The following is a 57,671-nucleotide window of genomic DNA, read 5'->3' as shown; positions in this document are numbered from 1 at the left end:
ACTTGGTTGCCATTTTTATCCAGCACAGCATCAATGGTCATCAAGTGACCCACATTACGCACAAATAGCAAACTTCTGCCGGGTAACGTAACTGTTTCTAAATCTGCATTCTGGTTGGCTCTCTGGTTGGCAATAGCAGCGGTATAGACGCGATCATCATTGAGTTCTCTAACGATCTCTTTACCATTTTTAGTCAGCGAAGCAGATAAGTTACCTTGCATCAAACCTAACCAATTGCGATAAATTTCAACCTTGTCTTCAGCATCCACTGCGGCGACAGAGTCCTCACAGTCCATAATGGTGGTAACAGCGGCTTCAACCAGTAAGTCTTTAACGCCAGCGCGATCGCTGCCACCAATTACACTGCTTGGGTCTATTTGAATTTCGATATGCAGACCATTATTCACTAACAAAATAGCACTGGGTGCATCGGCACTACCCTGGTAACCCACACACTTGTCGGTTTGGGCTAAAGTGGTAATCGAGCCGTCTGTTAATTGCATCCGTAACACACCTGCGTCGATGTAATAACGGGTCACATCGGCATGGCTGCCTTGTGCTAAAGGCGAAGCGGTATCTAAGTGCTGTTTGGCAAAAGCGATAACTTTGCTGCCGCGTAGCGGGTTGTACTGTTTCGTTAGCTCCGCGCCACCTTCTTCAGATATCGCGTCAGTACCATATAGTGCATCATACAGGCTGCCCCAACGAGCATTGGCAGCGTTAAGCGCAAAGCGCGCATTTTTAACCGGCACTACAAGCTGTGGTCCCGCTTGCGCGGCAATTTCATGGTCAACGTTTTCAGTGCGAATTTGAAAAGCCTCACCCTCAGGCACCAGGTAACCTATTTCAGACAGAAAAGCTTTATATGTTGCAGGGTCAAAATCTTTGGTGGGATGCTCAATATGCCATTGATCAATTTGCTGTTGTAGTTGTTGTCTTTTTTCTAATAGCTTCACATTAACCGGAGAAAATTCGCTAATAATGTCCTCAAATTTTGCCCAAAAGGTTGCAGAGTCAATGCCAGTACCTGGGCAAATATCACTGTCGACCAGCTGCCACAATGCTTGCGCTATTTGTAATCCACCTACTTGAATACGTGCTGTCATTTTATATCCCTACCTTAATTTCTGTGCGTTGACCGTAAACTCAGCCCTAAAACATTAGCCTTAAATCATTGGCCATAAATCATTAGCCCCAAATCCTTAGCAATAAATCATTAGCCATAAATCATTAACCCAAACTGATGCCACTGTTAACAGCTTACTGTTCATACGCGGTAATACTTTACTCTATATCAAAGTTATCTTATTTATCCAATTTATACTTGTTATCACCGCTATTCACCAAAGATATGGCAAAATGGCGTTTTTTGGTTACTTTACAACATATGCGTAACTAAAGATCATAATGCCAATAACATTAAACATCGCCTCTATTTATCTCTTCTGCGGTTTGAGTGATAAGTTGACGCATCCACTGATGCGCTGGATTATTCTGAAGCAAAGGGCTCCAAGCCATAGTCAATGCTATGGGTTGGATAATAAAAGGCGGCGGAACAATGCTCACCCGATCATTATTATTGTGATGACGAGCCATCTTACTTGGTATGGTTGCGATCAAATCTTGTTGCTCAGCCAACAAACAAGCGGTTTGATAATGGCGAGTAAAAACGGTGATCTGGCGTTTTACACCTATTCGCGTTAACGCTTCATCTACCCAACCCAAACGCTGAACATCATCTGGGTTCATCCCTACCCCAACGCCCATTCCTGTTTTACTCACCCACACATGCTTAGCTTTTAAATAACTGTCTAAAGAAAATTTCTTTAAAACAGGATTACCCTTACTAATCAGGCAGCTAAAATCATCGCTCCACAATACTTTTTGATGAAATGATTGCGGAATACTGTCGAAACGATTGATCACCATATCGACTCTTCCTTGTTCTACATCAGGGAAACTGACATCACTTGGGGTCATGATATCTAAAATAATGTTGGGCGCTTGAGTACGAAGCTTGGCAATAAGTGGCGGAATTAACGTCGCTTCAGCATAATCACTTGCCATAACACGGAAGACTTTATCACTGTCGAGTGGATCAAAATTGGCGCGCGGTTGTACGGCTTTTTCCAGCCCAATAATCAACTCACTGATGATGGGTTGCAACTCATTTGCACGTTCGGTCGGCGTCATGCCCTGACTCGTGCGAATAAGTAACGGATCATCAAACAAGTTTCGTAAGCGTTTTAGGCCGTTACTCATTGCAGGCTGGGTGATCCCAAGCTGGTCTGCCGCTTTAGTAACATTTCTTTCACGTAGTAAAACATCTAAATAAACAAGGAGGTTCAAGTCGATACGAGATACATTCATATGGTGAATACCGGAAATAGTAAGTATAAATTAGGCTTATTTAACCAAATCTAGCTATTATTTTCAACGTAATCAATTGCCGCTAATCTATTTGTTAAGGAATAAACACATGACTCACTACAAAAATAATATCGATGAAGCTGCCACCTTGATTAACTCAGAAGGTAGTGCATGGAATGCCATCAACCCAGAGTCAGTCGCTCGTATGCGTCTACAAAATCGTTTTAAAACTGGGTTAGACATCGCAAAGTACACTGCCAAGATCATGCGTGAAGACATGGACAACTACGACAAGGACTCATCGCAGTACACTCAGTCTTTAGGTTGCTGGCATGGTTTTATCGCCCAACAGAAAATGATTTCGATTAAAAAACATCTATTAACCACTAAGCGTCGTTACTTATATCTTTCTGGTTGGATGGTAGCGGCACTGCGCAGTGAGTTTGGTCCATTACCTGACCAATCTATGCATGAAAAAACCTCTGTTGCTGCGTTGATTAAAGAGCTATACACCTTCCTACGTCAAGCTGATGCCCGTGAACTGGGTAGCCTGTTCCGCGAATTAGATAGTGCTAAAGAGTCAGATAAAGCCGCGATTCAACACAAAATTGAAAACTTCGAAACCCACGTTGTACCGATTATTGCCGACATTGATGCCGGTTTTGGTAACGAAGAAGCCACTTACTTAATGGCAAAACAGATGATTGAAGCCGGTGCTTGTTGTATTCAATTAGAAAACCAAGTGTCAGACGTAAAACAATGTGGCCACCAGGACGGTAAAGTCACCGTGCCACACGTTGAGTTTTTAGCAAAAATTAACGCGGTTCGTTATGCATTTTTAGAGCTCGGTATCGATGACGGCGTGATTGTTGCGCGTACCGATTCATTAGGTGCTGGTTTAACGCAAAAAATTGCTGTCACTAAAGAAGCTGGCGATCTAGGCGATTTATACAATAGCTTCCTTGAAGTTGAAGCCATTGATGCAGCAAAACTTGAAAATGGTGATGTGGTATTCAAGCAAGGTGGCAAACTGGTCAAACCGGCTCGTCTACCAAATGGCTTATTTAAGTTCCGTGCTGGTACGGGTGAAGAGCGTTGTGTACTTGACTGTATTACTTCATTGCAAAATGGCGCTGATTTATTGTGGATTGAAACTGAAAAGCCGCATGTATCTCAAATCGGTGCCATGGTTAACGAAATCCGTAAAGTTGTTCCTAATGCCAAGCTTGTGTATAACAACTCGCCATCGTTTAACTGGACGCTTAACTTCCGTCAGCAAGTATTTGATGCGATGCAAAAAGCAGGACAAGACGTATCAGCTTACGACCGCCCTCAATTAATGAGTGTTGATTATGATGGCACTGAGCTTGCTATCCAAGCTGATGAAAAAATTCGTACTTTCCAATCTGACTCGGCACGTGAAGCAGGTATTTTCCATCACCTTATTACACTACCGACTTATCATACAGCTGCACTGTCTACCGACAACTTGGCTAAAGAATACTTCGGTGACCAAGGTATGTTGGGTTATGTTGCCAATGTTCAACGTAAGGAAATCCGTCAAGGTATCGCCTGTGTTAAACATCAAAACATGGCAGGTTCAGACATGGGTGATGCACACAAAGAGTACTTCTCTGGTGACCAAGCGCTTAAAGCGTCTGGTAAAGACAACACAATGAACCAGTTCTAAGACAGCTTTTATAAACTGCTTGTGTAGAGAGTAGAAACTAGAAACTAGAAAGTAACTTACCCAAATAGTGACTAGCTTAAGCGATGTTTTTGAAGTGAACATGACTAACAGCGAAAACTAAACCCAAAAGGCCTGCTTAAAATAAGCAGGCCTTTTTATGTGTCACTTACAGGTAAAATAGTAGCAGTGTCACTACAGCTGATTCCGCGCCTTCTTTACAGCTACCCATTAAGAAACACACTGATACAAGTCATTCTTATGCTATGACATTTTTGACATACATAATAGCAACAAGATAATTAGAAATAGATTGAATAAAAGCGTAAAAATCGGTTATTGTCTGAACACACAAGGAATGCTGTCTCTAATGCAGTTAAAGCAACAAGTGATCAAATCGAAATCAGGGATGAAACCATAGCCACCACGCTATCGTTTATACAAAGCCACAGCACACAGCTTAACGCCCTTCCCTCTTTGATCTTTTTGATGCATTTCTAATAATAAAATGGGAAATAGAGTCAATTTATAAAGTGACTCAGTCCACTTATTTGCAAGCACAAAGTGAAAAATTTAGCCCGGCCCAAATTATTGAGTATTAATCACTATGCCTGAAAGAACTGATGCCACAAAAAATATACTTGGGATAGAGTATCAAAAACTTATCTCACTTGAATACTGCCTGGATTCACCTCCCAACAAAACAGTATACATAGAGTACTACGGAGATGTAGCTACAGATAACGAGTCTGTTGAGGTCAAGCATCATTTTGGAAAAGGCAACTTATCAAGCAAACATATAGATTTTTGGAAGACTCTGTATAACTTGGTTGATGATAGACTTGCGTACGACGCTTTCGATTCGCTAAAATTACACACGACTCAGTCGATCAAACCTGATTCAATTTTTTATGGTTGGAATACACTTGAGGCATCAGAGAAATTAAGCAGAATTAAAGGGATCGAGTCAAATGAGACCATAAGCACTCAACATTCAAGAATTATGTCGGAAAGTGATGAGATCCTTAAGGAAATATTAGGCAAGCTCACTATAGACTCATCACAGCCTAAAGTAGAAGAAAAGCTAGATAGCCTATTATCTCACTCAGGAATTCAATTTATAACTTCAGCATATGATAAAGCCGACTTTATAGAAAAGATGATCGGTTATATCACAACTAAAGCAATTAGAAACCCAAACTGTTGGGAAGTTAACATAAATGATTTTAGAGATAACAATGCTCGTTTTTTACGCAAATACACACAAGGTGTAACTGCATTTCCAGTTACAAAAATAGAAGAAGTCAATCGAGGAATCGACCAGAAATTTCTATTCGAAAAACAAATGCATAGCGTAGGGTTCACTGTGCGAAAAATTGACAGAGCAGTAAATAACTATTTGAGAGCAGATAATAGTAAATTGAAAATGTTATCTACTTCAGTCCCCCCTGAAACTATAGATAACTTCACAAGCGAGTTACTTGATCTTCTACTCGAAACAAAGGAAAGCTATGAAGATTACTTTGAAAGTGGCGAGTTCGCTTGTGTAAAAAAAGCATCAAGAGATATGTATGATAAATGCCTAGATATTAAAGACTTAACAATGGATGGTGTAAGTGGCATACATGGGTATTACTTCCAAGGAAGTGTACATGGGATTGTTCAAGCAGAATATTTCTGCATCCCTATAGTTGAGAGTTAATATGAAGGCTAAACAATTAAGTGAACTAATGTATTCGCCATGCTGGGTTGGCTCCCTATTGTCTTACTTCATTAGTGGTGCACAAAAGAACAATAAACAAGGCATAAAACTTGAGCTAATTTACTTAGTTATCCCACTACTGAACATACCAGAATTAAAAAGTAAGTTATCCAAAGCAAATGTGAAAACTACCATCGAGACCTTGTTGTCTGAAAACAGAATCAAAACATCCATTATTGGTATTAACGCAACAATACCTAATTTCAAAGTCTATTCAAACAACGGGTTAATAGCACTATCTAACTCAAACTCGATATATGTCTCTGACATGGCGTGTATGAAGAAAGCTGTTCACTATAAGGATGAAAGTAATGCAGGGTTAAAAAGTTTCTATAAAGCTGCATACAACTTAGGTGTGGTTCTTTCAAAGGAAGAGCCAAGCGATGTGTTTATTCAGATAGGATTTAAGTAATGAAAGCTGTAATTAAGAAAGTTATAATATTTAACTCCTCTGGTGACATGAGATTTGTTGATTTTAAGCGTGGAGTAAATGTAATAACTGGAGATTCGAAAACAGGTAAGAGTGCAATCTTAGAAATTGTAGACTACTGTTTATTCTCTGGTGTATCAAGCATTCCAGCGGGGGTGATCACTGAATTTGCAGAATTGTTTTGTGTAATCTACGAAGTCGATGGAAACTATATTGTAGTTGGTCGTCATGCTAGAAAAACTGGAAAAGGAAAGGCTGCATACGTCAAAATAGAAACTAATGACTTATTTCTAGATGAGTTTTCTTGTGATTACTTCTCTTCTATACAACCTGTACTACTTAAAGTTGCTCAGTCAAGATTTGAAAAGTTCATTGGCTTAGCTGTTAGCGACATATCGTACAGTGTAAACAATAGAAAAGAAGGCAAAGCATCAATCCGAAGTGCTAGTTCCATTTTATTTCAGCATCAAAACTTAATAGCTAATAAGCATGCTTTGTTCCATCGATTTGAGAGCTATGACAAGCGTGATAGAACTATCAAAGAGTTCCCTATATTTATGGGTTGGGTCGATGGCGAATACTACAGTAGCCTCAGAGAGCTAGAAGAACTTGAAAAGAAAATAAAAGTGGAGCAGAAGCTGAGAGAGAAATCTACGAAGTCAGAATCTGAAAAAAAAGAAACAGTGAAAAACTTAGTTGAGTCTTACTTCAGCTATATCAACTATCAATATGACTGTGATCTACCTTTGAGGAAATTAAAAGCTTTAGCTCAAGAACTACCCATGTTGCAGGAGGTATCATATAGTTCTAACGGAGTCTGGAGAAAATATGAAGAGCTGAATGATTCTATTACCAACGATAGGGCAATACTTTCTGATGTAGAAAAAAGGCTGGTATTATTAGAAAGTAATGGTGATCAAGCATATAGTTACATGAACAGTTTAAACAATATTCAATCAACTTTAGCTGTTAATAACATTTCTGATACCAAAGATATTACTTGCCCAGTTTGTGAGTCTCAATTACCTCATATGAATGAACAACTCTATAGTATCAATGAAGCTAGAGCAGGTTTATTCAACAAAATTCAACAAATTGGTCACTATACCGAAGACCGTTCAGAACAGGTAACTGCTTTAGAGTCCCAAAAGAGTAAAGTGCAACGTCAAATTAGAATTAATAGAGCGAAATTGAAAGAACTAGAAATATCCCAAAAAGAGGTTGCTCAGAAAATTAGGTTTCGCGACTCTGCAATGACAATGCGCGGGAAGACAATGTCTCAAGTTGCTGAGTTTTTTAATAGAGATAATTTGATTAGTTCTGACACTAACCTTTCAGAGTCTAGACAAAGAGCTATAAAGTTAAGAGAGAAGATCAATTTATATGGTTTGCAAGAAAAGTATAATGCAGCAAATCGATTCCTATCTAAAAGTATGACAGATATTTGTGATGAATTAGATTTTGAAGATGAGTTAAGACCTGTGACACTCCATTTTGACTTAGAAAGCTTCAGTTTCCATGTTGAGAGTAGAAAGCAAAAAATAAGACTCTATGAGATGGGCAGTGGTGCTAATTGGCTTGCATGTCATCTTTCTCTATTTCTATCATTACTGCACCTGACAGCTAAAGAGGAAAATTCCTGTATCCCATCAATTCTATTTATAGACCAGCCTAGCCAAGTTTATTTTCCTTCAGGGAGAATTCAAAAGGATGATAAAGACTTAATGGAGGTAGCAAATATCTTTGATGTCATAAATAAGAAACTGGAAGATATCAAGCTTAGCACTGATGAGCAACCCCAAGTGATAATAATGGAACATGCTGATAATTTGTCACTCGAAAATGGCATCATCTTTGAAGATTTAGTTGTAGAAAGATGGACTGAATCTACAGGGGATAAACTTATATAAATTCAGAGAAATACAGAGGAAACGTACTAAATAAGTGGGGTAAGAGTCTGACGAATCCCCACAAAAAATCAATAAAAATAATGAGATAGGTTAAAAACTTAGGAACATTCATGGCATTGGGTGATAAAATTTATCGCCAAACAAAAATTACCACGCGTAAATGCCATGAATGCAAAACAAGTTTTATCAAAATGCCTCTCACTTGTCACCCTCCCCCGTTAACGCAAAAAGCGCACAAAACACTCCGCTTGAATTTGTTTGCTGCCATTGAAAGCTCAATGAAAGGTGACGTGGTCATAGTTATAACAATTATATGACGCCAGCCGCTGCCGAAATGGCAGCATAAAACGCCCCTGTTTGTGTACAGTTTTACTTGACCACATCAGACATGCTTCGACCAGAAACTTTCGGGCGCTTCCACTAATGGAAAGAGTTATAAAACTTTACACTCAATTTTGTTTAGCTTTTATTTTGCACAAGTGATGCTCGATGAAGTATTTGGTGAGTGCATCGGCAACATCATCCAGACAGCGTTGCACGCATTCTTGGTTTTGATTCATTTGTTTCTTTTTAGCGTCTTCTGAATTCTCCCCAAACGGTATTTCTTCACCTGATGCCAGGATGAAATCACAATCTAACTTATCTTCTCTAATGTTCTCGTGAATGATCTCCTCTTCGAACGTGAGATCAAATAGCGTATTACCCACCTCCTCTTGAGCTATTGATATAAGGTCTCCCTCATGGTTTTCGGTTTCCTCAAGAAATTGGCAGTTGGCTAAAACATCAGGCCAAAAGAGGTCTGTGTCGCCCACAAGGAGGTCGTAGATCATCATGTAGTCGTCATAATCAAGTGATTCAAAGCCGTTAAACATCGATATTGTAAGCATGTCATCCAATGTATGATAGATAGCTTTAGCCGTTGCTTCTTTGATCAGAAGCTTGTCTTCAATGCCATCATCAATGCGTTTTTCGATATCCAGACGCTTTTCCCTGGCACTGTTTACATCAAAAGGAATACGTTGGCACTGCTTGTGAATGCATGTCAGCACCTGTGTAACATTATTCTCGTTCAGCGTACCAGTGACTGAGCCTTCAGCAAGGTAAAGTTTATCCCAGATACAGGTGGCGAGCTTATGCCCACTACCTAAGTGCAGCATAAGCTCATAGTTTCTATGGTTTTTGTAGTGTTTTTCATCTTCACTAGCCTTGGTATCTTCTGAGGTGCTACTGAAATTCATGGAGCCGACAAACAGATCATCGTCGCATTGGAGGAGTTTGATATGCGTATGTGGGTTGGCAATGATCTCTATGGAGTCCACATGTTTGTAAGCGAGAATACCCTCGAACGCTTTAATCAGGCCGTCGAGTTGTTTTTTATCTTTCTTGGCGTTGTTAACGTATTCACAGCAAAACGCGACATTCAATGTCAGTCCGTCTTCTGCGTTTTCGATAAAATCATGGATAACATTAGGGAAACGATCTCCGACGATGTAAGTCATGACAGTGAGGGTGCTGACTTTGCTTTTCTTGATTAAGTGGCGAGCATCGACATAGGTTTCACGAAACAAAACGTCTTTGATGGTGACGTTGGAAAAGTCGAATTCATCACTAAGTTTGAAGCCCTCAAAAGCGGTTTGAGAGGTTTCATATTCTTCATAGGCGTGGCGGGCGATTTTGGACATGAGTCATCGAATCCATTCTTTTGTGCCGTTCGAGCATATCTCGATCTAATCAAACATCGAGATAGCGAGCATTTGTCTGATGATAAGTTATTTTGATCTTCCGTTTCAAGGAATAAGTAGGGTTTCAGCCTGACAAACCACAAAAAAAACAAAAACAATGAGATAAACTAAAAAGATGAGGATGTTCATGGCATTTGGTGATCAAATTTATCGCCAAACAAAAATTACCACGAGTCAATGCCATGAATGCAAAGCACCTTTTATCAAAATGCCTCTCACTTGTCACCCGCCCTGTTAACACAAAAGAAGCGCAAAAGATGCACAAAAGATGCACAAAACTCACCGACAAAGTCTGTTCTCTGCAATTGAAAATGTCCAGTTTAGCTTGACCAGTACAGTGGCCGCAGACCTAGAGACATAAAACCAAAGAATAAAGGAATATCAATGTAACGAATATAGTTTATCTTTTCCGAAAACGATAAAATAGCGCGTAACACATTGATAACATTGCGTTACTATATGAAAAAATTACAATTCAATCAGAAATAAATACCGTTTTACGTTATCACGACCTCATTAAGCAGGCAAAGAAATAAGCAGTATCATTGGATATATATGGTCCCCCAACCTTTACTCACAAAAAAGCAGACGCAACCAATTGATATTAAAGCAAATATAAAAATCAGATAAATAATTCTCTGTTACTTTTATAAAGTTGGCATCCGTTTTGTTACTAGTTAGATGTAGTTAGATGTATTTACGTAATTAACTAGGAGTACCTTATGAAAAATACGATTATTACTTTAGCTGGACTTATTTCGTTAGCTTCTTTCAGTACTTTTTCTCACGCTGATGACTTCAAGAAAGACGGAGCAGAAAATGGCGTTTATGTCGGCGCTAATTATGGTTACCTCAAAGTCGATGGCGAGGATGACTTTGACGACGACAATGATGTTCTCCAGGGCCTAGTTGGTTATCGCTTCAACAACTATCTGGCGCTGGAAGGTAGCTATATTGATTTTGGTCATTACGGCAACAACTTATCTAGCGCTAAAACAGATGGTTATACCGCAGGTCTAAAAGTGACATTGCCAATTGCTGATCGAGTAGAGTTGTATGCTAAAGGTGGTCAGTTATGGTATTCCACAGATTATGACGTAGTCGGATTTTCTGGCAATAAAGATGATGAAGGTGTATTTGCTGGAGCAGGTGTTGCGTTTAAGGTAACAGAGCGTTTTCTAATTAATGCCGAATACAATTGGTATGATGCAGAAATTAATTTGGATAATGTATCTAACGGTTCCGACACAGAAACAGACTTTAAACAGGCGAGTATCGGCGTTGAATATCGTTTCTAGTGATCAGTAGAATGCTTAAATTAACGACTTAAAAGTAAAATCCAAAGGGTGTAATACAAATTGTGTTACACCCTTATTTTTAAATAAATGGGGTCAAATTAAGCAGAGTCTGACCCATTTATCAAGGTTTAATCAAGGGTCCACAAGCATACAATTAAATTAGTGGGGATCCCTCAGACTCAGCCCCTAACTTCCCTTTATACGTCTGTAGTAAGAGAGCCTTTCAATTGAGTATCGAATGTGCCACCTAATGCTTTACAGTCGATATCATCTGGTGAATCCCATGTCACAGCCGTACCACGTACAACAGGTCTGATAAATTGCCATGGCCAGAAACCGAAACGATGGCCACCGTTGTAGTCAATGATTGCATCAGCACCTAAGGATTGTGCTTGTTTCACTATTATTGGCAGGACGCTATTAATATTTCCATATCCATTTTTTGCATACTTTAACTGAGTAATCACGGTGTATTTTATATCTGATGAAGGCACTCCTGATATCAGGCAGATGGGATTGCTGTGGGATGTAGATTGATTGGCAACGATACTTGTGTTCGAAGCACATGATGTCAGCAGTACCAGACCGGTTAAAAGTATTAGCTTATGCATTAATTGAAATCCTTTCATTTAATTTAATGTGAAGCGCGCTAGTCTATCTGTTTTGGGTATGAATGACATCATAGACCGAGGTCAATTAAATAAGTGGGGCAGAGTCTGAGGAATCCCCCACGAATTTAATAATACTTTACACACGAGCTGAAGATAGCCAGTTCGTGCACCTTGCTGCGGCTATACTACCATTTGATATATTTTAGCACTTGCCTTTTTTGGCTTGGCCAGGAGGACAATGGGTTCCATTGTTACTTGAGTTGCCATCAACGATAACTTTAGGTCCAGATACTCTTACTGAAGGCCCTATTAATTCGCACCCAGCGAGAAAAACGAGTAATACTAGAGGGAGTAATTTAACTATTTTCATTATTTGTTCCAATTTAAATATGCAGCTTGAGGGGGGATGAGCGACTTCATTTAAAGTCCATTCGTCTTTTAGTTCGCCTTTTAGTTTGGCACACTCTTTGTCGCTGCCAACTTCCGAATCACAATCAGTTCAAAGTCGCATATGTGGTAATGCTAAAAGTATACCTGCTAAGACCAAGCAGCTTATGCTAAGAATTAAAATCAAGCCAGCCATTTTGAATAAATGGGGGTTAGAGCCTGACGAATCCCCAAAAAATAGTGAATAAAAATAATGAGATAGGTTAAAAACGGAGGAGCATTTATGGCATTTTGTGATCAAATTTATCGCCAAACAAAAATGACCACGAGTCAATGCCATGAATGCGAAACACGTTTTATCAAAATGTCTCTCACTTGTCCGCCCGCCCCCGTTAACTTAAAAAACGCACAAAACACTCCGCTTGAGTTTGTTTGCTGCCATTGAAAGTTCAATGAACGGTGGCTCGCTTTCTATCACAGGACTTGGCCGGAATATAACGAATAAAGCAAAAGAAAAACATAAGATTAAACGTGTAGATAGGCTCTGTAGTAATAGCCACTTACATCGTGAAATCGAGTTTATATACACCCGTATGACCTATTTGCTCGTCGGAAAAATGAAGCAACCAATCATTCATATCGATTGGTCAGATCTTGATGACCGTAGCAGCATTTTCTCATTCGAGCATCTTTGGCGGCTCAAGGGCGCTCATTGACACTTTATGAAGGAATACATCCGCTAAACAAAAAAGAGAAGCCTAAAACTCATCTACTATTTCTGAAAAAACTTAATCATATCCTCATGCCATTTATAGGTTTTAATGTCATACCATTTATAGGTTTTAATGCTTTTCCATTTATAGGTTTTAGTGTTTATCTCAAGTATCGTAGTAGCTGTTAACTATAGTTAAATAAACTGTATGACACTAAATACATAGGCCAACACCTGGATTCCGGCTCAAAAGCATTACCGGAATGACGTAAATATAAGCATTACTGGAATGACGGAAATTAAAAAGCGAACCAACCGGTCCGCTTTTTAATGCTTTAGATATTATATCTGCAGGCTCCATTTTACTTGAGGCCGTTGAAGACTCTTTGCAAGTGAATGCGTGAGCCTGACAGGACGTCAGGCTAGCTTTCGCGGTACAGGTCGTTCTTTGGTATCTGCCCCATATGGATATGGGAAATGTCATTATGATGTCGGGAACATCATTGACCATGCCATCACGACATTCGTAAATCCATTCGCATCAGATTCCCATCGGAAGCGTTAGCATTTTCACTCTTTATTGTAAGATGGGCCGAAGCAGACTACAAACGAAGTTAAAAGCTGGATCAATCCCCATGGCGACCTTTTCGCATCTGTTGTTTAAATCATTAAGGAAAATGTTGCGGGGCGGCTGGGCCAATTCTTTTATAAAGAGTAAAGAGGGAACAGCCGTTGGTTTCCTCTTGGTCTGGTGTGGGCGAAGCGCCACGACGTTAGTGGCCGCAGGCCTAAAAGCAACAAGCAAACACCTGGATTCCGGCTAAAAAGCATTGCCGGAAAGACGTTTGTTCGGAATTTACTGGAATGACAGGCATAAAAAAGCGAACCAATCGGTTCGCTTTTTTAATTCTCATACTTCAATTGAAGCCCACTACAATCATAATTGCGTCGCTGGCGAAGCTAGTACAAGACGAACCGAAGGCTCTAGCGCGGAGTTGACTGGTGTCAATGAGCACTGGAGCCGAGGTTCAACGCTGTAATAGCGAGACTAAGCAGCAATTATTCGTAGTCTGATAATGGGACACAACTACACATCAAATTGCGATCGCCATACACATCATCGATGCGATTTACGGTCGGCCAAAACTTATTCGCCTTAACTGCAGCCGTTGGGAACACGGCTACTTCACGACTGTACGGACGTGAATCAAATTCGGTGTCCATAATATCCGCTAGGGTGTGAGGTGCATTATGCAGTGGGTTATTGTCCACTGGCCACTCGCCTGCTTCTACCTTGGTAATTTCACCGCGAATAGAAATCATCGCTTCGATGAAACGATCCAGCTCAACCTTAGACTCAGATTCAGTTGGCTCAATCATCAAAGTACCCGCTACTGGGAAACTCATGGTTGGCGAATGGAAACCATAGTCGTTAAGACGCTTAGCGATATCCATTTCGGTGACGCCTGAGGTTTCTTTTAATGGACGTAAATCGATAATACATTCATGCGCTACGCGGTCGTTACGGCCAGTAAACAATACTGGATAATGAGGCAGTAGCTTTTTCATGATGTAGTTAGCGTTTAATAGCGCTGTTTGGGTTGATTGCTTAATGCCTTTAGTGCCTAACAGCTTGATGTACATCCAGCTGATTGGCAGGATGCTGGCGCTACCGTAAGGTGCTGCAGATACCGCGCCGTTATGGTCGCTTTCGCGGCCTGGCTTAACCACTACATGGCCTGCCACAAATGGCGCAAGGTGCTTTTTAACACCGATTGGGCCCATACCTGGACCACCGCCGCCGTGCGGGATAGCAAAGGTTTTGTGCAAGTTTAAGTGCGATACGTCTGCGCCGATAAAGCCAGGTGATGTTACCCCAACCTGTGCGTTCATGTTGGCGCCGTCTAGGTACACTTGGCCGCCATATTGATGGACGATTTCGCATACTTCGCGGATAGATTCTTCGTACACACCGTGAGTCGATGGGTAAGTGATCATGATGCACGATAAGCTGTCGGCAAGCTCAGAGGCTTTAGCGCGTAAGTCTTCTAAATCAACGTTACCTTGCTTGTCACACGCGGTTACTACCACTTTCATACCGGCAAGTTGCGCCGATGCTGGGTTAGTACCGTGAGCTGATTGTGGTATTAAACACACATTACGGTGCGCGTCGCCGCGAGATTCGTGGTATTTCTTAATCGCTAATAAGCCCGCGTATTCACCTTGTGCACCTGAGTTTGGCTGGATACACACTTCGTCGTAACCAGTGATTTTAACTAAATACTCAGACAGCTCATTGATTAACTGCGTGTAACCTTTTGCCTGGTCTAATGGGCAGAATGGGTGCATGTTGGCAAATTCTGGCCAGCTTACCGGCAGCATTTCTACAGCGGCGTTAAGCTTCATGGTGCATGAACCTAACGATATCATTGAGTGGTTTAAGGCTAAATCTTTGTTTTCCAAACGCTTGATATAACGCATCATCTCGGTTTCGCTTTGGTAGCGATTAAACGTTGGATGGGTTAATACTGCATCTTGACGTACTAATGCTGCTGGAATTGACTGGCTGCCATTGGCAACGATGTCGGCATCAAGTGCGGCAACGTCTAGGCCATGGCCTGTGCCTAAAATCACGTCGAACAACACTGCGATGTCTTGTCGCAGAGTGGTTTCATCTAAGCTGATGCCCAGTATGCCGTCGGCGTCGATACGTAAGTTAACTTGTGCAGCAATGGCACGAGCATTAATGGCGACAACGTCGGCGCTTTTTACGCTGATGGTGTCGAACCAGGTGTTGTTAACTAACGTTTGGCCTTTAGCTTGTAAGCCTGCGGCTAAGATGTCAGCTAAACGATTAATGCGTGATGCAATGGTTTTTAAGCCTTGTGGGCCGTGGAAAACCGCATAAAACGACGCCATATTGGCTAATAGAATTTGCGCGGTACAAATGTTTGAGTTGGCTTTTTCGCGGCGAATATGTTGCTCGCGCGTTTGCATGGCCATACGTAATGCAGTGTTACCGCGAGTGTCTTTTGACACGCCAATAATACGACCTGGCATTGAACGTTTGTGTTCGTCACGGGCAACGAAGAATGCGGCGTGTGGTCCGCCGTATCCCATTGGTACGCCAAAACGCTGTGCACTACCAAATACCACGTCTGCGCCCATGGCGCCCGGAGATTTAAGCAGTAATAACGACATGATGTCGGCAGCAACGGTCACAATCACTTTGTTGTCACGAAGCTGAGTAAATAGCTCTGTGTAGTCTGTGATTTGGCCGTGGCGGTTGGTGTACTGGAATAATGCACCAAATAATTCGTAGTTTACGGCTTCATTTGCTGGGCCAACGACCACTTCAAACCCAAAGCATTCTGCACGGGTTTTCACCACGTCTAGGGTTTGTGGGAATACATCATCGGCAACAAAGAAGATGTTGGCTTTTTTAGCTTTAGACACGCGCTTGGCTAATGCCATGGCTTCTGCTGCTGCGGTGGCTTCGTCGAGTAACGATGCTGACGCAAGGTCAAGACCGGTTAGGTCCATTGACACTTGTTGGAAGTTTAAAATAGCTTCTAAACGGCCTTGAGCTATTTCTGGTTGATATGGCGTGTAAGCCGTATACCAACCTGGGTTTTCAAACACATTTCGCAAAATGACATTAGGCACTTGTACGCCGTAGTAACCCATACCGATATAGCTTTTAAAGACTTTATTTTTGTCGGCTATGTTACGGATATAGGCGATACCTTCAGCTTCGCCACATGAATCACCGATGGTGAGATCTTGCGGTAAGCGAATTTTACCAGGGACAGTTTGGGCGGTGAGATCTTCTAATGATTCTGCGCCAATGAAGTTCAACATTTCTTGTTGTTGTTCTGCACTTGGGCCAATGTGGCGAGTCAGGAAAAGTTCGTGCTGTTCTAGTTGTGTCAGGGTTTGCTTGGTCATGTTAAACCTTGTTCCAAATCGACCAGTTATGGCGGTAGGGCACAGAACTGGATTAGGGTGAAAATGGCTAATACGTGAATAACCTGTTTAAGGTTTATTATGTTACGCGCTCGTCATTGGCTTTTTGGCTGCCACTGGTTAGAGGTGATTAGCGCAACATTTTTAGCTATATATTAATGCTATATAGCAAAGAAGCTCCCTAGAGAGCTTCCTGTTATTAGTGATTACTCTTGGTCAATCACTTCTTGATAACCATCGGCATCAAGTAATGCGTCAACTTCTGCTTCGTCAGAAGGCATAACGCGGAAGAACCAACCGCCACCAAAAGCGTCACTGTTGACCAATTCTGGCGAATCTTCTAACGATTCGTTTACCGCAATCACTTCACCAGAAATCGGTGCGTAGATGTCTGATGCAGCTTTAACTGATTCAGCTACAGCACAATCTTCACCGGCAGTAACCGTGTCGCCTACTTCTGGTAATTCTACGAATACCATGTCGCCTAATAGCTCTTGAGCATGCTCAGTGATACCTACTGTGTAGCTACCGTCTGCTTCTTTACGGATCCATTCGTGTGAAGATGCATATTTCAATTCTGCCGGGATAGTGCTCATTATTGTTGTTCCTTAATCTAATGTTCTAATACTTAATCAGTAATTTTTTTGGGTAAACGCAACTCAGGTTATTGAGTCTTTAAAAAGCTTGTTTACCATTGCGTACGAAACTTGGGGCGATGACTTTTACGTTAACGCGCTTTTTACGCATTTCAACTTCAGCTGTGGCACCAATACCGTTGGGTACGCGGGCCATGGCGATTGAATAGCCTAAGGTTGGCGAGAACGATCCGCTGGTGATCACACCTTGGTGTTCAACACCGTCTGCGTCGGTAAAAAATACCGCCATATCATGGCGTAAAACGCCCTTCTCTTCCATGACCAAACCGACTAATTTTGAAGTGCCAGCGGCTTTAATTGCGCTTAATGCTTCGCGGCCAATAAAGTCACGTTCGCTAGGCTCCCATGCAACAGTCCAGCCCATGTTGGCAGCTAATGGATTGATTGACTCGTCCATGTCTTGACCGTATAAGTTCATGCCAGCTTCTAAGCGTAAGGTATCACGCGCACCAAGACCACATGGCTTAACGCCTGCATCTAATAGTGCTTGCCATAATGCTTCGGCTTCTGCTTCTGGAACGATAATTTCGTAGCCTGCTTCACCGGTGTAACCTGTGGTGGCAATAAATAGGCTGCCTGATTGCACACCAAAGAATGGCTTCATGCCTTCAACTGCGGCATTTTGCTCAGCATTGAATACTTTAGCGGCTTTCACTTTAGCGTTAGGGCCTTGAACCGCGATCATTGCCAGCTCTGGACGTTCGGTAACGACTACATCAAATACAGCTGCTTGCTTGTTGATCCAGGCTAGGTCTTTGTCGCGGGTAGCGGAGTTAACCACCACGCGGTAATGCGTGTCGGTTAAATAGTAGGTAATAAGGTCGTCGATGATACCAGCAGTTTCGTCTAGCATTCCGCCGTAAAGGGCTTTACCTGGTACGGTAAGCTTGGCAACATCGTTAGCAAGTAACTTACGTAAAAAGGCACAAGCATCACTGCCGGTGACGTCAACTACCGTCATATGAGACACATCGAACATGCCAGCATCTTGACGCACTGCGTGGTGTTCTTCGATTTGAGAGCCGTAGTTAATCGGCATTTCCCAACCATGGAAATCAACCATTTTGGCGTTTGATTGTAAATGCTTGTTAAAAAGTACAGTTTTGCTAGCCATTATTATCCCTTTTTTTTGAGGCCTTTCTTATGTAGGTTTTTGATAAAATGCGGACAAAATTATACTCCGCAGACCTATTTTGTATACAAAAAAATTTTCTAATCCGAGTCCTGTCGCATTAGTTTAGCTAATCTATTATTGTAATTTTTTTACATAATCTTTTACAATAGAATTGCTGATTTAGCCGTGTAGTCTGATATTAAACAAGTTTCTATATTAGCTAAAATTAAATTGGCTCACGACAAAGTTTAGGTAATGTCATTTTGTTACCCATTGCCTGTTTAATGAAAACTGTTTTCAGCCCAGCGACATTATCAACGAGGGTTAGGCCTATGTCGCGCATGGCTTTTTTAAGCGGATTACTGCCGGCAAACAGTCTTTTAAAGCCCTCCATGGTGGCAATCATCTCCATGGCTTCGGCTTTACGCCAACGTTCAAGGGCACGTAAATGACTATATTCACCTAAGTCTTTACCTTGCTGGTGTAATTGGCTAAAGGTTTCGATAATACTGGCGGCGTCTAAAAAACCTAGGTTAACCCCCTGGCCAGCTAGCGGATGAATGGTGTGGGCAGCGTCACCAGCGAGCACTAATCGGTGGCGGGCAAAGTGGCGCGCATAACGCATACGTAGCGGGAATGATTGCCGTTCGCTAATCACTTTACACACACCTAATCGGCCATCTAAGGCCGCAGTTAATGCTTTACTGAATTCACTATCATCTAAGGCTTGTAGTTGCTCGGCTTGCTGGGGCGATACTGACCATACAATTGAGCATAAATGGTCATCATACAAAGGCAACATGGCTAACGGTCCACCGGGTAAAAAGGCTTGTCTGGCGGTGGCGTCGTGGGCGAGTTCGGTGCGCACTGTCGCGACAATGGCATGGTGGCCGTAGTCCCAAAAAGTTAGCGGAATACTGCATTGCTGGCGCACCCAAGAGTTAGCACCGTCGGCGGCAACCACCACGGCGGCACTGACGTTATCGCCATTGGCTAGGGTCAACCACGCTTCGCGTTCACCAAAAGCAATACGTTCAAGACGCTGGCCTTGTAAATGGGTTAAATTGCTTATTTCGCTAGCGCGCTTGGCAAGTGCATAGTTAATGGCATCATTTTCAATGATCGAGCCTAAATAGGCTTCGCTGATACTGTGGGCGTCAAATTCAATTTTACCAAGGCCGTCTTTGTCCCACACCGACATTTTTTGGTAAGGGCTAACACGGCTGTTGTCGAGGTATTGCCATGCGCCAAGGTTTTCCAGCAATTGTTGGCTGGCTTTATTGATGGCGCTAACACGTAATTTCGGTTCACCACTGACGGCTTGAGTTGTGCCTGCGTCTATCACTACCACATTCAGGTCGGCATTGGCTAAACCGATGGCGGTTGCAAGCCCGACCATACCACCGCCGACAATAGCAACATCATATGTTTGAGTTGAAAACATGCTCAATCCTTACCTTAAAATGAGTTAACGCCAGCCCATAGCCGTTTGTGCCACTGGGCGTTTTAACGGCGGTAACCAAGACAATAAACGTAAACCAAGATTGCGGCCCGCGACCATCGGCCAATATTGATTAGAAAAGCCCCGCACTAAAAATTCGATATTACGCAGTGTGTTGTCGCGGTCGGCCTGGCGAGCAGCTAAATACTGATGCACGATAGCACTACTGCCGACATCAACCTTGGTTGAGGTGTTGGCTAATTGATACGTACTAAAAGCCTGTTCAAGTACATTAAGTAAGCCCACTACATCACGCAGACCAAGATTAAAACCTTGTCCCGCTATGGGATGGAGGGTTTGCGCCGCGTTACCGATAAATATGCAGCGATGATAAATCGGTCTGGGCATATACGATAATGTTAATGGATAACTGACCCGCTGGCCGACATCAACAAAGTTGCCAACACGGTGACCAAAGGCTTGTTGCAATGCCGCTAAAAACTCAGCTTTATCGGCATGTTTTAATTGCTCAGCTTGTGCTGGCGGCAATGCCCACACCACGGAAAAACGCGACTGAACTGAAGCGCTAGATGACTTAGTGGCGTTTGCTGCTGATGACGTAGACGCTGATCTCATAGGCAAAAGTGCTAATGGGCCCGTTTGGGTAAAGCGCTCATAAGCCCAATGTTGATGCGGCTGATCGGTACTGACATTGGCAACGATAGCCGTTTGGTTAAAATCGATTTGTTCAGTAGGTTGGCCAAGATGTTGGCGCACCACTGAATTAGCGCCATCGGCAGCAACCAATAATTGGCAATGCAATTGCGTGCCATTATCTAAGCTGAGTAAGTGGCCGTCTTGTTGAGCTTGTAAATCGGTAACTTTGGCGGGGCAAAACACCTCAACAGATGATTTAGCCAGTTGTTCAAACAACACTTTGCCCACTTGAGCTAGCTCAACCACCTGCCCTAATGCATCTAAACCCAATGGTTTAGCATTAAGTTCGGTCATGCCAAAGTGGCCGCGATCTGAAACATGAATATTTTCGATAGCAGTGCCAAGGTGCTGCAACTTAAGCCAAATACCTAAACGGTTGAGTTCAAAAATAGAACCGTGCGCAATAGCAATGGAGCGAGCATCAAAACCGGGGTGATTATTGTTGCTAACGTGGGCTTCGATTAAGGCAATGCGCAGCGGACGCGACAAAGTGGCGGGTGATAACGTAGCAGATAACTTAGCTAGCCCTAGGGCTAGCGTGGCACCTGCCATGGCGCCACCGACTATGGCAATATCAACGGCAAGAGGTTTGGTGGCTGTGTTTGCTGTGGTCATACGCTGCGTTGCTGCCTATAGCAAAATATTAGTGAAAAGTTGAATGCTCGTTGGTGTCATTTAACGGCATGTCTAAGCCAAACTCTGAGTAACATAAAATAGCTGACATTCTAACAAACTCTTGCAGTTCAACGTAGGCAACTTCTGATTCTTCGTCATCACCGACATCAAATTCTACCTGGGCAATATCGGCAAGATCTTTAATCACTTCACGCACATCGGGTGTCGCTTTTTCTAGCTGTGGTTGAATAATAGCAATGCCCGTTAAAAAGCTTTGAGTCCACAAGGCTAAGGCTTCTACACGATCACTAAGAGACGCTTCTTCTTCTGGTAGTAATAGGGTAAAACCAAATTCGAAATCGACTAAACGAGTCACTGTGTCTTGATACAACTCGCTGATCAGCTGTTGTAAATTGGGTTCTAACGGTTGGCCGTCATTCATTAACTCAACTAGCGGCTTTAACCACGCTAAATTTTCTTGTTTTACACCACCACAAATAAGCCCAACAAGTGCACCGTGCACTTCTACTGGATGCTGGCCAACTTCAGCGTAATCTAAGGCCTGTTTTAGTTTTTCGATACATAACGAAGGTGGGATTGCCATGGTTGATTCCTAATAGCGCAATATCTGCTTCAATGCTAGCAGAGTTAGGATGATGCTCCAAATACTAGTGTGTATTGTGCCCAAATTATGCATGGACTGTAGCGGATTTGTTCACACAAACAGCAAATAGCTAAAAAGGGATGCAGTTGCCTTGCTCTTTTAAATTCAGCGCTATATAGTTCGCCACATGCTGAACGTTAACCTAGGATCTGTGGCGACATTATGAGTAACAGTGCTGTTGATATTACCCTATTAGGGCGCACCTACTCTATCGCATGTCCAAAAGGACGCGAAGATGCATTGCGCACTGTAGCCAGAGAAGTTGAAAACCAACTTACAACGTTAAAGTCTCGTACTAATAATTTAAGCCGTGAGGAGCTTGCCATTATGGCCGCACTGAACATTGGCAATGAATTGTTTGAAGAAAAGCAAAAAAATAAACAGTATATGGCGCAAATGGATGAGCGTATTTCGTTACTACAGTCAACGTTGGAAACATCGCTGGTTGAACGAAGCCGCTAGGAAGGCTAAACTAAGATTTCAGAATTAAGTAAAACTTGATTCTACCCTGTTTTGCTCCCTGGGATATTTGCTCGTTGGTTAAGTCCCTGTGCCGATAATTACAAACCCAGGGTGAATGCTTTCGTTAACATTGTGCATGCTCGGATTATACCGAGAAGCCTTAGGAGATGAACATTTACCCGCCTTGAACCTACGGTTCAAGGGCTGCGCCGGCAGCGGTATTTGGGGGAGCATTCTAATTTTATGATGAACACTGTTTAAGAAGTGTTCATCATACCTCCGTAATATACCATTATTTGTTATCTCAATTTAGCTATAAACATCTATTTCTGCTTACTAAATTAGTCACATTAATATAAAAGATAATCACTTTTTTGTGCATAAATGCGCTTTAAATTGAAAAATTTGAATGGTGTTGAACTGGATCTGAAATGAATGTGGTTTTGATAAATCATCCTCGTTCACGTTTTAACGTTTTAAATAAGTTTACTTTAATCCATAAGGTTGTTTTACCGGGTTCATTAATGTATAAAACATTAAATATTAATAACTTGTAAATATGGATTATGACAAGTCGTGTTGGCTCCCGCTATTTTTACAGCATCATTTTGGCTGTACTACTGCTTACTTTAACAGGCTGTAAATCTACCCCGACGCCTTCACCTAAGCCTGTTAATGTTACTCCCGCTGAGTTATCTCATTTACCAACTGATGCCACGACCCAAGGCTTGAATATTATTGATACTCAGCTGAGCCTAGGCGATCGTAATTTATATCTGGCCGACAATGGCAATATCAAAATGCTCTCGACCGCACAATGTCAGTTAGACATTTCGGCGCATCGTGGCGATTTTCGTCAGCCAGAAAGTAGCGCTAATGCTATTGTGTCAGCCTTAAACGATAATTTTAACAGTGTCGAAATTGATGTCATGCTACTCAAAGATGGTACTTGGGTTAACCATCACGATAGCCAGACCGGTCGCGCGACCGTGTATTACACTGGCGAACGCTTTAAACTAAATCGCATGAGTTTTCAGGCGTTCTCTAATCTGAAACTGCGCGATAAGCAAACTAACAATTTACTCGACCAACGCCCTATTGCCGCTGTTGAAGCCTTTAAAACCTTTGCCGCATATCGCCATAATAATCAACAACTCAATGTAGAGATAAAATCTGATACCAACGGCCAAAAACTCGTTGAGCTTGATAATATGCTCCGAAAATATATTGGCTTAGGAGGATTTTATTATTCAGCCGCGGACCAAGAAATACTCTATAAACTACGAGGCATTAATCCATCCGTTTATTTAGGCTTTATTCAAGGTGGACACCCTACCAGTATTGAAAAGTTAGCCGCAGATTTACGTAAAGGCGTTAAAAATGATGCCTATTACTTAGATAATCAACAAAATCTTGAACTTGCCGGGCGCTATGGCACTAAACGTTACCGCTCGCGCTATAAAGACTACACCGCAAAATCATCGTTAACTAAGTTACAAAAAAAACTAGGCAGCAACTCCGGTTTACACTTAGACATACGCAGTTTTATGCAACATCCCAGAGTGAGCTATCGTGCTCACCAACTCGGCATGAAGATATATACCTATTCACTTAATGGCACTGATTATCATCAATCACAATTACTTAAGTTAACAACGGATCAGCTACCTGATGGCGCCATTGTAGATGCCACACCTTACAAGATTTGCCAGCGCTTATTCAATGCTTCTGCACCTCAAAAACGTTATCACGCTTCGAGTCATGTGGGTCGTTATATTACCTCTTTACCGCAAGATGCTGACTTTGATCGCTTTAAAGAAATGTTGGGTTATCAAACTGAAGGTTATTACTTGTCATTAACCTCTGGGCTAAAAGCCATCCATAGCGCTGCAGTTAACATCGTACCTAACAATATACCTACCCCTTTGCTCGAACACGGTTTTCCTACCATTACCGATGAAATAATAGATAACGACACCGGTGAGACTATTATTTTAAGGTTACCAAGTCGACAGACTAATTAGCTGAATACACAACTTAAATAAAAATATAATGGCCAATAAAAATTACTATGACTGAGAATAATAAAAGTCCATTTGCAACCAACTTGCTTAACACGGCCCCAACGCAGAAGAGAATGGAATCTGCTGAAAAAGAGCTGAAAAAAGTACAGAGAAATCAACAAGCCAAAACCGCTAAAGCGGAAAAAAAACAAGCATTAGAATCCCAAATCGATAAAACGGGAAAACCCTTCTGGTGGATGCTATTGATGTTTATTTGTTCGGTAGCATATTTATTCCCAGAGGCGGTATTCAATGCCGCGTTAACCGATGTCGCTGGCGGACGTAACTCCAGCGCAGAAGACTTACGTGCAGTAGAATTATTTGGCCGTACAATTAGTGGTATAGGCGTTACGCTGCTTTTAGCTGACTTGTTACTGAAAGGTAAGCAAGTGGCTAAAGCGACTCGCGCGTTGGGTTATTTTAGTTTAATTGCAGTAATTGTTTGGCCAACGGTATTTTTTGGTCAAAAGTGGTTAGTGGATCATTTTATTATTGATGCTTCTACTCCAGAAGAGCGCCAACAGGCCTATTTGTCACAAGTGCTTCGAAGCGCATTGATTGAAAATTCAATTGCATTTGAAGGTATTGATTATGACCCAGATAAAGAACACAGTGCGGTTGAAAAAACCTTTTTATCTGTATTTGGCGGGCTAGTGTACGCTGACGACAAATTGGTAGACGATTTAAAACAGAAAAAGCGCTTGATCATGGAGAAGTTTGTTCGTGACCGCGCTATGTCTCAATTTGATCAACACTACGCCAACTATGATGATTTTCGCCAAACACTGCGCGATAAATATACTGAATATGCAGACGGTTCTAATCAATATAATCAGGCTTTAACTAGCGTAAAAACTCGGTCTGACCGCTATTGGCTTGATACTCAAAACCAAGTAAAGCAAGGCTGGGAAAAGTACCAACAAGGGACTAAGGCTTATGAGGCTAGAGTTGAATCGCGCGCGCAAAAAATTGCGCCAAAAATCTATGACTACTTTGAACGCCGTAATAAATGTGCAGAAAAGAAAAAAGGCAGCAGTAAAAATAGTTGTTTCGAGCGATTGCAGAAGGGTTATGACAAAGAGATAGCCAAATACAGTATCCCTTATATTCCCCCTGATGATTGGTTAGTTAGAGAAGAGATTTCGACCTCTGAAAACGTCGGTAATTCCATTCTCTCCGGCATTATGACCTTCGGCTTATTCACGGCAATGCAAGCGGCCGATGTGGTAACGGGGGGCGATGCGGGCTTTAAAGATCATCGAATGGTGTACACCAACGATGTGAACCATTATAAAAATGTATTGATGGTAAAAATGGCGCCTGATTTTGTTAAAGAATCGGGTGGCTATCCATTAGGCATTAACTCAATTCATCAATTTAGAGTACATGAACTCACCAGCATAAAAGTGAATAAAAAGCTGAAACAAAAAGGCTTAACCTTATCCCCTTCCTGGTCTCTGAGTGATCGTAATAGCTTTGACATTGCAGTCGCTAAAAAAGTACGTCAACAAGCTGATGCTGAGTGGCGATCGGCAATGAAAGCCAAGAACAGCGATATGCCACCAAATTTGAGCTGGCAAACCTTTCAACAGCAAGGCGTTATTCAACAGCGTATTCAACGAGAAATGAAAGAGCTTTACGTAAACCCAACGCTGGCTGATTGGAATAACCGTGAGTTTAAACAGAAAATCATTGAACCCAATATTCAACGTAAAACCACCGAATACCTTAAAGTACTTGAAGCCCAACAAGTAGAATTTGCCAATGGTGGCGCTTTTGAATCGACGGGTAAGTCGGCATTAAGATCAACGATTATTCCGCCAATATCGATGTCTATTAGCTTAGTATTGGTGCTATTAACCGTATTAAAGTTACCGATAAAAGCCGTCGAACTAGTGCAAGCTAAAAGGACGACAACAGGCGTAAAAACTAAACCTAACCACTTTATAAAACCGGCAATATCAAGCCTACTTTTAGCATCAATATTTATTGTTCCGTTATCCTTGGGGGGCAATCAATACACCATGAAAGGGTCTGCGGTACATTACTTTTTTGAGCAAATGGAGAAGAATGATTCCGCCACGATTTCATTCACGCTTAAATGGTTATTAGTGACGCTGCCGATGGTACAACCTATAGGTTCATCCATTGACCAGTACTTATTTATCACTAAAGGGTTTAATGCGATCAGTGAGCCCATTAACCGCTTTGATTTAGCCATAATGCCTGGACATGGTTCAACCAAAGCAGCGACAGACACGCCTAAAAAAGCCACCTTATTGCCCCTTACGATTAAGAGCAATATTCCCAATGCAAAAGTAGCGGTGATGAACATTAAGCCCAAATACCAAGCCGGTATGATGTTACCCGCTGGCAGTTATGACATCAAGATCACCGCGCCAGAACATGCCGCCATTAGAAAATGGGTATATTTAAAAGCTGATGAAACTGATTTTATTATCGATTTATAATCAGTAGACGTACCAGCCAGTAGTAAAAAAGCAGTAAAAAATTCATCACGCATTGATTGATAGGAAGTATTACGTGAGTAAATTAGAAAAATTCCAACGTTTTATTCGTAGCAACGGTAAGAATCTAACTGGTGTCGATGTTCCAGTGACATTAAGCAACGAACAAACAAAGCTTCCACAACTTAAATTTACCTTTGGTTGGACGATTGAAATTGGTGTGAGTAAGCATGAGCACGGTGGTCATCGCCCATCTGGAATTAACTCTGGCAGTGCATCCAACGCTCAAGATCACGCCCGAGATAAAGCTAAAGAGTATGTTAGCGGACTGAATCCATTATTTAACGAGCGCTTTTTAAAGATTCTTGGTCCTGATATATCTAGTAATTTCTTGATCAGAAATAGAGGCTTAAATTCTGCCCCAGAAACCTATGTAGGCAACAAAGTTTGCTACGGCTGTAATGGCTCTGGTAATCAAAGTTGTTCTAGCTGTTATGGTTCTGGTAGTAATTCTTGTGGTGGTTGTAATGGCAGTGGTCGCGTCAGTGCTTCACGTTACGATAGCTATAATAATCGCACAGTGTATACCAGTGAGTCATGCTCATCCTGCTGGGGCAGCGGAAAAAAAACTTGTTACACCTGTAATGGTTCAGGTTCTGTCACCTGCGGAACGTGTAATGGTGGTGGTTACCTCTATTACAGTTACACCATTGATGGTGATGCCAAACGCAGTACTAAATGGGCTTATAACAGTAGTGATTACCACGAATGGACCTCTGATTTTGTCAAAAATAACGGTTTAGACTTAGTCTATAATTTAACAGAGATAACCGAAGTAGATGTTGAAGGTGCTCTTGATGGCTGTACCTTTATCTATGCTTTTACCGCTAAACTGCCAACGCTACAATTTACCGCGACGATTGATAAAGTTGACACTAAGATGTGCTTTGCGGGTAAAAAAGACACTACTCATAATGCTGGAGGAGTGTATGATCCTGCGGTATGGAGTGTGGCCCAGAAAATAGCTGGTGGCAGCCAATCAGCAGACAAAGTGGCATTAGCAACACCTGCGATAAAAAACATTATTGAAGCCAATGCTACCAACACACAAATTGCACTATTAGATGAAAACTGGGTATCGACTGATATTAAAGATGCCGTAATCTCTAATTATCACAACTTAGTGGCGCAATTAAAAAAACAAAGTGTGAAAGGTATTGCACCAAACATGTTGTTAAGTTTGATTAAGTACACTTATTTATTCTTTACATTAGGCATGCTTATCGCACTGTTATTTCCCTCATTTGCAGCGGATTCGGGTTCTCGTATGAGTGTTACTCAATTACCTGAATGGATGATGGCGTTATTGACCCTAAAATTTGGACTCTTTGGGCTACCTGTTTTGGCTAATTATGCCTTTGTACTTGGGCTACTGTGGTTAAGCTATAAAAGTGTGACTATCTTGTATTGGAAAAATATCAGTAAAGCTAAAATTTGGATATTAGCGATCAGTATCACACTATTATTACCACATATAGCTTTTACTCTTTATTACAACACGATGGAGCTACTAGAACATTCACCAGCCATAGCCAGCACACTTGTTTGTGGCTCGTTATTTGTTGGGGTTTACTTAGTTATCATCGCGATGAAATGGCCACAACAGTGGTATAAAAAACTGTTTGGCTTAATTGCTGGAATCGGTCTTTATGGTGCCTTACAATATGGTTTGTATTTAATCAACCCGACATATGGTTTTATCGCAAACCATGCTAATTACGCGAATGAAGTCGCTAAATTATTATCATCAGGCGTCGGTTTTATGGCAAATAATTTGTTTGAGTGGGGCTTGTTGTCAGTCTGCTGTACTTACTTCTTAACCCGTAGAAAGTTTTGGTTAAAAGCAAAGACGATAGTGGCTGATTACGATAGTCCTGTACTGTTAAAGTCAATGAATATGGATAAATAATAGGCCAATTTTCTTTGACTAAAAATAATGCAGCGTAATGCTAAGCAGTACGCTGGGCGTTGATTTGTTGGTTTAGTTTGATGCAATGTGATTCAGTGTTAACTGGCTATCAATCTGTACTTTCATATCTTTTCAGAACGCGATAATCTACTTTAAGTTTTCTTTGTTGATTATCGTTTTTTTAATTTCATTTATAAGTGATGGAGCTCTCCCAACACATGAGTATCACCCGTTTTATGGCTAACAAGGATCACCGTCCTGTTACGTCAACCTCTTCGGCGCGTATTAGCTACTTTGCCACGCCAACAGAGCTTGGAGAACCATTATTTGATAGTACAGACATGAGCCGCGATAATATTCGTCGCCATGTTAGACAAGAACGTAACAGCCTCTCAACTGATGAACAAAATCAATTAGCGTTAATTGCTAGCCGTCATATGCTCGCCGAAATTCAGGCGCAATCAGCTCAGCACGTTGCATTGTACTTTACCCAAGATGGTGAACTCTCCACCAAAAAACTGATTGAAGCATTATGGGATCTCGACATTAATCTCTATTTACCATGCATTCACCCGTTTAGTAAGGGCCATTTATTGTTTGTGCGTTATGACCGTGATTCAGTGATGGTTAACAACAAATATGGTATTAGCGAGCCGCAATTGAATGTGCAGCACATTATTACTGTCAATAATCTCGATTTGATTATCACGCCTGTGGTGGCATTTGATGAACACGGTAATCGCATGGGTATGGGCAGCGGTTATTACGATCGCACCTTGGCACAAGTGATCAATAACAAGCCATTAGCCGTTGGCTTTGCCCACGACTGCCAGCAAGTGAGCCAGGTACCAACCGATTTTTGGGATATTCCTTTGCCAGTGGTTATTACCCCAACCAGACGATTGGCTATTTAAAATAGCTTAATACTATTAAGGTTGTGGCGCTTCGACCACACTAGACCAAGAATAAAAAAGCCCCATCAATACACGTTATTGATGGGGCTTTTTAGTTAAATGATTAGACTAAGAATGAGTTTATACAATCGCCTTATCAAGTGCCTGGCTTACATCAGCAATGATGTCGTCGATATGCTCAATACCTACCGAAATACGCACTAGGTCTTCTGATACACCGGCTTTGGCTAGTTCTACACCGCTAAGTTGGCGATGAGTGGTGCTGGCAGGATGGCAAGCGAGAGATTTAGCATCGCCGATGTTGACTAAACGCAGCACCATTTGTAATGCATCAATAAACTTACCACCGGCGACTTTACCCGCATCAGCGTTAGCGGCTTTAATGCCAAAACTGATGATACCCGAGGCTTTACCGCCGGTGATTTTTTGGCAAGTAGCATGATGTGGGCTATTGGGTAGTGCAGCGTAATTAACCCAACTAATACTAGGATGCTGTTGTAAATATTCGGCTAATGTAAGCGCGTTACTGCAGTGACGTTCCATGCGCAAGCTAAGGGTTTCTAAGCCTTGCAGCAGTAAAAATGAACTGTGTGGTGATAATGCGGCGCCAGTATTGCGCAGCGGCACTACGCGGCACCGGCCAATGTAAGCTGCTGGGCCAAAGGCGTCAGTGTATACCACGCCATGATAAGACGGATCGGGCTCATTAAGTATCGCAAAGCGTTTTTTGTTGGCCACCCAATCAAATTTACCCGAATCAATAATCACCCCACCAATGGTGGTGCCATGGCCGCCAATGTATTTAGTCAGTGAATGGATAACAATGTCAGCACCATGATCAAACGCGCGGCACAATACCGGTGTCGCCACGGTATTATCGACAATTAATGGCACTCCATGTTTGTGGGCAATATCGGCCAAACGCTGTAGGTCGACAATATTACCGGCTGGGTTACCAATTGATTCACAAAATAGTGCTTTGGTGTTGTCGTCAATTAACGCATCGAGGCCATCGAAATCATCAAACGCAGCCATGCGCACTTCAACACCTTGGCGCGGTAAAGTGTGGGCAAATAAGTTATAAGTACCGCCATACAATTGGCTGGTGCTAACAATGTTGTCGCCCACTTGGGTTAACGCTTGAATCGCATAGGTAATCGCCGCCATACCTGATGCTACAGCCAGCGCACCTATGCCGCCTTCAATGGCCGCCAAACGCTGTTCAAGCACGCTAGTAGTTGGGTTCATAATACGAGTATAGATATTGCCAGCAACTTTTAAGTCGAACAAGTCGGCACCGTGCTGGGTATCATCAAAGGTGTAGGAGGTGGTTTGGTAAATCGGCACAGCCGCAGCTTTGGTAGTTGCTTCTGACTCGTAGCCAAAATGTAATGCCAGTGATTCCAGTTTCATGTTTGCTACAGACATAGCGACTTCCTTGAGATAATTGACTGTGGTGATATTGAATTGATATCAACACTAGCAATTAGCCATCTAGAAGTCTACAAATTAGTTATTAACAATAGCTCATAACGTAACTATTTTAATTGTCTGCCGCCATCAACCGCATAGCTGCGACCGGTAACATAATGACTCGTATGCAGATAATCGATTAAGGCGATGATTTCGTCATTCCCCGCTTCTTTGGGCAATATCGCTTTAGCTAGTGCTTTGGCTTTGTATGCCTCGCTGTCATCTTGATTAAATAAAATCATTGCAGGTGCAATCGAGTTTACTTTAACGTGCGGCGCTAATAAGCTGGCAAATGATAAGGTCATGTTGTGCAGTGCCGCTTTACTGGCAGCGTAAGCAATGTGCTTTTTACTGCCCTTTTCGGCAACATAGTCGGTCATGTGAATAATATTGCTGACCCCAATACTGTCGTCATTGGTTTTTGCGGCATTAACCAACAATGGCGCTAAACCAAGGTTGATTTGATAAGGCGCCGAAACATGAATTTGCATCATTCGCGCCATAGTGTCACTCGGGCTTAAGCCGCTGTTGTCGGGTAACCAGTCGGATGCATTATGGATAATGGTATCGAGGCTGTCATGATGTTGAATTATGTAGTTAATTAAGTCATCAATGGCTGCTGGATCGGTTAAATCGCACGAATGCAAACTCGCACCCAGCTTTCCTAACTGTTCAATACTGTCGTAATGAGTTCTATAGGTGCCAATAACGTGATGACCTTGAGCCAAATAATACTTAGCCAGTGCATAGCCAATGCGTTTACCTACGCCAGTGATCAGTATTGTACGTTCCATAATATTCTCTTTATTGATTGCAGTTTCGATACTTTAAGACTTTATCATAAGTAAATTAGATGTTTATCTCAAAGTAAACCATTGGATCGTGGCAGAAATTTATCCTACTGTCTAATAATGACAAGTTATAGCTTGTTTGCTCATAAAAAAATGACCTCAGTTATGCGTGATAATTGAAGTCATTTAATAATGGCAGTAAATGGATTTATCTATGCTAAAAACTCAGCTCTTGTGGCTGGATTTGCCTTAAAGCAGCCACCAAGCGCTGTCGTTTGGGTGCTTGATGAGGTATCCATAATGCCGCGTGATTTTACGCAATAATGAGTGGCATTAATGCTAACCGCAACGTCATCGGTGACAAGCAAGGTTTGCAGTGCCACTAAAATTTGCTGAGTTAAACGCTCTTGCACTTGCGGGCGTTGAGCAAAAAAACGCACGATACGGTTAATTTTCGATAGACCAATAATATTGTCTTTGGGTATGTAGGCGACTTTGGCGAGTCCATCAATGGTAATAAAGTGATGCTCGCAGGTACTGACCACGCTGATGTCGCTAATTTTAATCATTTCTTCAACACCCATTTTATTGTTAATTTGGGTGATTTTAGGAAAGTTAGCATAATCGAGACCAGAGAAAATCTCATTAACATACATTTTTGCTATGCGATGCGGCGTTTCAGCTAAGCTGTCGTCAGTCAGATCTAAGCCTAAGGTAGACACAACCTCGGTCATTAAACCTTTAATACGCTGATACTTTTGCTCACTGGTCATGTCATTTGGTATTAGCGGTGTTTCAAGTCCATGAGCAACTAACGCTTGTTGTACTTTTAATGCTTCTGCAGACAACTCGGCGCGAGTTATGTCATTAATGGTGGTCATAATAACATCCTTAAATAATGGTTAGGCTTGATACTCTAAAGATAGCGATACTGAATCAGCGAATCGTAATGCATGAGGCTTATCAATGGTGACCCTAGCTAAAGTAACTGTTGGATGTTCACGGCAAATTTCTAACACGTCAGCCACCAGTTTTTCCAGTAATAAAAAGCGCCCTTCTTCTACATGCTGAATCACTTTCTTAGTGATTATCTTGTAGTTTAGCGCATCGGCGACATCGTCGGTTTGAAACGATCGATCGGCTGGATAATGGATCTCAATGTTGATCACCACATCTTGCTGTTTTTCGCGCTCGTCTTGGTTAAACCCAATAAAAGTGCGTAAACGTAAATTGGTGACCTTAATAATGGCTTGGCTTAGTGGCATTATTTAGCCCTAGTGAATTGTTTTGAATATATACGCTATGCTGAAATAAAAAGATCATAAATATTCGTTTTGATCGGTCGATCTATCTGTTGAACTCACATGAGATAATAAAGGTAAACTAGCTTGGCCTATGGTGCGTACAATACTCAATATACATGTTAGCTAAATGGGGTTAATGATGGAACTGACTGTTTTTTACGATGGCACTTGCCCGCTGTGCCTCAATGAAATGAAGCAACTAAAGCGTTACGATAGTTTAGGCCGGATTAACCTTGAAGACATTAATGCTGATGATATCAACCTTCGCTTCCCTGATTTAGATGTAGTGTATGCCAATACGGTATTACATGGATTACAAGCCGATGGCAGTTGGCTTTATGGTTTAGATGTTACTGCTAAAGCCTGGGGCTTAACCGGTAAGCATGGCTGGATAAAGCTGCTGCGCTTACCGCTAATAAAACCGGTTGCTGACATGGCTTATTTAGCCTTTGCCCGAAATCGTTATCGGATATCTTATTTACTCACCGGCCAAAAGCGCTGTGATAATGGCAATTGTAAGGTTAAATAAGGGCTAAATAGCATGAATGAACCAACCTCAGCAGAGACCATTATTGTTATCGGCGCATCATCGCTAATTGCCCAAGCGTTTATCGAGCATGCCATTGCGATTCATCACAGCACGGTTGATAATAACAGTGCTCATAACTCGGCCGTTCAAGCAGGTGATTTACCCCTAAATATTATTACTGTTAGCAGGCAACCCCAGCTGACATTAGCCCATTTAACCAACAACATAGTCCACCAGCATTTTTATTGTGATTACCAGCAAACATCGATTATCGAATGTATTAGTCATATCAGCGAGGTAGCTGGCAAAGTCAGCCGTATCATTATGTGCAATGGTATTTTGCATTCGCAAACAGCTGAGGCGCAAATTAACCCAAAGACTCAGATTCAGCCTCATACTCATACTCATACTCAGCAACCTAGCTTAATGCCAGAAAAACGCATTGAAGATATTGATGCACACTCGTTAGAGCAGTTGTTTTATGCTAACAGTATTGTGCCTATGTTATGGCTCAGCGCGCTAACACCATTATTGTCGCAACCGCGTCATAAAGTAAGCGGCGAACAAAAATGTGTCATCAGTATATTGAGTGCTCGAGTAGGCAGTATTTCAGATAATCGCCTCGGCGGTTGGTATGGCTATCGCGCCTCAAAAGCGGCATTAAACATGCTCATTAAAACCACAGCTGTGGAATATGCAAGACGCCTTAAACGCGTGAAACTCATTGCGTTTCATCCCGGTACTACTGACACGCCATTATCAAAACCCTTTCAGGCTAATGTGCCTGCAGGCAAGCTTTTTACCCCAGAATTTGTCGCCAGCCAGCTGTATAACATCATGGAAAATAGTGAGCCAGATGGCGAAGCAAGTTATTTAGATTGGCAAGGCAAAGAAATAAGTTGGTAAAAAAGAACCTATTTTAAGCAAAAAAACGCGAAGCCTTGGCTTCGCGTTTTTTAGTGCATCGATTTATTAATTACTTAACAAATTCAACGCCTAATTTGATGTCACCTTTAAGGGTGTCTAACATTGCATCGCGAGCGTTAGCTTCGAATGCACTGATGTCACCATAAGGTAATACTTTTTCTACGCCGTTTTTGCCAAGTAAGATTGGCTGTGCGAAGAATGTAGCGTGCTCACTGCCGCCGTCAACATAGGCACACTCAACAACGTTAGCTTCGCCTTGTAGACCACGTACCAATGATAAACCAAAGCGACATGCAGCTTGGCCCATTGATAATGTTGCGCTACCGCCACCGGCTTTAGCTTCAACAACTTCAGTACCCGCGTTTTGAATGCGAGTTGTCATTGCTGCTACTTCTTCATCAGTGAAAGTAACACCTTCAACTTGAGAAAGTAGTGGAAGAATAGTCACACCGCTGTGTCCGCCGATTACGTTAACTTTAACGTCAGCAACGTTTAAGCCTTTAAGCTCAGCGATGAAGGTTTCGCTACGGATAACGTCAAGTGTTGTGATACCGAATAAACGGTTTTTGTCATACACACCAGCATTTTTTAATACTTCAGCAGCAATCGCTACAGTCGTGTTAACTGGGTTAGTAATAATACCCACTAATGCTTTAGGGCAAGTTACAGCCACTTTTTCCATTAGGTTACGCACGATACCAGCGTTGATGTTGAATAGATCTGAGCGATCCATACCAGGCTTACGCGCAACACCAGCAGACATTAACACTACGTCTGCGCCAACTAATGCATCAGTAGGATCTTGACCAGCAAAACCTTTTACTTCTACATCTGTTGGGATGTGACTTAAGTCAACCGCAACACCAGGAGTAACAGGAGCGATGTCATAAAGAGACAACTTTGAGCCCGCAGGCAGTTGAGTTTTTAACAGTAAAGCTAGAGCCTGGCCAATACCACCAGCGGCACCCAATACAGCAACTTTCATAATTATCTCCATCAATTTATGCAGTTTGTGACATAGATCTAAATTGTCGTGGCGTCACATTACTGCATCGTCACAATAATTTCAATTATACGTTAGTGGAGGACCGTAAATAAGTAAGCCCTGATCCACGCACAGACTGGCGTAACGCCAAGTGTTAGCAGTGTTAATCCGTATAAAAACACGGCAAACAACATCGACAATATGATTATTTTTCGCCTTTTTTATACTGAAAAAACCAACATTTGAGAGTTTTTATATTGAACAAATATAACTCAGCTGTTTTATTGTGGAGTTGTAATCACCCTATCAAGCGGGTTAAGCAATATTGATATGTTTGTTTTTGGCATTAAAATGTTGATTTTGCATTGATGAGTTTGACCGTTATAGAACTTGATCTTTCATCTCGTTTAAAGCCATAAATATTGGAGCATTAACTCATTTCGTACACATTTTCTGACGCAACAAGCCAATACTTTTATTGAGTGTCGCGTTATGATAACTGCAGATCATCCTATAAAAACGAGAAAACCATGACAATAAGAATTGGTCAACATGCCGACCTACAAGCCCTAGTTCAGTTTAACCAAGCCATGGCAATGGAAACCGAAAACCTTTCATTAGACACTGAGCAATTGACTCGCGGTGTTGAAGGACTGCTTACTCATCCTGAACGTGGGGTATATTTAGTCGCTGAAGTTGACGGTGAAATAACCGGTTCGTTAATGGTCACATACGAATGGAGTGACTGGCGTGCAAGTAATTATTATTGGATCCAGAGTGTGTATATCCGTCCACAGAATCGTCGTCAGGGAATTTATGGCAAATTGTATCAAGCAGTAAAAGACTTAGCGGCAGAAAACGGCGGTACAGCAAGCTTTCGTTTGTATGTTGAACATGACAATGAAGTTGCTCAAAAAACCTATGAATCTTTAGGGATGGAGCAAAGCCATTATTTAATGTACGAAGAAAATACTCAGTAATTAATCGTAAGTGACGTAAGTGGTCGTAAATTAAACACAAAAAAGCCGGAAAAATCCGGCTTTTTTGTGTTTATTGACCAGGGAATCTAACGCGTTCAGGGAGAATTTGGCCAATAACTAGCCAGTGCGCAACGCAAGAATTTTATTAATATCGATTGGCCCAGTAAATTGACTAAAACCTTTATGCTGTTGTTCTATCGCATGAATCGACATTCTGTCTGCTAATTCATTACCTTCAATACCAATATGAGCAGCAACATGTTGTAGTACCAAATCAGTTTTCATTGCATCATATAATTCATGAGCCTGTTTAATGATATCAAGATTGGCAATTTCACCGGTTTTGCGAGTCCAGTTTTTAGCTTTCCAACCATATGCCCATTCACAAACACATTTTATAGAATACTGTGAGTCACTCATAATTTGCACGGTTTCGCCCGCTGCGATCACCTGTTTAGCGACAATTAATGCTTGGTATAGTGCATTGAGTTCGGCGGTATTATTGGTGCCATTAGGATTAAATAAACCAAACCACAGTTCGGTTAGTTCACCTTTGCGGTATATCGCTATACCTGAACCCGCTTTACCAGGGTTAGGCTCACAGCCCCCATCGGCGTATATAACCACATCAAATTGGCTTAATACCGCTTGATTAGCGCTAAGGGTTTTGGTTGATGTTCCCGCCCCAACAGCCTTTGTCGATGAGCGACCCGCCGCTTTAGGTAGTGCACTTTTACCAATACTGCTTGCCGGCGATTGAGCAAACGCCGCTTTAGCTTCTGCTTGTGTGGCAAAGGATTTATATTTGGCTTGTGGATATTTATCAACTGCACGCTTAGTCACATCCCAGCTGGTAAAAATGCCTGTTTCGCGGCCAGCCCATACTACATAAAACTTCTTTGCCATAATGTAACTCTTACTTCAACAATGCTAACTTCACTAATAACGTGCCTGCATAATGCCATGATTAAACTTGGCTTTGAAACAAAAAAGCATGTTGCGTGCCGCAGTTGCAGTTAACTTGAACATCTTGACCAAATAAGCTTAAGTTTGATTTACCTGAACTTAATGTGGCTGAGCATCAGTCTAGGGTTAGTGGGCCATCGATATTTTGATAATCGACACTACCAGACCCAGAATTAACAATGGTCAAACCTTTGGTGTTAGCCACATCAATGCCACCGGAACCATCGTTTATCTTAACCACTCCGGAGACTTGATTAACCTTGATTGAACCCGAACCATCATCAATAGTGACATCACCAATAACATGGTTAATGCGAATGGAGCCCGAACCATCTTGCAACTCAATCGCACCTTTAGCCTCGCTAATATTAATAGAGCCTGAGCCATCAACTAATACCAATTTGCCAATGTGGTTCATCACAATACTGCCAGAGCCATCGATCAACTCAATATCCGCACTAACATCATCTATTTGGATGGGCCCTGAACCGTCTTTAATATTCAATGCGAGCGCCGCTGGTACTTCTACCAATAAATCAATATAAGGTGATTCACCGAAATAGTGATCACTGTGTATTTCTGATAATAAATAGCCCTTATCACCTTTTCGGGTCAAGCTGAGCTTAATTTCGATGTCATCTTGATCCAATGATTGGGTGTAAATATCGGCATGTACGCTAACTTCTTTTAAGCCTTCAACCCCGACAATTGTTAACTTGCCGGCGCCAGTATTGGCGACTAACTCAGTTAATGATCCAGCATCAAGATTTAATTGCTGTTTTACTAAGTTAAGATTTGTATTGTTTTGCTCTGATGATGACGTAAAGACAGATTCGGCTTCGCTTTGCGAAGCACCAAATAGGGTGGCACCTAGAATAAGCCCGACCGTGACACTAATGGTTGCGATACGAATAGACATAAGATTAATTCCTTTTATGAGGATAACAATAAGGTTAGGCCGCCAAACAAATGCTCTTAATATGAGTAAACAGTGGTTAGTGCGCGTTAGCGGCAATTAACAGTCATTTAGCAGGTTTCATACCAACTAAACAAAAGCAATATTTACAACAAGTTACAATTAACAGTAATAAAAGTAACTTCGTCATCAAACCCAAAATGGTTAAAATCCCATACAATGTGGTTAACTTCACCACTGTGATCATCATGGTTAACTCAAACAAATAAGAACATAACCCTATGCCGACTTTTACTGCGATACCACAAACGTTAACTATCATTGTTGGTTCAACCAACCCAGTTAAAATCAATGCTGCAAAACAGGCTATTGGACAATATTTCCCTGATGTTCATATTGATTGTACTGGCATGCATGCGCCATCACTGGTGGCAGACCAACCCATGACCGAAGCAGAAACTAAATTGGGTGCCATCAACCGAGCTCAATTTTGCCAAGCTAATGCAAAAGTAGTCGATCAACATGCTGACTTTTATGTGGCAATGGAAGGCGGAGTCGATCAGTTTGATCACAGCCCAGCCACCTTTGCATACATGGCCATTATCCATAACGACACATTATCTGTTGGTCGTAGCGCTAACTTGCCGTTGCCACAGTCAATTTTTAACGCTTTACAAGCAGGTGAAGAACTTGGCAAAGTAATGGACCGAGTATTTAACACTCATAATATTAAACAAAAAGGTGGCGCGATTGGCTTGCTCACTCGAGGTTTAGCCACCCGCGAAAGCATTTATACCCAAGCATTAGTGCTGGCAATGGCTCCTTTTATCAATGCGGAATTATTTAATGACTGAAAATCAGCAAGCAAATGCAACCAAAGACAACTTGCAGGCACCCTTGATTAGAACATTACAAGCACATGACGATGCCGCATTAGCAGCGGTTATTCGTGAAGTGTCTGCAGAATATGGGTTAACCCCAGATAAAGGCTTTAGCGTAGCCGATAAAACCCTCGACTGTTTAAGTGAAGTATACCAAGCTGAAGGTTCACAATACTGGGTGATTGAGTATCAAGGCAAAGTGGTTGGCGGCGCTGGAATTGCGCCATTAGCAAAAAATGACGGCGTATGTGAATTACAAAAAATGTATTTCTCTCGTGCCATACGTGGTCAAGGTATGGCGAAGCCATTAACCCGTCAGTGTATTGAGTTCGCCAAGCAACAAGGCTATCAATCAATGTATTTAGAAACCACGGCAGTGCTAGTTGAAGCACTAGCACTCTATGAAAAACTGGGCTTTAGTCACTGTCAGCATTTAGGCGAAACCGGCCACGATGCCTGTGAAATCGCGATGATAAAAGCGCTGTAGTGTTACAATCTGAGTAAGAGGAGGAGCTTAGCTCTCCTTCTCATCTCGTTTAATGCTTGATTAACTTTTGATTAACTATATCCCACATATACTCAGAGGTAACGCGTTGTCATCAACAACCTTGAGCTGCGGATAGGCACTGATAATTTGTTGATAAACATCGGGGTATTTTAACTTTATCAAACCCATTCGACGTAAATGAAACTCATCGATTTTAGGTTGGTAACGCATTAACAAATCCACTTTTTCAACGGCATCTTCTGGCTTAAATGGCCAAGGTTCAATACTTAATGCGACATGTAAGGGATCGAGCCCTTTACTTAACTTTGGGTCTGTATCATTAATGATAAAGGGAAACTTATCATCAACTAATCTCTTGATAATATCTACATTACCTTTAACTACTGCATAAAAAAGTAAGGTTTTCCCTCTATAATCATGCCCGTGTAAATCATAACTAGACTCTTCTAACCCTGTTAGAAAGTCAGCAGAAAACATTCGGTCATTAAAGTCAAAATATTGTATTGGATCAACAAACAACTCACTGTTAAATAAGTCATCGTAAAAATGGCTATCGAATTCTAGTGCCTGACTAAAAACCCAATTTTTATTCGCGTCATTTAATGGTTTAGCCAATATCGAGTCGATAAAATCAATGACTTTACCTTCACTCAATAAACGAAATATAGGATCTAGATTGGAGATAAGTTGTTGTCTACGCTGATAATCACCAACCCGTTTTAACATACAATCCACTAGACTAGGGTCAACCTTAGCAAGCTGCTCAATAGTTTTATCAGGGTTATCGGTGTAAGTTTTATCAGCCTGCCCAATAAGAAGATATGCATCTTTAGGTTGCCACTTTGCATTAACCTTATCTATTGTATTACGGCACTGTGGCAGTACCTTTGCTAAATCCGACACCTTCAAGGCTTTTTCTGTATAGGCTTGTTGTTGCGCGAGTAATTCAAGTAACAATGGATGCTCATTACTTATGCTAAGTTCATCACGTGCGCCAATTTGGAGTAAATCGAGCCCATATTGTTGCTGTATTAATGCTATCTCAGCAGGCTCAAACCGATAATATTGTCTAGGAAAGAAACCTTCGACTAAACTACTGTCTTGCTGATTAAAGCGTGCATTGGCTTGTTTGCCTTGTAATTGCTGCACTATAGCTGCCGCATCTGGCTTATTGGCATCGCCCACCATTAAACGGCTAAGAGCCCATTCCATTGACGAGCCCATATAGGCATCTTTGCTAGGCTCTACACCTCGTTTAAATAAATAACTAACAACCTCAGCTCGCGAAGCATCGATAGCATAATCGAGTACTGAAATCGTATCGAGTTTATCGAATCCGACGGAAGCATTAAGATTATCGATATGTGCAAGGAGCGAAATGATAGTTTGGTTCGAGACGTGTTCATCGAGCATCAACGCAGCAGCATCATCAATAGAGGGTGGGGTTGTGATAAAAACGGATTGTTGCTCTGTAGCTGATAAGCTCGATAGATTTTCAAACTCGGGAGCCGGCACTTTCTTTGACATTTTGATTCCAGCAAAAAAACCGCTTAGTTCATGCCCTTGTTTAATCAGTTCTTGTTTAACATCCTTGGTAGCCTTTTGATTAAATTGAGCTAACGTAGAATCTTTTCGTAACTGCTCTACCCTAAACATCACGGCAAAATTAGAATTTAATAGTTTGTCAATCACCATGGTGACGTCATCTAAACTGTAATCATTGAGATATTTGTCCCAGCTAAGGTAATGATCACGAGCCCAATTACCACTGTGTTTATCATTATTTTGCAGCAGTATTTTACAGACGGCAAAATTGGTAACCGCAATAGCTGTAGCATCGGTTTCTTGGACGGGCTCAGAAGGAGTTTGAATTTGATTATCTAGTGTTTTACTGGCCGGAGATGGCGTCGATGCAATCGGATCGGCTAACTGTTGGTTAAAATACAACCAGCCGGTCAAAGCCACAAATAAAATGACCACTAATACAATCCACAATCGAAACTTCATAACAATCCTTTGATAACAACTCCCATTAGCGAAAACATATCACAGTTATATGAGATAACCTCATGAACAAGTGATTTTGAATACTTTTCAAGCAGTCTTACGGCAAGTGTATTATAGCGCTTTGCAACGATGCAAAAGCTTGGTAGCCTCAGATTAAGCACATTCCATAGGAGGATGATCATGGAATATCAACGTATCGCACATTCTAGCCTTGAGGTCAGTAAGATCTGTCTTGGCACCATGACTTGGGGTGAACAAAATACTCAAGCCGACGCTTTTGCTCAACTCGATTATGCTATTGGTCAAGGCGTTAACTTTATTGATACCGCTGAAATGTACCCGGTTCCACCTAAAGCTGAAACCCAGGGTGAAACCGAACGTATCATTGGTAACTACCTCAAAGCGCAAGGTAATCGCGACAATTTAGTGATTGCCACTAAAGTGGCTGCGCCTGGCGGTAAAGGTGATTACATCCGTAAAGATATGGCTCTGGACTGGCGCAACATCCATCAAGCTGTTGATGACTCATTAGCGCGCTTACAAATCGATACTATCGATTTGTATCAAGTGCACTGGCCGGATAGAAATACTAATTTCTTCGGCGAAATGATGTATGAACACGATGAAGAAGAGCACTACACGCCTATTTTAGATACCCTTGAAGCCTTAGCAGAAATTATTAAGCAAGGTAAAGTGCGTTATATCGGCATTTCTAATGAAACCCCTTGGGGCTTTATGAAATACCTTAAATTAGCTGAAAAGCACGATTTACCGCGCATTATCAGCGTGCAAAATCCTTACAACTTGCTTAATCGCAGCTACGAAATCGCCATGTCTGAAATCAGTTATCGTGAAGAAGTGCCATTATTAGCTTATTCGCCGTTAGCCTTTGGTGCCTTAACCGGTAAATACGAAAATAATCAGTGGCCTGAAGGCGCACGTTTAACGGTATTTAAACGCTTTGCCCGCTACAACAGTACCCCTATGGCACTGGAAGCGACGCAAGCTTATATCGATTTGGCCCGAGAATTTGGTTTATCTCCCACCGAAATGGCCTTAGCATTTGTCAATAGCCGCAAATTTGTTGCTGCTAATATTATTGGCGCAACTGATTTACATCAGTTAAAGCAAAACATCGACAGCCACAAGGTCAGCTTATCTGACGAGCTGATGATAAGAATTAACGAATTATCGGCGTTATACCGTTTCCCTTGTCCGTAGGAAAACAATAACCGCCAGACTAATTGAGCTTATCGCCACAAAACCTTGCAATGGGCATCAAGATCACTGAAGATCTTGATGCCTTTTATTTTCAATACAGAAACCCTTATTTATGAAGTCTGCATCGTCATTATCGTCTGCCGTTTTATTTGATCATCAAGCACTACGCGATCAATTCCCGGCGCTTAAACAGACCATTGGCGATCATCCTTTGTGTTACTTAGACACCGCAGCAACGAGCCAAAAGCCGCAAGCGGTCATTGATGCGATGACCGAGTACTACCAACTCAACAACGCCAATGTGCACCGTGCGGCGCATCAATTGTCTGCACGGGCAACTCAACAATATGAAGCGGTTCGTCAACAAGTGGCTGAATTTATCCACGCCCAGCGTCAAGACGAAATCATTTTTACCCACGGCACCACAGAATCGATCAATATGGTGGCCTACGGACTGACGTCACAAATCAAGCCAAATGATGTGATATTAATTGATACCGCAGCCCACCACGCCAATATTGTTCCTTGGCAGGAACTGGCAAAACGCACCGGCGCGGTGATCAAACCGATCCAGCTGACAACAGACGCGCAACTGGATATAGCCGCTTTTGATCAACTATTAATGCTGAAGCCTAAAGTGGTTGCACTATGCCATGTGTCAAATGCCTTGGGCACATTAAACCCAGTCAATGAGCTAGTCGCAAAAGCCAAAGCCGTCGGCGCGCTAACCTTGGTTGATGGCGCTCAGGCGATTGCCCATTTACCCGTTGATGTACAACAAATTGATTGTGATTTTTATGTGTTTTCAGGCCATAAAATGTATGGACCAACTGGGGTGGGTATTTTATATGGTCGATATACAGAGCTCGATAAATTAACCCCAATGCTCACTGGCGGCGAGATGATTAAAACCGTGAGTTTTGAGCAGACTGAGTTTGGTGCGTTACCAAATCGCCTTGAAGCTGGAACGCCCGCTATCGCAGAAGTGATTGGCCTAGGGGCTGCCATTCATTTTTTACAGCAATTGCCACGCGAGCAAATACTTGCACATGAACAACAATTGCTGCGCTATTTACAGCAGCAACTGCAACAACTTGGCGCTATCGAATTATATGGTATTGCCAATGATAAGCACTCTGGTGATAAGCACTGCGCTGATGGTCAACGCCATAATATTGGTGCTGTGGCTTTTAATCTGCAAGGTGAACATCACCAAGATGTGGGGATTTTACTCGACCAACAAGCTGTGGCCGTTCGTTGTGGTCATCATTGCGCTATGCCACTAATGACCAGCCTTAATTTAGGCGGCTGTTGCCGTGCATCAATAGGCATCTATACTAATAAGCAAGATGTTGATCAATTTATTCATGCACTTAATGCTGTAAAAGAGTTATTGTTATAGTGTTAAAGTACAACACGCTGATCCAGATACATCTATTATCTACAGCCGAGGTTAATTGAACTACCATGTTAAACCCAAGTGCCGTACCTTCACCGCAGTTATTTTCGCCTTTATCGGATGAATTAGTTGAAGCCGTTAACCTCATTGAGCAAGCCCATAACTGGCAAGATAAATACCGTCAGATTATGTTACTCGGTAAATTAATACCGCCGTTAGCTGTAGAATTTAAACAGGCAGATGCACAAGTTAAAGGCTGTGAAAGCCAGGCTTGGTTGTACCATTACATGATCAATGGGCAGCATTTTTATATCGCAGATAGCGATGCACGTATTGTAAAAGGCTTAATGGGATTATTATTGGTCGCGTGCCAAGGTAAAAGCACTAACAAAATACAACAATTTGATGTAAAACAATACTTTGCACGTTTCGGACTCAGTGGCCAATTAAGTCCATCTCGTACCAATGGTTTAACTGCGTTAGCACAAGCCATCGTTGCCTATACACATGATGTTGGTACATGAAACACCTGCCAACACTAAGGAATAATAATGACTCAAAAAGTCTGTAACCAAGCTCGCCGTCATATCTTAAAAGGCCTTGGAGCAGCCACATTATTAAGCCCTTTAAGCTCGCTTCCTGCATGGGCAGCTAAACCACGTCGTTTATACATTGATGGTTTATCCTTTCTACCCACCGACATCAATGATGTTAAAGCCTCTAAGCTCGATGCCTTTATTGCCGATATTTCGGCCGTTGAAACCATTGAACAAGCTGATGGAACCAAAAATTATAAACGCACTTATCAAGCCTGCATCAACAGCATTAAACAAGCGGCTAACTCTGTAAAAGCCAATCCAGACGTGTACCTGCAAGGGCTTACCGGCACGGATATTAGTCAAGCCAGAACACAACAACAAACTGCGGTGTTTTTTCAAATTCAAGGTGCTGATTGTGTTGAAAATGATGGTTTAAGCACTCAGTGGCAACAGTTAGATAATTTACATCAACAAGGTTTACGGGTTCTACAATTAACCCACCATTATGGTAATCGTTTTGCCGGTGGTGCATTAGATAATAACGGCTTAAATAGTTTGAATACTCCATTAACAGCTGCTGGGCGCGAGCTCATAACAGAGCTTAATCGGAAAAATATTCTTATCGATGTGAGTCACTCAAGTGCCCAAACGGCCCTTGATGCAATAAAAGCCAGCCAGTCTCCTGTAGTGCAAAGCCATGGTGCTGCGCGCGCTATTGTCAATAATGCCCGCTGCTCACCCGATGAAGTAATCCGTGCGATTGGTGATAGCGGCGGCGTATTTGGAGTGTTTATGATGAGCTTTTGGCTGACTAACAAGCCAATTCCAACGATAGAAGACTACATAAAGCAACTTGCTTATATTGCTAAAGTGGGCGGCTTTGATTGCGTCGCCATCGCCAATGATTTCCCACTTCGTGGCCAAGAAAACCTGTTGGGGTTAAATAACGATAACAGCGAAGGGATAAAAGAATACTTAGAATGGTGGCACAGCTTAGAAGACAAAAATGTATTAGGTTTTGATGTTGAACCCAAGCATGTGGTAATACCCGAGTTCAATAGTATCGACCGCATGAGCCGCATCGACGATGCCTTGAAAAAAGCTCGTTTCAAATCGACCGATCGCGATCGTTTTATGGGTGGAAACTGGCAAAGAGTGCTCAAACAAGTATTGGTTTAATAGATCAAAAATGCTCAGTGTTTAAGCGCTTGCAGCAACAGAGACTCAATAAAAAAGGGTTGATGTTATATAACACATCAGCCCTTTTTATATTCTAGATTTAGTTGTCGATTTAGTTGTCGATTCGGTTATCAATTTAATTATCGATTTGGTGCCGTTTAAATGCCTGCACCAGCGATTTCTCTTGGTGGATTAAGTACCTCTATGGCTTTTAAGTACGCCATTAATCCATTCACTTGAGTATCAAGATCACCTTTACTGGTATCAATGGTTAACTCTGCAGATTCTGGCACTTCGTAAGGTGATGATATTCCAGTAAAATTAGTGATTTCGCCTTTACGAGCTTTAGCGTATAACCCTTTGGGATCACGCGATTCACATACGCTTAGCGGCGTAGACACATGCACTTCAACAAATTGTCCTTGCGGGAATAATGCCCGGACGCGATCGCGCTCTTCACGAGTCGGCGAAATAAATGCCGATAGCACGACTAAGCCTGAATCAACCATCAGTTTCGCCACTTCGCCGACACGACGAAGATTTTCGTCACGGTCTTCAAGACTAAAACCTAAGTCGTTACACAGACCATGGCGAACATTATCACCATCAAGTAAATAGGTATGAAAACCGTATTCAAATAACGCCCGTTCTAATGCGCCAGCAAGGGTTGATTTACCCGAGCCAGATAATCCCGTAAACCATAACAATACTGGATTTTGGCCTTTTTGGGCGCCACGGGCAGCTTGGTCAATGGCATGTTGATGCCAAACAATATTGCTCATCACTACTCCTATCAAGTGGTTATTACACCACACTACAATTCTTTGTTAAAACGGGAAAAAATACGGAATCGAAAAAATAACTACTAATGAATATACGATGGATAACGGTAAACCTAAGCGCACAAAGTCACTTAATTTATAATTACCGGCATTAAATACCATGAGATTAGTTTGATAGCCGTAAGGCGAAATAAAGCTCGCGCTTGCACCAAATACCACCGCCATAATAAACGGCCGCGGATCGACGCCAAAACTGGTAGCTACTGCATAAGCTACCGGAAACGCCAGTGCTGCTGCAGCGTTGTTGGTAATTAACTCTGTCACAATTAAGGTAATCAGATAAATCCCCACAAAAGCAGCAAATACACCATATCCATTGAACACACTTAATAATGCTTGTGCCATGACATCTGCGAGGCCGGTTGTCACCATTAAGTTAGCTAAGCCTAAGGCACTGCCTACAATAACCACTAATTCCAGCGGGAAGCGACGTTTAAGCTCAGTTAAGGTTATCGCACCAATCGCTACGTAGCTGAGCAACAGTAAAACCAAGCCTTTGGCTAACGGTAATACATCAAAAATACTGGCCACTATGGTTAACGCAAAACCAATCAACACCCAATTACCGCGTTTTTCATCTAAGCGGACACTTAAATCTAAGCCACTGATCGCAGCAAAGTCGGTGGTTAAATTAGGGCATTTAGAAAAACGGTCACCCGGCGTTAACAGTAATACATCACCCGGTTGTAATACGATATCACCAAGCCCCCCTTTTAACGGTAAATGCCCACGACGAATGGCCATCACGGCAGCATCAAACACTTCCCGAAAACGCGAGTCTTTTAAGGTTGTTCCCACTAAACTTGATGATGGCGCTAGCACAGCTTCAACCAAATTCTGGCCTTTAGCATGCTGCTTACCAAACCACTCTAAACCATCAAACTGATGCAATAGCTCAACCGACTCAACCGCACCACTAAAACGTAGTACATCATCGGCTTGCAATACCATTTGCGGTGGCACAGGGCAAATACGAATACCGCTGCGTTCTAACTCAACTAAATACAGTTTTTTAAGTGCACGCAAACGATTATCTATCACGCTTTTACCCACTAGGGTAGACGTTTTAGCCACATGAGCTTCCAATAGATAAGGTAACGTCTCAACTTCGGACTCTTCACGTCTATCGGGTAAAAAGTTAGCCATAATGGTTAACACGACTAAACCACTGATAACGACTAATGAGCCTACTTGTGTAAACTCAAAAAAACCTAAAGGCTCAAGACCGGCGTTTTCAACAAATGAATTAACAATCAGATTGGTAGAGGTACCAATTAGCGTGAGCGTGCCCCCTAAAATTGCGGCGTAGTTTAACGGCAACAATAATTTAGAAGGCGCATGTGCTTGGTTGCGGCGCACTACACCAATTAACGAAGCGACTACCGCGGTATTATTGGTAAACGATGACAATAACGCTGTCGATATGCCTAACTTGGCTAAGGTTGAAAATAATGAACCTTTGCCAATCACTTGGCTTAATTTACCCAGTAATGAGGTTTTCTCTAGTGCTGTGGCAGCCAGTACTAACAAAACTAACGTAATTAGGCCGTTATTAGTAAAGCTGCCAAGCGCTACATTTAAGTCCACGAGTCCGAGGATATAACAAACTAACGAAGCGAAAAAAAACATGGCAGCCGGTGTTGCAAGCCCAGCAAGCAGCCCACCGACCAGTGCTAACAAGATAATCGCTAACAACCATATTTCGCTCATTATTTATTTTCCAAGTAGGCTAATATCGCGCGCATTCCAATGTGGATAATGCTTACGTACTAACGCATTAAACTCGACTTCAAATGGACTAAATTCAGTGTTAATTTGCTTCTCGCCTTGATGACCACTAACGACCATAGCAGCAGCAACGGTAGCATTAGATAAACGATCAACTAAAATCATTCCGCCAGTGTCACGCACTAAACTATAGGCATCTAATACTATCGATTCGGTTAAATCTAACTTAACGCGGGCAATACTGTTTAGGCTTAATGTGTTTGCTGCGCTGCGCTCAAGAGTATTTACATCAATAATGTATTCAATCTCGCTTACCACAGCTTGGGTTTTCTTGCCCGCTACTTTGACATCATACAACTGACCGATTTGTAGTGGCTTTTCATCCATCCACACTAGGTCTGCCACAATGTGGTTAGCAATATCTGGCGCGGTTGCCGGATGAGCCAGTAAATCACCACGTGAAATATCAATCTCATCTTCAAGGGTAATGGTAATGGCTTGACCTGCTACAGCTTCTGGTAAATCGCCATCAAATGTCACAATACGTTCAATTTTACTGCGTTTTCCTGATGGCAATGCAACGAGTTCATCGCCCACTTTAATGATGCCAGACGCTAACGTACCCGAGAAACCACGAAAATCTAAGTTTGGACGTAATACGTATTGCACTGGGAAACGAACCGGTAGCTCACTTAGCTCACGCTGGGTGTCGATGGTTTCAAGTAGCTCAAGTAACGTACCGCCTTGATACCAATCACATTGCGTACTGCGATTAACCACGTTGTCGCCATTTAACGCTGATAACGGCACATAGTGAATGTCGAGATCACCAAAGTCTTTCACAAACTCAGCAAAGTCTGCTTGAATTTGGTTAAATATTGTTTGGTCAAAATCGACTAAATCCATTTTGTTTACCGCAACAACAAAGTGACGTAAACCAAGTAGAGACGCGATAAATGCATGACGCTTAGTTTGCGTTTGCACCCCATAACGCGCATCAACCAAAATCACGGCTAAATCACAAGTTGACGCACCCGTTGCCATGTTGCGAGTGTATTGTTCATGGCCTGGGGTATCAGCAATAATGAACTTACGTTTTTCACTGGAAAAATACCGGTAAGCCACGTCAATAGTAATGCCTTGCTCACGCTCAGCTTGTAAACCGTCTACCAATAATGCAAGGTCAATGGCTTCGCCAGTAGTACCCATTTTAGCGCTGTCACTTTTTAGGCTAGCAAACTGATCTTCATAAATTTGTGCGCTGTCATGCAGTAAACGACCAATTAAGGTACTTTTACCATCATCGACACTGCCACAAGTTAAAAAACGCAGTAAGCCTTTATTCTGTTGTAATGCTAAATATTCTTTAACGCCGTGCAGCTGGATCTCTGCCGCCATACGGTCGGTATTTGTTTTTGCTTGGTCCATAATCTTTCTCACTCAAATTCGTTCGCATGCTGGATGGGTAAAACAATCATGTTCAATTGCTTAGAAATAGCCTTGACGCTTTTTCTGCTCCATTGACGCACTTTGGTCTGAATCAATTAAGCGACCTTGACGTTCACTTGAACGAGTTAACAGCATCTCTTCAATAATTTTTTCTAAGGTATCGGCTTCTGACGGCATCGCCGCCGTTAGCGGATAACAACCTAAAGTTCTAAAACGCACTCGTTCAACCGATTCAACATCGCCCTCTTCAATAGGCATACGATCATCATCTTTATAAATGAGCTGGCCACCTTTGTTCACTACAGTACGAGGCGCAGCAAAATATAACGGCACGATTTCGATATTCTCTTGGTAGATGTACTGCCAAATATCGAGCTCAGTCCAGTTAGATAAAGGGAACACTCGAATGCTCTCGCCTTTGTTTACTGCACCGTTGTAAGTGCGCCATAACTCTGGACGTTGGTTTTTAGGGTCCCAGCGATGGTGTTTGTCACGGAATGAATAGACTCGCTCTTTAGCACGAGATTTTTCTTCATCGCGGCGCGCACCACCAAAAGCAGCATCAAAACCATATTGATTTAAGGCTTGCTTTAAGCTTTGGGTTTTCATGATATCGGTGTGCTTAGCACTGCCATGGGTAAATGGACCTACGCCTTGTTCAACACCTTCTTGGTTGGTATGGGTCAGTAACTCAAAACCAAACTTTTTTGCTTGCGCATCGCGAAACGCGATCATTTCTTTAAATTTCCAACCCGTGTCAACATGCAATAATGGGAATGGAATTTTGCCTGGGTAAAATGCTTTACGCGCAAGATGTAGCATTACCGATGAGTCTTTACCTATCGAGTACATCATGACAGGATTACCAAACTCAGCTGCTACTTCACGGATAATCTGGATGCTTTCGGCTTCCAGTTGTTGTAAATGGCTTAACGAACGGCCTGCCATGATGATTCTCCATTACCTAATATGCTGCATATAACAGCGGGTTAAATTATTCGACTACAGCGCTTTAGCGGCTGTGTCTAAATCTGTTTTTTGTTGAGCCATTTTTTGTTGCGTAGTGACGGGATCAAACCAATTTAAGCTGTCGGCTAACTCTACAACCTCACCAATAATCATCAGCGCAGGCATCTGCAAAGCGGGATCGGCAGCTAATTGAGCCAGTTCACCTAACTTACCGATAAACCGCTGTTGTGATGAGGTCGTCGCATTAGACACAATGGCCACTGGCGTATCAGCACTACGTCCAGCACCAATCAAACCATCACTAATAATATTGGCGTTTAATATGCCCATATACACCACTAAGGTATTATTTGAATTAGCATAACCTTGCCAGTCCATCGGGCGACTCGCTAACTGACAGTGGCCGGTAATAAAGGTAACGCCTTGGGCATAATCACGATGCGTTAACGGAATACCTGCATAAGCAGACGTACCGCTGGCGGCCGTAATACCTGGAACCACTTCAAAAGCGATACCTGCTGCAACTAAGGTTTGTAACTCTTCGCCGCCGCGGCCAAAAATAAATGGATCGCCACCTTTTAAACGCACGACGTTTTTACGAGTAAACGCTTTCGTCACTAGTAGCTGATTAATTTCACCTTGAGCCGCACTGTGTTTGCCAGCACGCTTACCCACTGCTATTTTTTCAGCCTGACTAGGGATCAAATCTAAAATATCTTGGCTAACTAATGCGTCATATAACACCGCATCAGCATTCTTAAGGATACGGTAGGCTTTTAGCGTCAGCAGCTCAACGTCGCCAGGACCGGCGCCGACTAACCACACTTTGCCTTTGGCTTTTTGCCCTGGCATAGATACTAATTCCATCACATTAACCTCAAGATATTTGACTATGGTCAAATATAGCGTTTTCCATATTCCATATACAATAGTTAAAAGTTAGTTTTTATAACTAAATAGCATATCAAACGATTTGTTCGCGGTTTAATCTATTTGACATGCCAATATGTGTACAATGACGCGTTGTTATGAAAAGAATTGTTAACTTAATTCGACAAACCTCTGGCAATTGATAACAATGTACGTCGAAAAAATACTGATACTAAAAATCACATTAAAAATTACCATTAATTATGCTTATGGATGATGCAATGATAAAAAGCACTCAATATCTTGGACTCTCGTTGTTGTTACTTGGCTATAGCTCACTCGCTCTTGCTGAAGACTCATTAGTCGATCAACGCGTAAAAAAAGAGTTAGCAACATCTGAAAAGCCATTTGTGATCACGCCCCACAAGGCAAACTACTTGCTTCCAGTAACGTATCAAACACGCACGAATTCGTTGCCATTTGAAATTAAATACCCAGATGAAGATTTCACTATTGATAATCTAGAAGCAAAGTTTCAAATCAGTTTTAAGTTTCCCATTATGTATAATGTTTTTGGTGATAATGGTCATTTATTTTTTGCCTACACCAATCAATCTTACTGGCAAGTCTACAACCGAGATGCATCATCACCGTTTCGTGAAACTAACCACGAACCAGAAGTGTTTATGTTATTTAATAATGATTGGAAAATTGGTGGTTTTACCAATTCATTTTTAGGTTTTGGTGCTGTGCATCAATCTAATGGCCAAACCAACCAATTATCACGCAGTTGGAATCGAATATACGGTAATGCGGTATTTGACAAAGGCCCTTTCGCATTAGGGCTTAAAGTCTGGTGGCGTATTCCTGAAGATGAAAAAGAAGATGTGAATGCCGTAAAAGGTGATGACAATCCAGACATTGGCAGTTACATGGGCAACTTTGAACTCACTGGCGTTTACGGTTTAGGTGAGCATCGTTTTACTATGCTGCTGCGCAACAACTTACGCGAAACCAATCGTGGTGCTGTTGAAATGACCTGGAGCTACCCAATTATTGGTACGTTACGTGTCTATACTCAATACTTTAATGGTTACGGTGAAAGCCTTATCGATTACAGCCAACATAATCAGCGCATTGGTATTGGTATTGCGCTAAACGACCTGCTGTAGCCTTGTATTAATACGATTAAACAGTAGATGCAAAAAAGGTGACCACATTGGTCACCTTTTTTATTACTCGTATGACTGAATCAACAAGCGTAAGCGTTATTTAACATTCGCTTTACTGTTGACCTTAGAACCAATCACAATGCCTTTATCGGTAAAATCTACCGACATATTTAAACGCATATCGTAATCTTTTAACATAAGTAACTCTTCTGGCATCGGCTCGCCACTCATTTCAGCCATGTCGACTAATGGAGCAAACATTTTCTGATAGTCAACAGACATATTAAAAAACCCATTAGACTCAAGTGATTGCTTATACATCAAATCAGCAAGTTCAGTACCTCTGTCACCAGTATAAGCGACTAAATGACTACCCTTGATCGCCAATTTAGCACTAACACCTAGTTCAGGCGGTAACATTAACATTGGAGTAATATCGACCGGATCACCATTGTCTTTTAAATCTATATTCGCAAGTGGTGGATAAAATGGCTTAAGCATATCCACTAACATCATTGGTTTCTCAGCCGAGACACTAATTAATGCATCTAATTTTTCAAAGCCAGCTTGGCCATTATTGTCGGCTAGCTTGTAATCAGCTATTGTTACGCTAATGCCTTTAACGCCATTAGCCATGCCAGTCATCATACCTAACATTGCAGGGTTTAACTCACTAAGCTGTGCTTGCATTTGGGCCAGCGCAGCACACTGATATTGCGGTGTTTGTAAATCTTTCCACACTTCGTTCAATGCTGGTGCCAATTGATTAACATCAATACCAAGTGCCACCGATAAGATATTATCATGATCATTACTGGCAAATGATGGCACAAAACCACGCATTTTATTAAGTGCTGACAAGATTACTTGGTTGTTACTTTCAACGACCATAACCGCATCAATAGTGCTTTCTTCACGCGTAATGGAGTATGAATTTAACCCCATTACACTGCGCGGCCAATTAGCAGCAATCGCATTTAATTCAGTTTGACACACAGGTGTTTTCATTTCTGCAAATGGATCTTCGCCCTGTATTTCAATCATCTTGGTCATTTGCTTAGCCAGCATATTACCGTCTGTCGATGTTAATCCTTTAACCAATTCAACATGGTTAATAAAACTAATGCTGTCTTGCATAAAGCCATGATTTTTAGCGATGTCTTGTAATATTGTCGTTTCGCTAATTGGATGGTCAACTTTCTTCTCACCCAAGGCGGTTTCTAGCAATTCAGCTTGGGTAAATGATGTACTCAATGTCACCGTTAACCAGCCATCTTTAACAGCAAACACAATATCAGCTTGCTCTTTCTCATCAACATCGGTTAATGCATAACCACGATATTCAACAGAACCAGATTTGCCCATTGTATGAGTTAAGCCACTTTCCTGCTCGGCGCGATCTAGCTCCGCCCAAAATGCTGCAGGATTACTGAGCTCAATTTTCATTACTGGCAATGCGCCTAGGGTATAAAAATAACTCTTAATCGAATCAGGTAAGCCGTATGTTGATAGTAAGGTTTCAGGCTCTGGCAACACAGTCATGTATTGCTTATATAAACTGATAAAAAAGCGCTCTTGAGCTGAAGAGCTATCATCTAGCGACAGCATTTTATCCAGATCATAAGCTTGGTAATTACCTGCAATGCTATACAGATAATCTTTTAACGGAAATGGAACTAACTGCCCAGAAAACGCTAATGTATCAGCAGGAATATAGTCCAACATTGGGTCGTTTTTAACCACTGACGTCCCTTGTTGCGACAGAAAATATCCACCAGCACCAACAGCTAATACCACAGCAGCAATTGCCATTTTATTCATCGATAAACTCCAATTTATATTATTGTTAACTCTTCCATGAAATGAGTTAGTGTTAAAAAATTTATTATCTTTTTAGGATAAGCAGTATCGATTACACCGATAAACTGCGGATTAATTTAACATTAAATGTTAAAGAGCGCATTAGATGTTGCCTTATTGGGGGGTATTTATACTAAAAACTACACGAGTGAACACCTAAAAATGCCCCAAAAGGCAGCTTATTATTCAATGCGTTTAGCGAGGGGGAATACGATGAACATTGCCAGGCAGTATATAACCTACGTTTTCCCGATAACTCTACACAACGAAAAACAGCAGAGTTATCGGGAATAACCTAATCGATTGCTTATACGCTAACAAGTCAATCAATATGCTCGAGGACGCGAGCGAAGCTTTTGAAGGTACGTGGACTGCAAAAGCAATCCTAAAACGTCGACAAAAACCATCTACAGGAACAACTAAATCTAGACTACTATCGGCACCATTGCATGAAAATTTAAATAAACTTTAATCCTTGTTGATTCATAACTCATATATCAGCTATTTATAGCGCCATCCGGTACAAAACGAATCATTAATCAGAAACACCCTCCATAACTATTGATACTGTGGCCCTATGATATTACAAAACGATAAAATAGCGTTTCTTACTCTGATAATTCAATCTTATGAATGACTAAGAGTCATTCTGTTGCCTATGTTTACGTTAATTTGTCACGATGCGGATAATTTTAGATTGAAAAAAGAAGTGATTGAACTCGATATAAACGATTCGGAGCTAAGCCTCTGCTTTCAAGCGTACAGGTTGCTCTGATAACAAAGGGGATTTGCTCATCAAACGAATCTATGGCAAGTAAATTCAACCCTATTAGCGGTCATGGGCTACTTGAAGAGACTTTAGTATCACCAGCGAAGGTGACTCATACACATTGAAATAGAATATTGATCCAGTAAAACGTATTCATCCGCAGTTAACTGCGGATGAATGAAGTACAAGGTCTCAAATCACTTCATAGCTAGATATCGAAGTGCAAACCACATTCACGCTGTAAACCGTTAAAGCGGGTGTCTTCTTCAGACATGCCTAACTCAAGCGGCTTACTAGAGTGAGTATCGCCTACCGACACATAGCCTTGCTCCCACAATGGGTGGTATGGCAAGTCAAGCTCAGTTAAGTACAGGTGCACGTCTTTATTGCTCCACTCAATGATAGGTAACAACTTAAAACGTTTACCACTAATGGCTAAAATCGGCAATGCTTCACGGGTGCTAGACTGGCTACGACGCAAGCCTGCAAACCAGGTACCGACATTTAATTCAGCTAATGCACGTTGCATAGGCTCAACTTTATTGATTCGGTTATACTTTTCTAGACCATCAATCCCCTGCTCCCACAGTTTGCCAAAACGGGCTTCTTGCCACGCTTGGGTTTGGCCCGCTTGGTACACGTTAAGATTGAGGTTTAAGCGCTCAGTTAACTGATCAATAAATTGATAAGTCTCTGGGAACAAATAACCGGTGTCAGTTAATATCACCGGAATATCACTCTGCGCCTGGGTCACCATGTGCAGCATTACCGCACCTTGAATACCAAAACTTGACGATAATGCATGCCCGCCCGGTAAATAGGCTAAACCCCAAGCCACTCGTTGCTGCGCCGTTAATCCCGCTAAAAATTGATTAATGTTTTCTAGCGCAGCCGTTTGCTCTGCTTTAGGCGCTGATAACAACGCCTGCAGTTGAGCGGGAGTAACAGAATGATCGACGCCCGCATCAGTAGATGCAGTCGTTACCACGTCATTAAGCATGAAAATCCTTAGCGGCGTCTATAACCGCCTTCACAACGCCAATGCGTACAGTGAAGTTACCAAAGGTTTCGCCAGCATCACGTTCAGTGGCGTAGCGGCCAAACAAGCCATCCAATTCAGCTAAAATTTCTGCTTCTTGAATGTTTTCTTTATGCATTTTATTTAAACGTGTGCCTTCAAAGCTGGCGCCTAAATACAAATTGTAACGCCCTGGCGCTTTACCCACTAAGCCAATTTCGGCAGCAAATGGACGGGCACAACCGTTTGGACAACCCGTCATACGCACCACAATTGACTGCTCGCTAATGCCATGTTTTGCCTGTAGTGCATCGATGTGATCGATAAACTCTGGGAAGTAACGTTCAGCTTCTGCCATCGCTAATGGGCAAGTTGGTAATGCTACACAGGCAATTGAATGCCCGCGAGTACCACTTAACACCTGGCCTAAT

Annotated in this window: 46 protein-coding genes, 1 other RNA gene and 1 pseudogene (2 of these 48 only partly in view); 22 read left to right on the top strand and 26 right to left on the bottom strand. The window is 41.9% G+C overall.

Annotation, left to right across the window (positions count from 1 at the left end; all coding sequences use genetic code 11):
* On the bottom strand, positions 1-1,106 hold the start of the coding sequence (locus EGC82_RS05240) for a malate synthase G (protein WP_124729822.1). 1,108 nt of this gene lie to the left of the window's left edge; the window shows 1,106 of its 2,214 coding nt (coding positions 1-1,106); it begins with the start codon at positions 1,104-1,106; its stop codon lies off the left edge, out of view.
* A gap of 313 nt (positions 1,107-1,419) precedes the next feature.
* Complete coding sequence (locus EGC82_RS05235) at positions 1,420-2,370, bottom strand: LysR family transcriptional regulator (protein ID WP_124729821.1); 951 nt, start codon at positions 2,368-2,370, stop codon at positions 1,420-1,422.
* Between the two features lie 109 nt (positions 2,371-2,479).
* Between EGC82_RS05235 and EGC82_RS05230 the strand changes: the two genes are divergently transcribed.
* The 4 genes from EGC82_RS05230 to EGC82_RS05215 all read left to right on the top strand — a co-directional run bounded on the left by EGC82_RS05230 (position 2,480) and on the right by EGC82_RS05215 (position 8,159).
* On the top strand, positions 2,480-4,060 hold the full coding sequence (locus EGC82_RS05230) for an isocitrate lyase (protein ID WP_124729820.1): 1,581 nt from the start codon (positions 2,480-2,482) through the stop codon (positions 4,058-4,060).
* Between the two features lie 604 nt (positions 4,061-4,664).
* Complete coding sequence (locus EGC82_RS05225; protein WP_124729819.1) at positions 4,665-5,759, top strand: hypothetical protein; 1,095 nt, start codon at positions 4,665-4,667, stop codon at positions 5,757-5,759.
* Between the two features lies 1 nt (position 5,760).
* Positions 5,761-6,231 carry a three component ABC system middle component gene (locus EGC82_RS05220; RefSeq protein ID WP_124729818.1) on the top strand — a complete coding sequence of 157 codons (471 nt, stop codon included), beginning with the start codon at positions 5,761-5,763 and terminating at the stop codon, positions 6,229-6,231.
* Positions 6,231-8,159, top strand: coding sequence for a DUF3732 domain-containing protein (locus tag EGC82_RS05215; protein WP_124729817.1), 1,929 nt, complete (start codon positions 6,231-6,233; stop codon positions 8,157-8,159). Before EGC82_RS05220 ends, EGC82_RS05215 begins: the two co-directional genes overlap by 1 nt.
* 449 nt (positions 8,160-8,608) lie before the next feature.
* On the opposite strand, the gene EGC82_RS05210 is transcribed toward EGC82_RS05215, so the two are convergent.
* Positions 8,609-9,841, bottom strand: a complete 1,233-nt coding sequence (locus EGC82_RS05210; RefSeq protein WP_124729816.1) for a hypothetical protein — start codon at positions 9,839-9,841, stop codon at positions 8,609-8,611.
* Positions 9,842-10,623: 782 nt separating this feature from the next.
* On the opposite strand from EGC82_RS05210, the gene EGC82_RS05205 reads away from it, so the two are divergent.
* On the top strand, positions 10,624-11,199 hold the full coding sequence (locus EGC82_RS05205; RefSeq protein ID WP_124729815.1) for a porin family protein: 576 nt from the start codon (positions 10,624-10,626) through the stop codon (positions 11,197-11,199).
* A gap of 197 nt (positions 11,200-11,396) precedes the next feature.
* Here the strand turns inward: EGC82_RS05205 and EGC82_RS05200 are convergent, their stop codons facing one another.
* The gene (locus EGC82_RS05200; protein WP_124729814.1) at positions 11,397-11,810 is read right to left on the bottom strand and encodes a hypothetical protein; all 414 of its coding nucleotides are present in this window, start codon (positions 11,808-11,810) and stop codon (positions 11,397-11,399) included.
* Positions 11,811-12,535: 725 nt separating this feature from the next.
* On the opposite strand from EGC82_RS05200, the pseudogene EGC82_RS05195 reads away from it, so the two are divergent.
* Positions 12,536-12,999 (top strand): annotated as a pseudogene (locus EGC82_RS05195) (IS4 family transposase); the annotation flags it as partial.
* A 969-nt stretch (positions 13,000-13,968) separates the two neighbouring features.
* Here EGC82_RS05195 and gcvP read toward each other — a convergent pair.
* From gcvP to EGC82_RS05165, 6 genes are all read right to left on the bottom strand, one after another.
* A complete protein-coding gene (gene gcvP, locus EGC82_RS05190) occupies positions 13,969-16,857 on the bottom strand; it encodes an aminomethyl-transferring glycine dehydrogenase (protein ID WP_124729813.1) in 2,889 nt (962 codons plus the stop codon).
* Between the two features lie 224 nt (positions 16,858-17,081).
* Positions 17,082-17,471 carry a glycine cleavage system protein GcvH gene (gcvH, locus tag EGC82_RS05185; RefSeq protein ID WP_124729812.1) on the bottom strand — a complete coding sequence of 130 codons (390 nt, stop codon included), beginning with the start codon at positions 17,469-17,471 and terminating at the stop codon, positions 17,082-17,084.
* A 79-nt stretch (positions 17,472-17,550) separates the two neighbouring features.
* Positions 17,551-18,645: a glycine cleavage system aminomethyltransferase GcvT gene (gene gcvT / locus EGC82_RS05180; RefSeq protein WP_124729811.1), complete on the bottom strand. Its 1,095-nt coding sequence runs from the start codon at positions 18,643-18,645 to the stop codon at positions 17,551-17,553.
* 226 nt (positions 18,646-18,871) lie between these two features.
* Positions 18,872-20,089, bottom strand: coding sequence for an FAD-dependent oxidoreductase (locus EGC82_RS05175; protein ID WP_124729810.1), 1,218 nt, complete (start codon positions 20,087-20,089; stop codon positions 18,872-18,874).
* 24 nt (positions 20,090-20,113) lie between these two features.
* The gene (ubiH, locus tag EGC82_RS05170; RefSeq protein ID WP_124729809.1) at positions 20,114-21,418 is read right to left on the bottom strand and encodes a 2-octaprenyl-6-methoxyphenyl hydroxylase; all 1,305 of its coding nucleotides are present in this window, start codon (positions 21,416-21,418) and stop codon (positions 20,114-20,116) included.
* Between the two features lie 28 nt (positions 21,419-21,446).
* Entirely contained in the window at positions 21,447-22,022 is a 576-nt protein-coding gene (locus EGC82_RS05165; protein WP_124729808.1) for a UPF0149 family protein, read from the bottom strand.
* A 222-nt stretch (positions 22,023-22,244) separates the two neighbouring features.
* On the opposite strand from EGC82_RS05165, the gene EGC82_RS05160 reads away from it, so the two are divergent.
* From EGC82_RS05160 to EGC82_RS05135, 6 genes are all read left to right on the top strand, one after another.
* Complete coding sequence (locus EGC82_RS05160) at positions 22,245-22,544, top strand: cell division protein ZapA (protein ID WP_011638594.1); 300 nt, start codon at positions 22,245-22,247, stop codon at positions 22,542-22,544.
* A 52-nt stretch (positions 22,545-22,596) separates the two neighbouring features.
* Positions 22,597-22,778: non-coding RNA, 6S RNA (gene ssrS / locus EGC82_RS05155), on the top strand.
* A 332-nt stretch (positions 22,779-23,110) separates the two neighbouring features.
* Positions 23,111-24,568, top strand: a complete 1,458-nt coding sequence (locus EGC82_RS05150; RefSeq protein ID WP_124729807.1) for a glycerophosphodiester phosphodiesterase — start codon at positions 23,111-23,113, stop codon at positions 24,566-24,568.
* Between the two features lie 113 nt (positions 24,569-24,681).
* On the top strand, positions 24,682-27,078 hold the full coding sequence (locus EGC82_RS05145; protein ID WP_244212539.1) for a hypothetical protein: 2,397 nt from the start codon (positions 24,682-24,684) through the stop codon (positions 27,076-27,078).
* A 73-nt stretch (positions 27,079-27,151) separates the two neighbouring features.
* Positions 27,152-29,044: a DnaJ-like cysteine-rich domain-containing protein gene (locus EGC82_RS05140; RefSeq protein WP_124729805.1), complete on the top strand. Its 1,893-nt coding sequence runs from the start codon at positions 27,152-27,154 to the stop codon at positions 29,042-29,044.
* Between the two features lie 218 nt (positions 29,045-29,262).
* Entirely contained in the window at positions 29,263-29,958 is a 696-nt protein-coding gene (locus EGC82_RS05135) for a 5-formyltetrahydrofolate cyclo-ligase (RefSeq protein WP_124729804.1), read from the top strand.
* Between the two features lie 120 nt (positions 29,959-30,078).
* On the opposite strand, the gene EGC82_RS05130 is transcribed toward EGC82_RS05135, so the two are convergent.
* The 4 genes from EGC82_RS05130 to folX all read right to left on the bottom strand — a co-directional run bounded on the left by EGC82_RS05130 (position 30,079) and on the right by folX (position 33,487).
* Complete coding sequence (locus EGC82_RS05130) at positions 30,079-31,371, bottom strand: O-acetylhomoserine aminocarboxypropyltransferase/cysteine synthase family protein (RefSeq protein WP_124732564.1); 1,293 nt, start codon at positions 31,369-31,371, stop codon at positions 30,079-30,081.
* 125 nt (positions 31,372-31,496) lie between these two features.
* Positions 31,497-32,225 carry a dihydromonapterin reductase gene (gene folM, locus EGC82_RS05125; protein WP_124729803.1) on the bottom strand — a complete coding sequence of 243 codons (729 nt, stop codon included), beginning with the start codon at positions 32,223-32,225 and terminating at the stop codon, positions 31,497-31,499.
* 209 nt (positions 32,226-32,434) lie between these two features.
* Complete coding sequence (folE, locus tag EGC82_RS05120; RefSeq protein WP_124729802.1) at positions 32,435-33,103, bottom strand: GTP cyclohydrolase I FolE; 669 nt, start codon at positions 33,101-33,103, stop codon at positions 32,435-32,437.
* A 21-nt stretch (positions 33,104-33,124) separates the two neighbouring features.
* A complete protein-coding gene (gene folX, locus EGC82_RS05115; RefSeq protein ID WP_124729801.1) occupies positions 33,125-33,487 on the bottom strand; it encodes a dihydroneopterin triphosphate 2'-epimerase in 363 nt (120 codons plus the stop codon).
* Between the two features lie 178 nt (positions 33,488-33,665).
* Between folX and EGC82_RS05110 the strand changes: the two genes are divergently transcribed.
* Positions 33,666-34,055 (top strand): thiol-disulfide oxidoreductase DCC family protein, encoded by a 390-nt coding sequence (locus EGC82_RS05110; protein WP_124729800.1) that lies wholly within the window; start codon positions 33,666-33,668, stop codon positions 34,053-34,055.
* Between the two features lie 12 nt (positions 34,056-34,067).
* Complete coding sequence (locus EGC82_RS05105; RefSeq protein WP_124729799.1) at positions 34,068-34,961, top strand: SDR family NAD(P)-dependent oxidoreductase; 894 nt, start codon at positions 34,068-34,070, stop codon at positions 34,959-34,961.
* 70 nt (positions 34,962-35,031) lie between these two features.
* Here EGC82_RS05105 and mdh read toward each other — a convergent pair whose 3' ends face one another.
* Complete coding sequence (gene mdh, locus EGC82_RS05100) at positions 35,032-35,967, bottom strand: malate dehydrogenase (RefSeq protein ID WP_124729798.1); 936 nt, start codon at positions 35,965-35,967, stop codon at positions 35,032-35,034.
* A 530-nt stretch (positions 35,968-36,497) separates the two neighbouring features.
* Between mdh and EGC82_RS05095 the strand changes: the two genes are divergently transcribed.
* The gene (locus tag EGC82_RS05095) at positions 36,498-36,947 is read left to right on the top strand and encodes a GNAT family N-acetyltransferase (RefSeq protein WP_124729797.1); all 450 of its coding nucleotides are present in this window, start codon (positions 36,498-36,500) and stop codon (positions 36,945-36,947) included.
* Between the two features lie 117 nt (positions 36,948-37,064).
* Here EGC82_RS05095 and EGC82_RS05090 read toward each other — a convergent pair whose 3' ends face one another.
* Both EGC82_RS05090 and EGC82_RS05085 read right to left on the bottom strand, forming a co-directional pair.
* Positions 37,065-37,853, bottom strand: a complete 789-nt coding sequence (locus tag EGC82_RS05090) for a ribonuclease H family protein (protein ID WP_124729796.1) — start codon at positions 37,851-37,853, stop codon at positions 37,065-37,067.
* 175 nt (positions 37,854-38,028) lie between these two features.
* A complete protein-coding gene (locus EGC82_RS05085) occupies positions 38,029-38,832 on the bottom strand; it encodes a DUF4097 family beta strand repeat-containing protein (protein ID WP_124729795.1) in 804 nt (267 codons plus the stop codon).
* Positions 38,833-39,110: 278 nt separating this feature from the next.
* On the opposite strand from EGC82_RS05085, the gene yjjX reads away from it, so the two are divergent.
* Complete coding sequence (yjjX, locus tag EGC82_RS05080; RefSeq protein ID WP_059745575.1) at positions 39,111-39,683, top strand: inosine/xanthosine triphosphatase; 573 nt, start codon at positions 39,111-39,113, stop codon at positions 39,681-39,683.
* Positions 39,676-40,197: a GNAT family N-acetyltransferase gene (locus EGC82_RS05075; RefSeq protein WP_011638617.1), complete on the top strand. Its 522-nt coding sequence runs from the start codon at positions 39,676-39,678 to the stop codon at positions 40,195-40,197. The genes yjjX and EGC82_RS05075 overlap by 8 nt, the downstream gene beginning before the upstream one ends.
* A gap of 75 nt (positions 40,198-40,272) precedes the next feature.
* On the opposite strand, the gene EGC82_RS05070 is transcribed toward EGC82_RS05075, so the two are convergent.
* Positions 40,273-42,225 carry an ankyrin repeat domain-containing protein gene (locus EGC82_RS05070; RefSeq protein ID WP_124729794.1) on the bottom strand — a complete coding sequence of 651 codons (1,953 nt, stop codon included), beginning with the start codon at positions 42,223-42,225 and terminating at the stop codon, positions 40,273-40,275.
* Between the two features lie 180 nt (positions 42,226-42,405).
* Here EGC82_RS05070 and EGC82_RS05065 point away from each other — a divergent pair, with 180 nt between their 5' ends.
* From EGC82_RS05065 to EGC82_RS05050, 4 genes are all read left to right on the top strand, one after another.
* Positions 42,406-43,446: an NADP(H)-dependent aldo-keto reductase gene (locus EGC82_RS05065; protein WP_124729793.1), complete on the top strand. Its 1,041-nt coding sequence runs from the start codon at positions 42,406-42,408 to the stop codon at positions 43,444-43,446.
* 112 nt (positions 43,447-43,558) lie between these two features.
* Positions 43,559-44,848, top strand: a complete 1,290-nt coding sequence (locus tag EGC82_RS05060) for an aminotransferase class V-fold PLP-dependent enzyme (RefSeq protein ID WP_124729792.1) — start codon at positions 43,559-43,561, stop codon at positions 44,846-44,848.
* Positions 44,849-44,913: 65 nt separating this feature from the next.
* Positions 44,914-45,369: a SufE family protein gene (locus EGC82_RS05055; RefSeq protein WP_124729791.1), complete on the top strand. Its 456-nt coding sequence runs from the start codon at positions 44,914-44,916 to the stop codon at positions 45,367-45,369.
* Positions 45,370-45,396: 27 nt separating this feature from the next.
* Positions 45,397-46,563: a membrane dipeptidase gene (locus tag EGC82_RS05050; RefSeq protein WP_124729790.1), complete on the top strand. Its 1,167-nt coding sequence runs from the start codon at positions 45,397-45,399 to the stop codon at positions 46,561-46,563.
* A 158-nt stretch (positions 46,564-46,721) separates the two neighbouring features.
* Here EGC82_RS05050 and cysC read toward each other — a convergent pair whose 3' ends face one another.
* From cysC to cobA, 5 genes are read right to left on the bottom strand one after another with little or no spacing between them, the layout of a single operon-like run.
* A complete protein-coding gene (cysC, locus tag EGC82_RS05045) occupies positions 46,722-47,345 on the bottom strand; it encodes an adenylyl-sulfate kinase (protein ID WP_124729789.1) in 624 nt (207 codons plus the stop codon).
* Between the two features lie 45 nt (positions 47,346-47,390).
* The gene (locus EGC82_RS05040) at positions 47,391-49,115 is read right to left on the bottom strand and encodes an SLC13 family permease (RefSeq protein ID WP_124729788.1); all 1,725 of its coding nucleotides are present in this window, start codon (positions 49,113-49,115) and stop codon (positions 47,391-47,393) included.
* Positions 49,116-49,118: 3 nt separating this feature from the next.
* A complete protein-coding gene (cysN, locus tag EGC82_RS05035; protein ID WP_124729787.1) occupies positions 49,119-50,561 on the bottom strand; it encodes a sulfate adenylyltransferase subunit CysN in 1,443 nt (480 codons plus the stop codon).
* A gap of 60 nt (positions 50,562-50,621) precedes the next feature.
* Positions 50,622-51,530: a sulfate adenylyltransferase subunit CysD gene (gene cysD, locus EGC82_RS05030; protein WP_124729786.1), complete on the bottom strand. Its 909-nt coding sequence runs from the start codon at positions 51,528-51,530 to the stop codon at positions 50,622-50,624.
* A gap of 54 nt (positions 51,531-51,584) precedes the next feature.
* Positions 51,585-52,418: a uroporphyrinogen-III C-methyltransferase gene (gene cobA, locus EGC82_RS05025; RefSeq protein WP_124729785.1), complete on the bottom strand. Its 834-nt coding sequence runs from the start codon at positions 52,416-52,418 to the stop codon at positions 51,585-51,587.
* Positions 52,419-52,702: 284 nt separating this feature from the next.
* Here cobA and EGC82_RS05020 point away from each other — a divergent pair, with 284 nt between their 5' ends.
* Positions 52,703-53,593, top strand: a complete 891-nt coding sequence (locus tag EGC82_RS05020; protein WP_244212538.1) for a phospholipase A — start codon at positions 52,703-52,705, stop codon at positions 53,591-53,593.
* 96 nt (positions 53,594-53,689) lie between these two features.
* Here EGC82_RS05020 and EGC82_RS05015 read toward each other — a convergent pair whose 3' ends face one another.
* The 3 genes from EGC82_RS05015 to cysI form a co-directional block, all read right to left on the bottom strand.
* Positions 53,690-55,414: a hypothetical protein gene (locus EGC82_RS05015; protein ID WP_124729783.1), complete on the bottom strand. Its 1,725-nt coding sequence runs from the start codon at positions 55,412-55,414 to the stop codon at positions 53,690-53,692.
* 1,016 nt (positions 55,415-56,430) lie between these two features.
* Complete coding sequence (locus tag EGC82_RS05010) at positions 56,431-57,222, bottom strand: phosphoadenylyl-sulfate reductase (RefSeq protein ID WP_124729782.1); 792 nt, start codon at positions 57,220-57,222, stop codon at positions 56,431-56,433.
* On the bottom strand, positions 57,215-57,671 hold the final stretch of the coding sequence (gene cysI / locus EGC82_RS05005) for an assimilatory sulfite reductase (NADPH) hemoprotein subunit (RefSeq protein ID WP_124729781.1). The gene runs 1,235 nt beyond the window's last position; the window shows 457 of its 1,692 coding nt (coding positions 1,236-1,692); its start codon lies off the right edge, out of view; its stop codon occupies positions 57,215-57,217. The genes EGC82_RS05010 and cysI overlap by 8 nt, the downstream gene beginning before the upstream one ends.

It is taken from the genome of Shewanella livingstonensis (assembly GCF_003855395.1).
GTDB classification, from domain to species: Bacteria; Pseudomonadota; Gammaproteobacteria; order Enterobacterales; family Shewanellaceae; genus Shewanella; species Shewanella livingstonensis.
The sequence above is the reverse complement of the archived record's forward strand: the minus strand, read 5'-3'. Positions and strand labels throughout refer to the sequence as shown.

Coding starts and splice junctions, on each gene's coding strand:
- EGC82_RS05085 (WP_124729795.1), bottom strand. CDS start 38,832: ATGTCTATTCGTATCGCAACCATTAGTGTCACGGTCGGGCTTATTCTA.
- EGC82_RS05070 (WP_124729794.1), bottom strand. CDS start 42,225: ATGAAGTTTCGATTGTGGATTGTATTAGTGGTCATTTTATTTGTGGCT.
- EGC82_RS05205 (WP_124729815.1), top strand. CDS start 10,624: ATGAAAAATACGATTATTACTTTAGCTGGACTTATTTCGTTAGCTTCT.
- EGC82_RS05105 (WP_124729799.1), top strand. CDS start 34,068: ATGAATGAACCAACCTCAGCAGAGACCATTATTGTTATCGGCGCATCA.
- gcvT (WP_124729811.1), bottom strand. CDS start 18,645: ATGGCTAGCAAAACTGTACTTTTTAACAAGCATTTACAATCAAACGCC.
- folX (WP_124729801.1), bottom strand. CDS start 33,487: ATGCCACTAAGCCAAGCCATTATTAAGGTCACCAATTTACGTTTACGC.
- EGC82_RS05060 (WP_124729792.1), top strand. CDS start 43,559: ATGAAGTCTGCATCGTCATTATCGTCTGCCGTTTTATTTGATCATCAA.
- folE (WP_124729802.1), bottom strand. CDS start 33,103: ATGACCACCATTAATGACATAACTCGCGCCGAGTTGTCTGCAGAAGCA.
- EGC82_RS05110 (WP_124729800.1), top strand. CDS start 33,666: ATGGAACTGACTGTTTTTTACGATGGCACTTGCCCGCTGTGCCTCAAT.
- yjjX (WP_059745575.1), top strand. CDS start 39,111: ATGCCGACTTTTACTGCGATACCACAAACGTTAACTATCATTGTTGGT.
- EGC82_RS05160 (WP_011638594.1), top strand. CDS start 22,245: ATGAGTAACAGTGCTGTTGATATTACCCTATTAGGGCGCACCTACTCT.
- EGC82_RS05150 (WP_124729807.1), top strand. CDS start 23,111: ATGACAAGTCGTGTTGGCTCCCGCTATTTTTACAGCATCATTTTGGCT.
- EGC82_RS05015 (WP_124729783.1), bottom strand. CDS start 55,414: ATGAATAAAATGGCAATTGCTGCTGTGGTATTAGCTGTTGGTGCTGGT.
- EGC82_RS05130 (WP_124732564.1), bottom strand. CDS start 31,371: ATGAAACTGGAATCACTGGCATTACATTTTGGCTACGAGTCAGAAGCA.
- cysD (WP_124729786.1), bottom strand. CDS start 51,530: ATGGCAGGCCGTTCGTTAAGCCATTTACAACAACTGGAAGCCGAAAGC.
- EGC82_RS05215 (WP_124729817.1), top strand. CDS start 6,231: ATGAAAGCTGTAATTAAGAAAGTTATAATATTTAACTCCTCTGGTGAC.
- EGC82_RS05235 (WP_124729821.1), bottom strand. CDS start 2,370: ATGAATGTATCTCGTATCGACTTGAACCTCCTTGTTTATTTAGATGTT.
- folM (WP_124729803.1), bottom strand. CDS start 32,225: ATGGAACGTACAATACTGATCACTGGCGTAGGTAAACGCATTGGCTAT.
- EGC82_RS05200 (WP_124729814.1), bottom strand. CDS start 11,810: ATGCATAAGCTAATACTTTTAACCGGTCTGGTACTGCTGACATCATGT.
- EGC82_RS05090 (WP_124729796.1), bottom strand. CDS start 37,853: ATGGCAAAGAAGTTTTATGTAGTATGGGCTGGCCGCGAAACAGGCATT.
- gcvH (WP_124729812.1), bottom strand. CDS start 17,471: ATGAGCACTATCCCGGCAGAATTGAAATATGCATCTTCACACGAATGG.
- EGC82_RS05175 (WP_124729810.1), bottom strand. CDS start 20,089: ATGTTTTCAACTCAAACATATGATGTTGCTATTGTCGGCGGTGGTATG.
- EGC82_RS05055 (WP_124729791.1), top strand. CDS start 44,914: ATGTTAAACCCAAGTGCCGTACCTTCACCGCAGTTATTTTCGCCTTTA.
- EGC82_RS05210 (WP_124729816.1), bottom strand. CDS start 9,841: ATGTCCAAAATCGCCCGCCACGCCTATGAAGAATATGAAACCTCTCAA.
- EGC82_RS05020 (WP_244212538.1), top strand. CDS start 52,703: ATGATAAAAAGCACTCAATATCTTGGACTCTCGTTGTTGTTACTTGGC.
- EGC82_RS05165 (WP_124729808.1), bottom strand. CDS start 22,022: ATGGCAATCCCACCTTCGTTATGTATCGAAAAACTAAAACAGGCCTTA.
- cobA (WP_124729785.1), bottom strand. CDS start 52,418: ATGGAATTAGTATCTATGCCAGGGCAAAAAGCCAAAGGCAAAGTGTGG.
- EGC82_RS05040 (WP_124729788.1), bottom strand. CDS start 49,115: ATGAGCGAAATATGGTTGTTAGCGATTATCTTGTTAGCACTGGTCGGT.
- EGC82_RS05050 (WP_124729790.1), top strand. CDS start 45,397: ATGACTCAAAAAGTCTGTAACCAAGCTCGCCGTCATATCTTAAAAGGC.
- gcvP (WP_124729813.1), bottom strand. CDS start 16,857: ATGACCAAGCAAACCCTGACACAACTAGAACAGCACGAACTTTTCCTG.
- EGC82_RS05220 (WP_124729818.1), top strand. CDS start 5,761: ATGAAGGCTAAACAATTAAGTGAACTAATGTATTCGCCATGCTGGGTT.
- ubiH (WP_124729809.1), bottom strand. CDS start 21,418: ATGACCACAGCAAACACAGCCACCAAACCTCTTGCCGTTGATATTGCC.
- EGC82_RS05225 (WP_124729819.1), top strand. CDS start 4,665: ATGCCTGAAAGAACTGATGCCACAAAAAATATACTTGGGATAGAGTAT.
- cysN (WP_124729787.1), bottom strand. CDS start 50,561: ATGGACCAAGCAAAAACAAATACCGACCGTATGGCGGCAGAGATCCAG.
- EGC82_RS05010 (WP_124729782.1), bottom strand. CDS start 57,222: ATGCTTAATGACGTGGTAACGACTGCATCTACTGATGCGGGCGTCGAT.
- EGC82_RS05230 (WP_124729820.1), top strand. CDS start 2,480: ATGACTCACTACAAAAATAATATCGATGAAGCTGCCACCTTGATTAAC.
- mdh (WP_124729798.1), bottom strand. CDS start 35,967: ATGAAAGTTGCTGTATTGGGTGCCGCTGGTGGTATTGGCCAGGCTCTA.
- EGC82_RS05135 (WP_124729804.1), top strand. CDS start 29,263: ATGAGTATCACCCGTTTTATGGCTAACAAGGATCACCGTCCTGTTACG.
- EGC82_RS05075 (WP_011638617.1), top strand. CDS start 39,676: ATGACTGAAAATCAGCAAGCAAATGCAACCAAAGACAACTTGCAGGCA.
- EGC82_RS05145 (WP_244212539.1), top strand. CDS start 24,682: ATGGAATCTGCTGAAAAAGAGCTGAAAAAAGTACAGAGAAATCAACAA.
- EGC82_RS05065 (WP_124729793.1), top strand. CDS start 42,406: ATGGAATATCAACGTATCGCACATTCTAGCCTTGAGGTCAGTAAGATC.
- EGC82_RS05095 (WP_124729797.1), top strand. CDS start 36,498: ATGACAATAAGAATTGGTCAACATGCCGACCTACAAGCCCTAGTTCAG.
- cysC (WP_124729789.1), bottom strand. CDS start 47,345: ATGAGCAATATTGTTTGGCATCAACATGCCATTGACCAAGCTGCCCGT.